This is a genomic window from Streptomyces sp. NBC_00576 (genome assembly GCF_036345175.1).
In the GTDB taxonomy this organism is placed as follows: domain Bacteria; phylum Actinomycetota; class Actinomycetes; order Streptomycetales; family Streptomycetaceae; genus Streptomyces.
In genome coordinates this window covers 7,584,440-7,641,683 of record NZ_CP107780.1, presented here as the reverse complement: position 1 = coordinate 7,641,683, position 57,244 = coordinate 7,584,440, and the positions used below count along the sequence as shown (strand labels likewise).

Annotated in this window: 50 protein-coding genes and 3 pseudogenes (2 of these 53 cut by a window edge); 28 read left to right on the top strand and 25 right to left on the bottom strand. The window is 70.1% G+C overall.

Going from position 1 to position 57,244, the window contains the following annotated elements:
- Positions 1–764, top strand: partial view of an amylo-alpha-1,6-glucosidase gene (locus tag OG734_RS33290; protein ID WP_330291129.1) — the 3' portion only. Its footprint begins 1,174 nt before the window's first position; the window shows 764 of its 1,938 coding nt (coding positions 1,175–1,938); its start codon lies off the left edge, out of view; it ends in the stop codon at positions 762–764.
- A gap of 180 nt (positions 765–944) precedes the next feature.
- The gene (locus OG734_RS33285) at positions 945–2,978 is read left to right on the top strand and encodes a CDP-alcohol phosphatidyltransferase (RefSeq protein WP_330291128.1); all 2,034 of its coding nucleotides are present in this window, start codon (positions 945–947) and stop codon (positions 2,976–2,978) included.
- A gap of 120 nt (positions 2,979–3,098) precedes the next feature.
- Here OG734_RS33285 and dusB read toward each other — a convergent pair whose 3' ends face one another.
- Positions 3,099–4,253 (bottom strand): tRNA dihydrouridine synthase DusB, encoded by a 1,155-nt coding sequence (gene dusB / locus OG734_RS33280; RefSeq protein WP_330291127.1) that lies wholly within the window; start codon positions 4,251–4,253, stop codon positions 3,099–3,101.
- 65 nt (positions 4,254–4,318) lie between these two features.
- Between dusB and OG734_RS33275 the strand changes: the two genes are divergently transcribed.
- Complete coding sequence (locus tag OG734_RS33275; RefSeq protein WP_330291126.1) at positions 4,319–5,809, top strand: MFS transporter; 1,491 nt, start codon at positions 4,319–4,321, stop codon at positions 5,807–5,809.
- Between the two features lie 115 nt (positions 5,810–5,924).
- Positions 5,925–8,495: an ATP-binding protein gene (locus OG734_RS33270; protein ID WP_330291125.1), complete on the top strand. Its 2,571-nt coding sequence runs from the start codon at positions 5,925–5,927 to the stop codon at positions 8,493–8,495.
- Here the strand turns inward: OG734_RS33270 and OG734_RS33265 are convergent.
- On the bottom strand, positions 8,476–9,339 hold the full coding sequence (locus OG734_RS33265; protein WP_330291124.1) for an MEDS domain-containing protein: 864 nt from the start codon (positions 9,337–9,339) through the stop codon (positions 8,476–8,478). The two genes, OG734_RS33270 and OG734_RS33265, sit on opposite strands and share 20 nt — an antisense overlap.
- Before the next feature lie 228 nt (positions 9,340–9,567).
- On the bottom strand, positions 9,568–10,482 hold the full coding sequence (locus OG734_RS33260; RefSeq protein ID WP_443065117.1) for a helix-turn-helix transcriptional regulator: 915 nt from the start codon (positions 10,480–10,482) through the stop codon (positions 9,568–9,570).
- Between the two features lie 116 nt (positions 10,483–10,598).
- On the opposite strand from OG734_RS33260, the gene OG734_RS33255 reads away from it, so the two are divergent.
- Positions 10,599–12,032 carry an MFS transporter gene (locus OG734_RS33255; RefSeq protein WP_330291123.1) on the top strand — a complete coding sequence of 478 codons (1,434 nt, stop codon included), beginning with the start codon at positions 10,599–10,601 and terminating at the stop codon, positions 12,030–12,032.
- A gap of 171 nt (positions 12,033–12,203) precedes the next feature.
- Here the strand turns inward: OG734_RS33255 and OG734_RS33250 are convergent, their stop codons facing one another.
- On the bottom strand, positions 12,204–14,495 hold the full coding sequence (locus tag OG734_RS33250) for an FtsX-like permease family protein (RefSeq protein ID WP_330293883.1): 2,292 nt from the start codon (positions 14,493–14,495) through the stop codon (positions 12,204–12,206).
- 116 nt (positions 14,496–14,611) lie between these two features.
- Positions 14,612–15,304, bottom strand: a complete 693-nt coding sequence (locus tag OG734_RS33245) for an ABC transporter ATP-binding protein (RefSeq protein ID WP_330291122.1) — start codon at positions 15,302–15,304, stop codon at positions 14,612–14,614.
- Positions 15,305–15,529: 225 nt separating this feature from the next.
- Between OG734_RS33245 and OG734_RS33240 the strand changes: the two genes are divergently transcribed.
- The 4 genes from OG734_RS33240 to OG734_RS33225 all read left to right on the top strand — a co-directional run bounded on the left by OG734_RS33240 (position 15,530) and on the right by OG734_RS33225 (position 18,222).
- Positions 15,530–16,924: a sensor histidine kinase gene (locus OG734_RS33240; protein WP_330291121.1), complete on the top strand. Its 1,395-nt coding sequence runs from the start codon at positions 15,530–15,532 to the stop codon at positions 16,922–16,924.
- Entirely contained in the window at positions 16,921–17,634 is a 714-nt protein-coding gene (locus OG734_RS33235; RefSeq protein ID WP_330291120.1) for a response regulator transcription factor, read from the top strand. Before OG734_RS33240 ends, OG734_RS33235 begins: the two co-directional genes overlap by 4 nt.
- A 102-nt stretch (positions 17,635–17,736) precedes the next feature.
- Positions 17,737–17,943, top strand: a complete 207-nt coding sequence (locus OG734_RS33230; RefSeq protein WP_330291119.1) for a hypothetical protein — start codon at positions 17,737–17,739, stop codon at positions 17,941–17,943.
- A 108-nt stretch (positions 17,944–18,051) separates the two neighbouring features.
- Complete coding sequence (locus tag OG734_RS33225) at positions 18,052–18,222, top strand: hypothetical protein (RefSeq protein ID WP_330291118.1); 171 nt, start codon at positions 18,052–18,054, stop codon at positions 18,220–18,222.
- Between the two features lie 23 nt (positions 18,223–18,245).
- On the opposite strand, the pseudogene OG734_RS33220 reads toward OG734_RS33225, so the two are convergent.
- Positions 18,246–18,431: pseudogene (locus OG734_RS33220) on the bottom strand (LysE family translocator); the annotation flags it as partial.
- 290 nt (positions 18,432–18,721) lie between these two features.
- On the bottom strand, positions 18,722–20,104 hold the full coding sequence (locus tag OG734_RS33215; RefSeq protein ID WP_330291117.1) for a glycine--tRNA ligase: 1,383 nt from the start codon (positions 20,102–20,104) through the stop codon (positions 18,722–18,724).
- 230 nt (positions 20,105–20,334) lie between these two features.
- On the opposite strand from OG734_RS33215, the gene OG734_RS33210 reads away from it, so the two are divergent.
- The 5 genes from OG734_RS33210 to OG734_RS33190 all read left to right on the top strand — a co-directional run bounded on the left by OG734_RS33210 (position 20,335) and on the right by OG734_RS33190 (position 26,287).
- The gene (locus tag OG734_RS33210; protein ID WP_330291116.1) at positions 20,335–21,309 is read left to right on the top strand and encodes a metal ABC transporter solute-binding protein, Zn/Mn family; all 975 of its coding nucleotides are present in this window, start codon (positions 20,335–20,337) and stop codon (positions 21,307–21,309) included.
- Positions 21,310–21,352: 43 nt separating this feature from the next.
- Positions 21,353–22,120 (top strand): metal ABC transporter ATP-binding protein, encoded by a 768-nt coding sequence (locus OG734_RS33205; protein WP_330291115.1) that lies wholly within the window; start codon positions 21,353–21,355, stop codon positions 22,118–22,120.
- Positions 22,121–22,136: 16 nt separating this feature from the next.
- A complete protein-coding gene (locus OG734_RS33200) occupies positions 22,137–23,039 on the top strand; it encodes a metal ABC transporter permease (protein ID WP_330291114.1) in 903 nt (300 codons plus the stop codon).
- Between the two features lie 59 nt (positions 23,040–23,098).
- On the top strand, positions 23,099–23,518 hold the full coding sequence (locus OG734_RS33195) for a Fur family transcriptional regulator (protein ID WP_330291113.1): 420 nt from the start codon (positions 23,099–23,101) through the stop codon (positions 23,516–23,518).
- Between the two features lie 342 nt (positions 23,519–23,860).
- Positions 23,861–26,287 carry a M4 family metallopeptidase gene (locus OG734_RS33190; RefSeq protein WP_330291112.1) on the top strand — a complete coding sequence of 809 codons (2,427 nt, stop codon included), beginning with the start codon at positions 23,861–23,863 and terminating at the stop codon, positions 26,285–26,287.
- A 104-nt stretch (positions 26,288–26,391) separates the two neighbouring features.
- On the opposite strand, the gene OG734_RS33185 is transcribed toward OG734_RS33190, so the two are convergent.
- Both OG734_RS33185 and recO read right to left on the bottom strand, forming a co-directional pair.
- Positions 26,392–27,240: an isoprenyl transferase gene (locus OG734_RS33185; protein ID WP_330291111.1), complete on the bottom strand. Its 849-nt coding sequence runs from the start codon at positions 27,238–27,240 to the stop codon at positions 26,392–26,394.
- A 34-nt stretch (positions 27,241–27,274) separates the two neighbouring features.
- Positions 27,275–28,024 carry a DNA repair protein RecO gene (gene recO / locus OG734_RS33180; protein WP_330291110.1) on the bottom strand — a complete coding sequence of 250 codons (750 nt, stop codon included), beginning with the start codon at positions 28,022–28,024 and terminating at the stop codon, positions 27,275–27,277.
- Positions 28,025–28,133: 109 nt separating this feature from the next.
- Here recO and OG734_RS33175 point away from each other — a divergent pair, with 109 nt between their 5' ends.
- Positions 28,134–28,553, top strand: a complete 420-nt coding sequence (locus OG734_RS33175; RefSeq protein WP_330291109.1) for an XRE family transcriptional regulator — start codon at positions 28,134–28,136, stop codon at positions 28,551–28,553.
- Here the strand turns inward: OG734_RS33175 and OG734_RS33170 are convergent.
- Positions 28,550–28,738, bottom strand: coding sequence for a hypothetical protein (locus OG734_RS33170; protein ID WP_443065116.1), 189 nt, complete (start codon positions 28,736–28,738; stop codon positions 28,550–28,552). The two genes, OG734_RS33175 and OG734_RS33170, sit on opposite strands and share 4 nt — an antisense overlap.
- 59 nt (positions 28,739–28,797) lie before the next feature.
- Positions 28,798–29,013: a hypothetical protein gene (locus tag OG734_RS33165; RefSeq protein WP_330291107.1), complete on the bottom strand. Its 216-nt coding sequence runs from the start codon at positions 29,011–29,013 to the stop codon at positions 28,798–28,800.
- Positions 29,014–29,133: 120 nt separating this feature from the next.
- On the opposite strand from OG734_RS33165, the pseudogene OG734_RS33160 reads away from it, so the two are divergent.
- Positions 29,134–29,969, top strand: a pseudogene (locus OG734_RS33160) (helix-turn-helix domain-containing protein).
- Complete coding sequence (locus OG734_RS33155) at positions 29,951–30,220, top strand: DUF397 domain-containing protein (RefSeq protein WP_330291106.1); 270 nt, start codon at positions 29,951–29,953, stop codon at positions 30,218–30,220. Before OG734_RS33160 ends, OG734_RS33155 begins: the two are co-directional and overlap by 19 nt.
- 31 nt (positions 30,221–30,251) lie before the next feature.
- Here the strand turns inward: OG734_RS33155 and OG734_RS33150 are convergent, their stop codons facing one another.
- Positions 30,252–32,522, bottom strand: a complete 2,271-nt coding sequence (locus OG734_RS33150; RefSeq protein WP_330291105.1) for a M4 family metallopeptidase — start codon at positions 32,520–32,522, stop codon at positions 30,252–30,254.
- A gap of 373 nt (positions 32,523–32,895) precedes the next feature.
- Between OG734_RS33150 and OG734_RS33145 the strand changes: the two genes are divergently transcribed.
- The gene (locus OG734_RS33145) at positions 32,896–33,636 is read left to right on the top strand and encodes a DUF6215 domain-containing protein (RefSeq protein WP_330291104.1); all 741 of its coding nucleotides are present in this window, start codon (positions 32,896–32,898) and stop codon (positions 33,634–33,636) included.
- Positions 33,637–33,638: 2 nt separating this feature from the next.
- Here OG734_RS33145 and OG734_RS33140 read toward each other — a convergent pair whose 3' ends face one another.
- Complete coding sequence (locus OG734_RS33140) at positions 33,639–34,559, bottom strand: LysR family transcriptional regulator (protein WP_330291103.1); 921 nt, start codon at positions 34,557–34,559, stop codon at positions 33,639–33,641.
- A gap of 178 nt (positions 34,560–34,737) precedes the next feature.
- Between OG734_RS33140 and OG734_RS33135 the strand changes: the two genes are divergently transcribed.
- Positions 34,738–35,655: an SDR family oxidoreductase gene (locus tag OG734_RS33135; protein ID WP_330291102.1), complete on the top strand. Its 918-nt coding sequence runs from the start codon at positions 34,738–34,740 to the stop codon at positions 35,653–35,655.
- A 163-nt stretch (positions 35,656–35,818) separates the two neighbouring features.
- Here OG734_RS33135 and OG734_RS33130 read toward each other — a convergent pair whose 3' ends face one another.
- Positions 35,819–37,921 (bottom strand): acyltransferase family protein, encoded by a 2,103-nt coding sequence (locus OG734_RS33130; protein ID WP_330291101.1) that lies wholly within the window; start codon positions 37,919–37,921, stop codon positions 35,819–35,821.
- 297 nt (positions 37,922–38,218) lie between these two features.
- On the opposite strand from OG734_RS33130, the gene OG734_RS33125 reads away from it, so the two are divergent.
- From OG734_RS33125 to OG734_RS33115, 3 genes are read left to right on the top strand one after another with little or no spacing between them, the layout of a single operon-like run.
- On the top strand, positions 38,219–39,259 hold the full coding sequence (locus OG734_RS33125; RefSeq protein WP_330291100.1) for a FecCD family ABC transporter permease: 1,041 nt from the start codon (positions 38,219–38,221) through the stop codon (positions 39,257–39,259).
- Between the two features lie 5 nt (positions 39,260–39,264).
- Positions 39,265–40,035 carry an ABC transporter ATP-binding protein gene (locus OG734_RS33120; RefSeq protein ID WP_330291099.1) on the top strand — a complete coding sequence of 257 codons (771 nt, stop codon included), beginning with the start codon at positions 39,265–39,267 and terminating at the stop codon, positions 40,033–40,035.
- Between the two features lie 12 nt (positions 40,036–40,047).
- Positions 40,048–41,064 carry an ABC transporter substrate-binding protein gene (locus OG734_RS33115; protein ID WP_330291098.1) on the top strand — a complete coding sequence of 339 codons (1,017 nt, stop codon included), beginning with the start codon at positions 40,048–40,050 and terminating at the stop codon, positions 41,062–41,064.
- On the opposite strand, the gene OG734_RS33110 is transcribed toward OG734_RS33115, so the two are convergent.
- Both OG734_RS33110 and OG734_RS33105 read right to left on the bottom strand, forming a co-directional pair.
- The gene (locus OG734_RS33110) at positions 41,025–41,699 is read right to left on the bottom strand and encodes a response regulator transcription factor (protein WP_330291097.1); all 675 of its coding nucleotides are present in this window, start codon (positions 41,697–41,699) and stop codon (positions 41,025–41,027) included. The two genes, OG734_RS33115 and OG734_RS33110, sit on opposite strands and share 40 nt — an antisense overlap.
- Entirely contained in the window at positions 41,696–42,913 is a 1,218-nt protein-coding gene (locus OG734_RS33105) for a sensor histidine kinase (protein ID WP_330291096.1), read from the bottom strand. The genes OG734_RS33110 and OG734_RS33105 overlap by 4 nt, the downstream gene beginning before the upstream one ends.
- A gap of 132 nt (positions 42,914–43,045) precedes the next feature.
- Between OG734_RS33105 and OG734_RS33100 the strand changes: the two genes are divergently transcribed.
- Together OG734_RS33100 and OG734_RS33095 are read left to right on the top strand one after the other, a co-directional pair.
- Positions 43,046–43,996 (top strand): ABC transporter ATP-binding protein, encoded by a 951-nt coding sequence (locus OG734_RS33100; RefSeq protein WP_330291095.1) that lies wholly within the window; start codon positions 43,046–43,048, stop codon positions 43,994–43,996.
- 50 nt (positions 43,997–44,046) lie between these two features.
- A complete protein-coding gene (locus tag OG734_RS33095) occupies positions 44,047–44,874 on the top strand; it encodes an ABC transporter permease subunit (RefSeq protein ID WP_330291094.1) in 828 nt (275 codons plus the stop codon).
- A gap of 189 nt (positions 44,875–45,063) precedes the next feature.
- On the opposite strand, the gene OG734_RS33090 is transcribed toward OG734_RS33095, so the two are convergent.
- A complete protein-coding gene (locus OG734_RS33090; protein ID WP_330291093.1) occupies positions 45,064–46,185 on the bottom strand; it encodes an abortive phage infection protein in 1,122 nt (373 codons plus the stop codon).
- Positions 46,186–46,273: 88 nt separating this feature from the next.
- Between OG734_RS33090 and bla the strand changes: the two genes are divergently transcribed.
- Positions 46,274–47,233 carry a class A beta-lactamase gene (bla, locus tag OG734_RS33085; protein ID WP_443064964.1) on the top strand — a complete coding sequence of 320 codons (960 nt, stop codon included), beginning with the start codon at positions 46,274–46,276 and terminating at the stop codon, positions 47,231–47,233.
- Positions 47,234–47,276: 43 nt separating this feature from the next.
- On the opposite strand, the gene OG734_RS33080 is transcribed toward bla, so the two are convergent.
- The 6 genes from OG734_RS33080 to OG734_RS33055 all read right to left on the bottom strand — a co-directional run bounded on the left by OG734_RS33080 (position 47,277) and on the right by OG734_RS33055 (position 53,970).
- Entirely contained in the window at positions 47,277–48,335 is a 1,059-nt protein-coding gene (locus OG734_RS33080; RefSeq protein WP_330291091.1) for a DUF6879 family protein, read from the bottom strand.
- A 37-nt stretch (positions 48,336–48,372) separates the two neighbouring features.
- Positions 48,373–49,341 carry an SCO2521 family protein gene (locus OG734_RS33075; RefSeq protein WP_330291090.1) on the bottom strand — a complete coding sequence of 323 codons (969 nt, stop codon included), beginning with the start codon at positions 49,339–49,341 and terminating at the stop codon, positions 48,373–48,375.
- 1 nt (position 49,342) lies between these two features.
- Entirely contained in the window at positions 49,343–50,299 is a 957-nt protein-coding gene (locus OG734_RS33070) for an SCO2522 family protein (protein ID WP_330291089.1), read from the bottom strand.
- Complete coding sequence (locus tag OG734_RS33065; protein ID WP_330291088.1) at positions 50,296–51,213, bottom strand: SCO2523 family variant P-loop protein; 918 nt, start codon at positions 51,211–51,213, stop codon at positions 50,296–50,298. Before OG734_RS33065 ends, OG734_RS33070 begins: the two co-directional genes overlap by 4 nt.
- Positions 51,214–51,216: 3 nt before the next feature.
- The gene (locus OG734_RS33060; protein WP_330291087.1) at positions 51,217–53,058 is read right to left on the bottom strand and encodes an SCO2524 family protein; all 1,842 of its coding nucleotides are present in this window, start codon (positions 53,056–53,058) and stop codon (positions 51,217–51,219) included.
- Between the two features lie 81 nt (positions 53,059–53,139).
- Complete coding sequence (locus OG734_RS33055; RefSeq protein WP_330291086.1) at positions 53,140–53,970, bottom strand: SCO2525 family SAM-dependent methyltransferase; 831 nt, start codon at positions 53,968–53,970, stop codon at positions 53,140–53,142.
- Between the two features lie 246 nt (positions 53,971–54,216).
- Between OG734_RS33055 and OG734_RS33050 the strand changes: the two genes are divergently transcribed.
- Complete coding sequence (locus OG734_RS33050; RefSeq protein WP_330291085.1) at positions 54,217–54,714, top strand: GNAT family N-acetyltransferase; 498 nt, start codon at positions 54,217–54,219, stop codon at positions 54,712–54,714.
- Positions 54,715–54,727: 13 nt separating this feature from the next.
- On the opposite strand, the pseudogene OG734_RS33045 reads toward OG734_RS33050, so the two are convergent.
- Positions 54,728–55,140: pseudogene (locus OG734_RS33045) on the bottom strand (protein phosphatase).
- 200 nt (positions 55,141–55,340) lie between these two features.
- Between OG734_RS33045 and OG734_RS33040 the strand changes: the two are divergent.
- Together OG734_RS33040 and OG734_RS33035 are read left to right on the top strand one after the other, a co-directional pair.
- The gene (locus tag OG734_RS33040; protein WP_330291084.1) at positions 55,341–55,889 is read left to right on the top strand and encodes a SigE family RNA polymerase sigma factor; all 549 of its coding nucleotides are present in this window, start codon (positions 55,341–55,343) and stop codon (positions 55,887–55,889) included.
- Positions 55,890–55,966: 77 nt separating this feature from the next.
- Positions 55,967–56,905, top strand: a complete 939-nt coding sequence (locus OG734_RS33035; RefSeq protein ID WP_330291083.1) for a hypothetical protein — start codon at positions 55,967–55,969, stop codon at positions 56,903–56,905.
- Between the two features lie 82 nt (positions 56,906–56,987).
- Here OG734_RS33035 and OG734_RS33030 read toward each other — a convergent pair whose 3' ends face one another.
- A protein-coding gene (locus OG734_RS33030; RefSeq protein ID WP_330293882.1) for a FadR/GntR family transcriptional regulator crosses the window boundary here: on the bottom strand, positions 56,988–57,244 show its final stretch. The gene runs 484 nt beyond the window's last position; the window shows 257 of its 741 coding nt (coding positions 485–741); its start codon lies beyond the right edge, outside the window — the gene reads right to left on this strand; the stop codon is at positions 56,988–56,990.

Here is a 57,244-nt window from a genome sequence, read left to right as displayed (position 1 = left end):
GGATGCTCGACCACGGGGGCCTCACCTCCCGCGGCTATCTGGTCTACCGGGCCGACCAGGGCGGCCTCGCCAACCAGAACTGGAAGGACTCCCCCGGCGCCATCTGCTCGGCCGACGGCACCCGCGCAAGCGGCCCGGTGATGGCGGCGGGGGCCCAGGGCTACGCGTACGACGCCCTGCGCCGTACCGCCCAACTCGCCCGCACCGTATGGGACGACGAGACGTACGCCGCCCTCCTCGAACAGGCGGCCGACGACCTCCGCAACCGTTTCCAGCGGGACTTCTGGATGCCGGAGCACTCCTTCCCGGCCCTCGCGCTCGACGGCGAGGGCAACCAGGTCGACGCGCTCGCCTCCGACGCGGGCCATCTGCTCTGGTCGGGGCTGCTCGACAAGGAGTACGGGGAGAAGGTCGGCCGACGCCTGGTCGAGCCGGACTTCTTCTCCGGCTGGGGTGTACGGACGCTGGCGTCGGGCCAGTCCGCCTACCATCCCCTCTCCTACCACCGGGGCTCGGTCTGGCCGCACGACAACGCCCTGATCACCCTGGGCCTCTCCCGGTACGGCCTGCACGACGAGGCCCGTACGGTCGCCCACGCCCTCGTCGACGCGGCGACCGCCACCGGCCACCGCCTCCCCGAGGTCCTCGCCGGCTACGGCCGCGACACCCACGGCGAACCGGTGCCCTACCCGCACGCGTGTGTACGGGAGTCCCGGTCGGCGGCGGCCCCGTTGGCACTGCTCACAGCGGTCGGGGGCGCCTGACCGGACGTACGACGACGCGTGTGGCCGGACGCTTGGTGAGGCGTTTGCCCGGTGTTTGCCGGGTGCTTGGGCGCGGAGGCTGAACGCAGGCCGAGGGCCCGCCGTACGGGATGGTGACGGACCTCGGCTCCCACGCCGGGTCCGCCGCTCCTGCACGGGCTACACGGAAGGACCTTCGGGGTGCCTCTGTTCACGCGCATCATCCCATCGACGGACGCCACCACGGACGCCACCACCGAGGCACCTTCGACGGAGACGCCATCCCCGGACACCGACGACAGCGCCACGGAGACCCCGGCGGTTTCTGAAGCAACCGATGCCGCCGATACGGCGGCTGAGGCCGGCGCAGCCACGGAGGTCGCCAAGGCCGGCGCAGCCACCGAGCCCAGCGCCGCCACCGAGGTCACCGAGCCCAGCGCAGCCACCAAGGCCACCGAGCCCACCGAGGCCGGCGCAGCCACCGAGCCCAGCGCCGCCACCGAGGTCACCGAGCCCGGCGCAGCCACCGAGGTCACCGCAGCCGCCGAGGCCAGCGCAGCCGCCGAAACGGAGAAGTCCCCCAAGCCCGGCTGGCGCACCCGTCGTCCCACCGTCGCCCGCAACCTCAGCTGGGCGGTCACCGGCCTCTCCGCGCTTCTCGTTCTCGTCGCCCTGCAACTGCCGGCCACCGCCGACCAGATCCGGCTCTCCGAGTTCTTCCGGATCCCGGCGGAGGCGATCGTCGCGGCCGTCGTGCTGCTCGCGATGCCGCGCCGGCCGCGAGTGATCACGGCGGCGTGCATCGGTGTCTTCCTCGGTGCGCTGACCGTGGTGAACCTGCTGGACATGGGATACGTCGAGTATCTGGGCCGGCACTTCAACGTGATGGTCGACTGGGAGCTGCTGAGCGACGCGCAGTCGTACCTCACCGACTCCATAGGCGCGGTGGGTTCGATCGCCACGACCCTCGGTGTGATCGTGCTCGTGCTGCTCCTGCTCGTCGGGACAGGCCTCGCGACCGTGCGGCTCAGCAACCTGCTCGCCCGCCACAACGCCGGCGCCACCAAGGCCTCGCTCATCGCCGGCACCGTGTGGATCACCTGCATGTCCCTCGGACTCACGAACTTCGGCGGGGCGCCGTTGGCCTCGAACCACGCCACCGCGATCGTCGAGGCGCACGTGCAACGGGTGCACAACAGCATTCGCGACGAGGCGGTGTTCGAGAAGCTGGCGAAGAAGGACCCGTTCGCGAAGACGCCCCCCGACCAGCTGGTGCCGGACCTGCGCGGCAAGGACGTCATCTTCACGTTCATCGAGAGCTACGGCCGCAGCGCGATCGAGGACCCGGTCATGTCGCCCGGCGTCGACCGGACGCTCGCCGACCAGACCCAGGCCCTGACCGACGCCGGATTCGCCGCGAAGAGCGGCTGGCTGACCTCGGCGACGTACGGCGGCAGCAGTTGGCTCGGCCACTCCACGTTCCTGTCGGGCCTGTGGATCAGCACCCAACAGCGTTACCGCACCCTCGTCAACAGCGACCGCCTCACCCTCCCCGAGGTGTTCCGGCGCACCGACGACTTCCGGGTCGTCGGGGTGATGCCGGGCGTGCAGAAGAGCTGGCCGGAGGCGAAGTTCTACGGCCTGGAGAAGAACTACGCGGCGAAGGATCTCGGCTACAAGGGACCGAAGTTCAGCTGGTCGACCATGCCGGACCAGTACACGCTGGAGGCCTACCAGCGCCTGGAGCACGGCAGGAAGCAGGCCAAGCCGCTGATGTCGGAGATCATCCTGACGTCGAGTCACCAGCCCTGGGCGCCCCTTCCGAAGACGGTCCCGCAGGACCAGCTCGGCGACGGCTCGGTGTTCAACGCGATCCAGAAGGCGGGCAAGGACCCGAAGGACGTCCTCTACGACGGCACCAAGGCCAAGGAGGAGTACGGCAAGTCGATCCAGTACTCGGTCACCAGCCTCATCGACTGGCTCACGCGGTACGGCACCGACAACACCGTCCTCGTCTTCCTCGGCGACCACCAGCCGATGGCCCGGGTCAGCGGCAACGACGCCAGCCGCGATGTGCCGGTGTCGGTCGTGGCCAAGGACCCGAAGATCCTGGACAAGATCTCCGACTGGAACTGGACGGACGGCCTGCGCCCCGCCGACGACGCACCGGTCTGGAAGATGGACGCGTTCCGCGACAAGTTCCTTACGGCGTACGGCTCGACGCCTCACCCGTAACCGACCTTGGATGCCCCTGGGGGGTGCAGGGGGGCAGCGCCCCCCTGCACCCCCCAGGGGCGCGGGGAACTGCGCGACCAGCCACAACGAACCCGCAGACGACGGACGGCCAAGAGGGCCTCACCCTCCGGAGGTATCCAGCTCCGCGTCCTCACTCACGCCCGCGCAGTCGTACGGGTCCTTCAGCCAGCCCTCCGGCAGCACCACCCGGTTGTTGCCGGAGGTACGGCCGCGAGGTCCGTCCGCGCCGAGGGGCCAGGGCTGGTCGAGCTCCAACTCGTCGAGGCCGGACCGGAGTTCGGCCAGGGACGACGTGATCGCGAGTCGCTTGCGCATCTCGGAGCCGACCGCGAAGCCCTTCAGGTACCAGGCGACATGCTTGCGGAAGTCGATGACCCCGCGCGCCTCGTCCCCGATCCACTCACCGAGCAGCGTGGCGTGCCGGACCATGATGTCGGCGACCTCGCGGAGGGACGGGCGCGCGATGGCCTCCGTACGTCCTTCGAAGGCCGCCACCAGGTCCGCGAACAGCCACGGCCGGCCGAGGCAGCCGCGTCCGACCACCACCCCGTCGCAGCCGGTCTCCCGGACCATCCGCAGCGCGTCCTCGGCCGACCAGATGTCGCCGTTGCCGAGTACGGGGATCTCCGGCACATGCTCCTTGAGGCGGGCGATCGCGTCCCAGTCCGCGGTGCCGCCGTAGTGCTGGGCGGCGGTGCGGCCGTGCAGCGCGATGGCCGTCACGCCCTCCTCCACGGCGATCCGGCCGGCGTCGAGGTAGGTGATGTGGTCGTCGTCGATGCCCTTGCGCATCTTCATCGTGACGGGGAGGTCCCCGGCGCCGGACACCGCCTCGCGCAGGATCGCGCGCAGCAGGTGCCGCTTGTACGGGAGGGCCGAGCCGCCGCCCTTCCTCGTCACCTTCGGGACGGGGCACCCGAAGTTGAGGTCGATGTGGTCGGCGAGGCCCTCTTCCGCGATCATGCGGACGGCCTTTCCGACGGTCGCCGGGTCGACGCCGTACAGCTGGATCGAGCGCGGCTTCTCGGTCGCGTCGAAGCGGATCAGCTGCATGGTCTTCTCGTTGCGCTCGACCAGCGCCCGGGTCGTGATCATCTCGCTGACGAACAGCCCCTTGCCACCGCTGAACTCCCTGCACAGGGTGCGAAAGGGCGCGTTCGTGATCCCGGCCATGGGGGCGAGGACGACGGGCGGCTGCACGGTGTGCGGGCCGATCCGGAGGAGGTTTGCGGGGGCGGTCACGGGCGTGGACATTGGGCCATTCTCGCGCACCGAACGGAGTACAGCCAAAGTCGTTAGTTAGTCGTACTATGGACCGCATGTCCGAGCTGAGTCCCCGCCGCCGCATGCTCGTGCTGGCGATCTGCTGTATGAGCCTGCTGATCGTGAGCCTCGATGTCACCGTGCTCAACGTCGCGCTGCCCTCCATGGAGAAGGATCTCGGCGCGAGTGTGGCCGGTATGCAGTGGGCGCTCGACGCGTACACGCTGGTGCTGGCCTCGCTGCTGATGCTCGCGGGCTCGACCGCCGACCGGATCGGCCGCCGCCGGGTCTTCAAGACCGGGCTGGTGCTGTTCACGCTCGGCTCGGTGCTCTGCTCGCTCGCCCCGAGCCTCGACTGGCTCATCGTGTTCCGCATGATCCAGGCGGTCGGCGGCTCGATGCTCAACCCGGTCGCCATGTCGATCATCACCAACACGTTCACCGACCCGCGCGAGCGGGCCCGGGCCATCGGGGTGTGGGGCGGGGTGGTCGGCATTTCCATGGCCGCCGGCCCGATCGTCGGCGGTCTGCTCGTGGACTCCGTCGGCTGGCGCTCGATCTTCTGGATCAACCTGCCGGTGGGCCTCGCCGCGCTGCTGCTGACCCTGCGGTACGTCCCCGAGTCCCGGGCGCCGAAGGCCCGCCGCCCGGACCCGGTCGGCCAGGTGCTGGTCATCGCGCTGCTCGGCTCGCTGACGTACGCGATCATCGAGGCGCCCAGCTCACCGGTCTCGCACACGGTCGCCTTCGGGACGGTCACCCTGGCCGCGCTGCTCGGGCTGCTCTACTACGAGCCCCGGCGCACCGAACCCCTCATCGACCTGCGGTTCTTCCGGTCGGTGCCGTTCAGCGGGGCGACCGTGGTCGCGGTCAGCGCGTTCGCGGCGCTGAGCGGGTTCCTGTTCCTGTCGACGCTGTACCTGCAGAACGTGCGGGGGCTGTCCGCGCTGCACGCGGGTCTGTGGATGCTGCCGATGGCGGTGATGTGCTTTGTGTGCGCCCCGATCTCGGGGCGGCTGGTCGGCAGCCGGGGGCCGCGGTTCTCGCTGCTCATGGCAGGGGTCGCGATGACCGCGAGCGGGGTCCTGTTCGCCGGGTTCGACGCGGAGTCGTCGAACGTGACGCTGGTGATCGGGTACTTCCTGTTCGGCCTCGGCTTCGGCTTCGTCAACGCGCCCATCACCAACACGGCCGTCTCGGGCATGCCCCGCTCCCAGGCCGGGGTGGCCGCCGCGGTCGCCTCCACCAGCCGCCAGACCGGCGGCACGCTGGGGGTCGCGGTGATCGGCGCGGTGCTGGCGTCGGGTATCGGGGCGGGCCCGTACAAGGAGGTGTTCGCCTCCGCGGCGCGGCCCGGGTGGTGGATCATCGCGGGCTGCGGCCTGGCCGTACTGGTCCTGGGTGCCGTCACCACCGGCGGCTGGGCCCGGCGGACGGCGGAGCGGGCGGCCGGACGCATGGAGGACGAGGGTGTCGGGGGCGATGGCAGGGGCGGGGGCGGGGAGAAGGGCTTGCGGGGTACGGCGGGGGCGCGCAGCTCTATGTGAGCCGTTGCTGTAACCCATTGCCGACGATCACCGTTGAAGATCACGTAAGGGCACCAGCAACTCGTCGAACTCGAAGAGGGCGTGGCCGAACGTGGGGGCAGCCGGGTCGCGGCGGATGGTCGGATTTCCCGTGCCGGGAACGAGTTTCGTGGGCCGGCAGCATGAACTCGCGCAGGCCAGGCGGCTGTTGGCCGCCACCAGGCTGCTGACGCTCACCGGTCCCGGCGGGGTCGGCAAGACCCGGCTCGCGGGACGGGTGGCCGAGGGGGCGGTACGGGGCTTCCCGGACGGGGCCTGGCTGGTGCCGCTGGCCGCCGTGCGGGACGGCACGCTGGTGCCGCACGCGGTCGCGGACGCGCTCGGCATCCGGGACGAGACGGGCCGGGCGCCGCTGGACACGGTCGTCGAGCATCTGCGCAGCAGACGGCTGCTGCTGGTCCTGGACAACTGCGAGCACGTGACGGGCGCCTGTGCCTCGCTGGTGGCCGCCGTGCTCGGGGCGACCGAGGGTGTCCGCGTACTGGCCACCAGCCGCCACCGGCTCAGCCTCACCGAGGAGCAGCTGCTCCTCGTGACCCCGCTGGCCACCCCGGCCCCCGAGCACGCCCTCCCCGGAACGGAGTTCCCGGCGCTGCGCCTGTTCGCCGACCGGGCGGCGGCCGTGGCACCCGGCTTCGAGATCACCGACCGCAACCGGGCGGCCGTGGCCCGCCTCTGCCATCGCCTGGACGGCCTCCCGCTGGCCATCGAACTGGCGGCCGTGCGGATGCACGCCCTGGGCGTGGAGCAACTGGACGAACGCCTCGGCGAACACCTGGGCGCCCATTACCGCCTCCTCGCCTGCGGCAGCCCGGCCGCCCCACCCCGCCACCGGACTCTCCGCTCGGCCGTGGACTGGAGCCACGACCTGTGCACCCCGGCGGAACAGCTCGCCTGGGCCCACCTGTCGGTCTTCACCGGCAGCTTCGACCTGGCGGGCGCGGAGGCGGTGTGCGGCGGTGAGGTGGTCGCTGGGCGGCCGGGCAGGGCGGAGGGCGCACGCGCCGGAGACAAGCCCGCCCCGGCGGGAACAACTCGCGTCACCGCCGACCCCAACCCGTCGGGAGGGACCCGCGCCGCCGAGGGGACGATGACGGCCCGGCCGGACACGACCGACTCATACGGCGGCCCCAACCCGCCAGAAGCCACCCCCACCGACGACGCGACGACGACCGCCCAGCCGGACACGGCCAGCGGCCGGCACGACGACCCCGCCCCGGCGGCGACAGCCCGCGCGAGCGGGGCGTCGGCCCGGGTCGGAGGCGCCGCCGAGCCCGGAGTTTCGGTCGGCGCGGTCGGTGCCGGTGCTGCCAGGGGCGCCGTGCTGGAGGCCGTGATCGGGCTCGTGGAGAAATCCGTGCTGGTCAGGGAGGGGGGAAGGGCCGGAGGCGGAAGCGGTACCCGGTATCGGATGCTCGCTCTTCTGCGTGAGTACGGGCTGGAGAAGCTGGAGGCGCTCGGTGCGGCCGGGGACAGTCGGCGGCGGTTGTGCGCGCACTTCGTGCGGATCGCGGAGGAGCATGAGCGGAGTTGGTTCGGGCCGGATCAGCCGGGCACGCTGGCCGGGCTGCGCGCCGAGCACGACAATCTGCGCGCGGCGCTCGACTTCTGCCTCACCACCCCCGGCGAGTCCCCGCGCGGGCTGCGCCTGGTCGGCAGCCTGTGGTTCTACTGGATCGCGCGCGGCGCCTGGGCGGAACTGCGGCACTGGTGGCAGCGGCTGGTCATGTGCGAGGGCCGACGCCCGTCACCCGAGCTGACCCGGGCCCACTGGGCCGCCGCCCTGATCCCGCTCGTCCGCACCCGTACTAACGCCGTTCTCCTGACCGGCGCCCCGCACCCCCCGACCCTGGCCCCGCACGAGACACCCGACGTCAGACCACTGGCCGAGGTCCTGGACCGACACCCAGGGCTCGTCGGCGGCGACGAAAGGCCGCTGCTCGCCTTCCACATCCTCAGCCGCGTCGAACTGGCGACCACGCTCACCTTCCACGGCCGCCCCGAGCGCGCCGTGCCGCTGTGCGTGGACGCCCTCGCCGTGTGCGAGGCGCACGGCGAGCAGTGGGTCCGCTCGTACGTCCTGGGCGCCCTCGCCACCGCCCGCTGGGCCCTGGGCGAGCACGAGGCCGCCGCCGAGAGTGCCCGGCGCTGTCTGCGGCTGCCGTATGTCACCGGCGAGCCGCATGCCGTCGGCGGCACCCTGGAGGTACTTGCCGTCGTCACCGCCGCCCGGGGCGACGCCGAGCGGGCGGCCGTGCTGCGGGGCGCGGCGCACCGCATCTGGTACGACCTCGGCCACGACCCCCTGGCCGGGCAACGGCGGGCCTGCGGGACGCCCGACGACAGCCCGTACGGCGACGCCCACCGGCGGGGTTACGAACTGTCGGTACGGGAAGCCCTCGCCTACGCACTGGGCGAGCCTCTCCGGCCCGCCCGCCCCGCACCGCCGGTGCCCGACACCGGGCTCACCCGCCGCGAGTTGGAGGTGGCCGCGCTGATCGCGTCGGGCATGACGAACCGGCAGATCGCGGAGCGGCTGGTGATCTCCCGGCGTACGGCCGAGGGGCATGCCGAGCGCATCCTCGCCAAGCTGGGTTTCGCGGCCCGCAGCCAGGTGGCGTCCTGGTTCAGCGGCCTGTCCCGCTGACCGTTCCCGTTCCCGTTCCTGCTCCCGTTCCTGCTCCCGTTCCCGATTCCGCTTCCGCCTCTCCCCCTGTCTCTGCCCCTGTCCCTTCTTCCGTGCGGAGCCTCAACTGCCGTACGTCGTCAGATCCGAGGCCTCGGAGGACCGCTTCGAGGATCGGTCCGCAGCGGATGTCGAGGGTGTCGCCGTCGGGCAGGTCCCGGGCGAAGCCGACGAGTTGCCAGGCGGCGTGTGCCTCCATGTAGCACAGGTCGGTCAGGTCGAGTGAGTACCGGAGCGGGGAGGAGTCGTCGGTACGGATCACTTCGAGGGCGTCGAGGTGGGTCATCACCTGGAGCGGGTGGACCGTCCGCATCGCGGCCACCAGGTGGTCGGTGTACTGGTGACGGCTGTACCAGCACATCGCGGTGAGGCGGGGATCCACGAAGAGCGGTTCCATGAAGGCCTCGTAGTCGAGGAGTTGGTCGTCGCTGACGCCGGCCCGTTGCCCCCAGGCCATGTCGGCCCCGACCCGCAGCCCGCTCCGCCCCTCGGCCCGTGACCGCTCCAACTCCTGGGAGTAGAGCCGGAATTGCCGGTCCCTGGAGAAGCTGCCGTCCGGGATGTACACGGAGGTGTTGCGCACGATCTCCAACTGGCCGCTCTGCCGGGCAGATTCGGCCTGTCCGGTACCGGCGTCGAGGCGGGCGAGAGCGTCGTCGTCGCCCACGTCGGCCGGGTCGAGGACGACCATCACCTTCTCGCCACGGGTCAGTCCGGTGCGGGTGTAGGCGGTCAGTACCTGCCAGTGAGCCTGGGCGTCGGCCACGTCCAGGCAGGCGTGGTCGCCGGGGCGCAGCGCTCCCACGGGGACGCTTCGGGCGGTCGGGTGCGCGGGTTCATATGGGTGCCCGTGTGGATGCCCGTGTGGATGCCCGTGTGCGTGTTCCGCCATCGAGGGCGCCTCCCCAGGTGCTGATGATCAACTCAGGACGACGGTAGGGAAACACCTGCGCCCAGGCACTGCCGCCACCCCCAACGCCCCTCACACGGACCGGGATTGACCACTCACGATCAGCCGTCCGACCGAACTCGATCAGCCGCTGCCGCTTCCCGACTGCTCCCCGCCCACGACCATCGCGTACAGCTTCTCCAGACGCGCACGCGTCTCCTCGTCCGACGGAACCATCGTCACCAGGCGGGTACCCAGCTCCGGGGCGAGCCAGAGGTCGGTGTGGTCGACGGTGAGCAGGCCGACGTACGGGTTGCGGAACTGCTTGGTCTTGCCGCGGGCGCTGACCACCTCGTACCGCTCCCAGATCTCGCAGAACTCCGGGGACTCCGTGCGCAGCCGCTTCAGCATCAACTTCCAGGCGGGGTCGCCGAGATGGGCGGCCTGCTGGACCCGGAGCTTGGCCGCCATCATGCGCATCGACTCTTCGAGCAGGACGACCGACGACCGCCACTCCTCGTTCGTGTAGACGAGCAGCATGAGGTTGCGGTCCTCGGGCGGTACGGCGTCCAGGTCGCCCATGAGACGGCTGTACGTGCGGTTGTACGCCTGGATGTCGTACCGGCTGTTCTGGATACAGGCCGGGATGGGGTCGAGGGCCCACAGGAGTTCACGCAGCGCGGGCGTGATCGTCGGGCAGCTCGCGGCGGGGGTCGGGTCGACGGCTCCGGCGAGCTGGAAGAGGTGGGCGCGCTCGCTCGGGTCGAGGAGGAGGGTGCGGGCGAGGGCGTCGAGCACCTGCTCGGAGACCTGGATCGCGCGCGCCTGTTCGAGCCAGGTGTACCAGGTGACGCCCACTGCGGAGAGCTGGGCGACCTCCTCACGGCGCAGGCCCGGCGTACGGCGGCGCCGGCCGCGCGGCAGCCCCACCTGCTCGGGGGAGATGCGTTCGCGGCGGCTGCGCAGGAAGACGGCGAGTTCGTGGCGCCGGATCTCCGAGCCGGGCCCGCCGGGCCGCTGCTGCTTCCGCTGAGCCGTGGTCTCCTGGGCGGTGGCGATGGTCGTCGTGGTCACCGTCCCACTCTCCCTCCACCTGGACCCTGTTTCCAGGTACTCCTACTACCAGGATAAAGACACTCTGGTACCACCCTCAGGGGAGGCGGATGCTGATCGACGTGACTGAAACCAGCACCTCACCCACTGCCGCCATCCGCTCCCCCGCCGGGTCACCCGTACTCGGCGGGCTCGGCCTGTTCACCGTGCTGCTCGGCGCGGCGCTCCCCCTCATCGACTTCTTCATCGTGAATGTCGCCCTGCCCACCATCGGCCGGGATCTGGCGGCGAGCGAGGCCGTCCTCGAACTGGTGGTCGCCGGGTACGGGGTCTCGTACGCCGTTCTGCTCGTCCTGGGCGGGCGGCTCGGCGACCTCTTCGGCCGGCGCCGGCTCTTCCTCGGCGGCATGGCGGCCTTCGGCGTCACCTCGCTGGCCTGCGGTCTCGCGCCGACCGCCTGGACGCTGGTGGCGGCCCGGATCGCGCAGGGCGCGGCCTCGGCGGCGATGCTGCCGCAGGTGCTGGCGACGATCCAGTCGGCGACGGCCGGCCCGCGCCGCGCGAAAGCGATGAGCCTGTACGGCGCGACGGCGGGTCTGTCGATGGTGGCGGGCCAGATCCTCGGCGGCGTACTGGTGGCCGCCGACATAGCGGGCACCGGCTGGCGCTCGGTGTTCCTGGTGAACGTGCCGGTGGTGCTCCTCGGTCTGGTCCTGGCCGCCCGGTCGGTCCCGGAGACCCGCTCGCAGCACCCGGAACCGGTGGATGTCCCCGGCACGCTTCTCCTGGGGGTCTCGCTGATCACGCTCCTGGCCCCGCTCACCGAGGGCCGGGCGGCGGGCTGGCCGCTGTGGACCTGGCTGTCGCTGGCCGCGTTCCCGTTCGCGGCGGCGGCTTTCTACGCGGTCGAACGCGGCGCGGACCGCAAGGGCCGCACTCCACTCGTACCGCCGACCCTCTTCGCACTGCCGTCGCTGCGCCGGGGCCTGGTGATGATCGTGCCGTTCTCGATCGGCTTCAGCGGGTTCATGTTCGTGATCGCGGTGGCCCTGCAGCGGGGCGCGGACCTGGGGCCGGTACAGGCGGGGCTGGCGCTGGCCCCCATGGCCGTGACGTTCCTCGCCGTCTCCCTCTCCGGGCCGCGCCTGGTGGCTCGGTACGGCACCCGGATCGTCACGGTCGGCGGCCTGGTCCAGGGGGTGGGCGTGGCTCTCATCGCCCTCGCGGTGTGGCGTTCGTGGCCCGACCTGGGTGTGGTGGAGCTGCTGCCGGGAGCGGCGGTCGCGGGCGCGGGCCAGGCGCTGCAGCTCCCGGTCCTCTTCCGCATCATCCTCTCGGAGATCGAGCCGGCCCGGGCGGGCGTGGGCAGCGGTGTCATGATCACCACCCAGCAGTCCGCCCTGGCCCTGGGCGTGGCGACGCTGGGCACCCTGTTCCTCTCCCTGGCGCCGGGCGTGGGCATGCGGGATGCGTTGGTGACGACGTTGGTCGTGCAGTTGGGGGGCATCGTGGTGACGACGTTGCTCAGCCTGCGGCTGCCGCGGACGATCGGGTAAGTGCTCGGCCTCCGGCCGGGTGTACTACGAGCTCGGGTCAGACGGTCTGCTGTTGGGTGCAGGTGCGCTGTGGCTTGTCGCGCAGTTCCCCGCGCCCCTGCCGGGAGCGCCCCTGCGGGGCTGCTCCCGGATCTCCGGGCCTGTTCCCGGACCCCGTGTCACCAGCCTCCCTCACTCCGTGCGTAGTGCCGTTGCCGTGTGGGTTCTGGCTGCCCAGCCTGCCGGGAGCAGGGCGCCCAGTAGGGCGATCGTGAGGCCGGCCAGGCCGAGCAGCGCCAACTGCCAGGGTGTGTACACGTCCAGGACGGACGGCGGTAGTTCGGTGCCCGCGGCGTGGCCCATCACCGGCAGTACGAAGCCGTGCAGCGCGAAGCCGGCGGGTACGCCGACCAGGCCGCCGAGTACGCCGATGCCGGCCACCGAGGCGAGTACGAGGCTCACGGTCTGGCGTGGCGACATGCCGAGCGCCTTGCAGACGCCGAGGTCGTGGACGCGCTCCCGGGTGTCGAGGACGACGGAGTTGAGGACGCCCAGACCGGCCACGGAGACCAGCATGAGGGTGAGCAGTGCCGCCATCGATTCCAGGATGATGATGAAGTTGTTGTCCCCCGACGGGGCGTTGGCCATGGCGTCGCCGCCCAGCGGCTGGACCACGGCGGCGAGCTTCGCGGCGTACTCGGCCGCGGAGACACCCGGCTTCACCTCGACGAGGAACATCCGGGGCTGGGCCGCGGGGAAGTCGGCGATGTTCGCGTGGAGTTGCCGGCCGCCGTCCGAGGTGTCGAAGGCCTCTCCGACGATCCGCAGGGTCCGGGCGTCTCCCTCGTAGGTCACCCGAACCGTGTCACCGATCTCGGTGCCGGTCCGTTCCAGATAGCCCGAGCCCACCACGATCTGGCCCGCTCCGTCGAGCCAGTGCCCGGAGATCATCTCGTAGCTGCCGGAACGGGTGTCGCCCTGGTAGAGGCTGATCGGTACCGAGCCGGCGATTCCGGCCACGGAGGCGTCGTTCCGGGTCATGCCGTAGTACGAAGCGGTGCCTTCCTGCGCCTCGACGGCGGCGCGGATGCGTGCCGGGTCGGCGGGCGGGGCCTCGGACTTGCCCTCGGCGGGCGGGGGCCCGCCGGGGCCGGCCCCCGGTCCGCCGCCGCCGCCGCCGAACACGGTGACTGCGGCACGCTCCTCGGGATCGGCCGCCGCACCGACCGCCGTCAGGGACGCGGTCAGCCCCACCGCGAAGGTCGCCGCGATCGTGCCGAAGGCCACCGCGAGCAGCATCGCGACCGTGCGGACGGGGTGCGCGAAGGGGCTCGCGAGGCCGTAGGTCACCGCTCTGGGCAGCGGCAGCCGTCCCGCCGCCCGGTGTGCCCACTGGCCGCGTCCCGGGCGCGGGGCCCGGCCCACGGCGATGGCCTCGACCGTACTCAGCCGCCCGGCCCGCAGGGCGGGCACCAGTGCGGCGATCCCGACGACGAGCAGTGCAGCGGCCGGCACCACGACGTCCACCCACCACGTCACGCCCAGCGTGGCGGTGCCGTACGCCTGCTCGGTGTCGTCGAGGAGGGGTACGGCCAGCAGGTTGCCGAGGACGACGCCCAGCCCGATGCCGACGGCGGCCGGAATCAACGCCTGGGCCACATAGGCGCGTACGACCTCACGCGGGGTGAAGCCGATGGCCTTGAGGATGCCGATCCTGCGCAGGCTCGATCCGACCGCGCCGCTGGTCACACTGCCGACGATGATCACCGACATCACGATGCCGAGGACACCGAAGGCGATCAGGAAGGGGATGGTCGGCGCCGCGCCCTGGTCGGCGTCGCGCTTGGTCTCCAGATAGGACTGGCTGCCCAGCAGCGCGCCGGACGGCACGGCCGAGGCGAGCCGCTTGCGGTCGGCGGTGAGCTGTTTGTCCGTCGCCGCCGAGTCGAAGCGGTACAGCATCTGGCTGGTGAGCGGGGTGTGGGTTGACCCCGCCAGCGCCCTGGCCTGGGCGGGGGTCGCCCAGACGTCGGCGGTTCTGCTGACCGACAGGGCGAAGCCGACGATCGTCAGGGTGGGGCTGTCCGCGTCGTCCGAGGCATTGAGCGTGGAGCCGAGCTTCAGGTCGGGGCCGGAGAACGACGCGCTGAGCACGATCTCGCCCGGTTTCGCCGCCCACCGGCCGGACTTGAGGTCCAGATCGTCCACGTCGGTCTGCGGAGCGGACCGCCCGACGAGCGTCAGCGTCGGCAGGTGTCCGCCCACCGAGTCCACCGGCTTGATCGTCGTGACGGGGTACGGTCCCGCGCTCGCGCTGACGCCTTCCTGTTCTCCGGTGGCCTTGAGCTGCGTCGTACTCGCTCTGCCCGGATCGAACTGGACGGTCAGATGCGCGCCGTGCTGCTGCGTGAACGCGTGGTCGAAGGGCGCGCTCGCGGCGACGATCAGCGACCCGGCGACCACCGACGAGGCCACGGCCATCATCGTGGCCACGGCGATCACCACGGTCTGCACCCGGCGCCGCCCCACACCGGACCGTACGACCCGGCCGAGCGCACCGCCGGTTCCGAAGCCGAAGCCGAAGCCGAAGCCGAAGCCGTTCAACGGGCCGCCCCCGCCCGCGTGTCGAGGGCGAGGTGACCGTCGACCAGGTGGATCGTGCGGCTCGCACACGCCTCGGCGAGCGCCAGGTCGTGGGTGACCAGCACGATGGTCTGGCCGCCACGGTGCAGCTCCACCAGCAGTTCCCGTACGTCCTGTCCGGAGGCGGAGTCGAGGGCGCCGGTCGGCTCGTCGGCGAGCAGCAGGGCAGGGCGGTTGACCAGCGCGCGGGCGACCGCGACCCGCTGGCGTTCGCCGCCGGAGAGCCGGCCCGGATAGGCGCGGGCGTGCTTCTGGATGCCGAGCACCTCCATGAGCTCCCCGGCGCGGGCCGCCGTCTCGCGCCGTGCGGTGCCGGTCAGTTGGGCGGGGAGCTGGATGTTGTCGGTGACGGTGAGATCGTCGAGCAGGTTGAAGAACTGGAAGACCATGCCGATCTGTTCGCGGCGGAACCGGGCCAGCGCGTGCTCGTTGAGATCGCCGAGCCGTCGGCCGGCCACGGACACGCTGCCCTCGCTCGCCCGGTCCAGGCCCGCGACGAGGTTCAGCAGGGTGGACTTGCCGCTGCCGGAGGGGCCGGTCACCGCGAGTGCCTCGCCCTGTTCGACGGAGAGCGTGAGCGGCCCGAGCGCGGGCCTGCCGGCGCTGTCGTAGCGCTTGGCCACGTCCTCGAGTTGGATCACCTGGGTCATGAACTCGCCTGTCTCTACGGTCGGTTCGAGCGGAGAAGTTGCCGGACTCGGTGAACGTAGGGCCGGGCGTCGTCGCGGCGCGTCGGCCGCGGCACCGACGTCCGGCCCTCCCCGCGGAGGACCCGGCCGAGGGGTCATCCCTGCGAAGTAGGCCTGAGGGACGGCTTGTTGGGCAGTTCGTTCGGAGGGGACGCCGGCCGGCTCACCCGCCCCCACAATGAGCCGATGGAGACGGAGTACCGGCGCGCAGGGCACTGGCGTCAGCAACTGTGGGACGCGCTGCGGCCGGAGCCGAAACCCGCTCCGCTGTCGCGGCGGGCGGTGCGCGTCGACCTCGTGCTGGCGGTCGTACTGACCGTCGTCGCACTGATCGTCGCGGCGCACTATCCCGGTGACGGTCCGGTGCGCTTCGTCCCGAAGACCGAGTACGGGGACGGCAGCGGGGGTCTGTACGGGCCCCTGCCGCCGCCACCGCCCCCCATGCCCCGTCCACCGGTCGTGGGGGAGGACGGGGCCCCCGTCGCGCCCTGGCCGCTGGTCTTCCTGTCGGCGCTGCCGCTGCTGGCCAGGCGCCGGTATCCGCTGGTGGTGTTCGGGGTGGTGCTGGGCGCGGCTGCGGCCATGGGCGACAACGCCTCCTGGGTCACCGTGCTGACCTGCGTCATCGGCGCCTACAGCGCCGTCAAGCACAGCCGTTACCGGGTGGGGGCCATGGCCTCGCTGGTCGTCGGCGCGGTCCTGGCCGGCATCGCGTTCCAGCAGGCGGCGCCCGCGCTCCCCGGCTGGTCGAGTCCCGGGGTCGTGCTGCTGGTCGCGGGGGTGCTGGCCGGCCTCGTCGGTTTCTGGCAGCGGCGGCTGGCGGCCGGCCGGGACCGGTTTGCGCGGTTGCAGCGGACCCAGGAGGAGGCGATGCGGCGGGCTGTGGCGGAGGAGCGGGCGCGGATCGCCGCCGAGCTGCACGACGTGGTGACCCACAACGTGAGCGTGATGGTGATCCAGGCCGGCGCGGCACGCAAGGTGATGGACACGGCGCCCGACCGGTCCAAGGAGGCGTTGCTCGCGGTCGAGGCCGGGGGCCGGGCCGCGATGGCCGAACTCCGGCATGTGATGGGCCTGTTGGCCGCCCCCGACACCGGCCCCCAGGAGACCCCCGCCGACGGCCTGGAACCGCAGCCCGGCCTGGACCGGCTCGACGCCCTGACGGAGCGGGTGCGGGGCGCCGGGACACCGGTCGTCGTGGCCGTGTCACTGCCGCCCGACCCGTTGCCGCCCGGGGTGGACCTGACGGCGTACCGCGTGGTGCAGGAGGCGCTGACCAACACGATCAAGCACGCGCCCGGTGCCGAGGCCTCCGTCCTGATCGGCTGGGCCGACGACTGCCTCCAGATCGAGGTCGGCAACACGAGCGCCGCGCGGTACACCCCCAACTCCCCACCCCCGGAAGGCGACAGCAACGGGAAGGGCAGGACGGACAAGGCAACGGACAAGGGGACGGGCAACGGTCGCGGTCTGATCGGGCTGCGTGAACGGCTGGCGGTCTACGGCGGCGAGCTCACCGCCGGTCCGACGCTCGCCGGTGGCTACCGCGTCACGGCCAGAGTCCCGTGGCGGACGCCGTGAACGAGAACCGTCCGCATCCCCCACACCAACCGCCCCTGCGCGCGGTCATCGCCGACGACCAGGCGTTGGTCCGTACGGGCTTCGGGATGATCCTGGCCGCCGACGGCATCGAGGTGACGGCCGAGGCGGCCGACGGGGCCGAGGCGGTGGCCGCCGTGCGTCGCACCCGGCCCGATGTCGTCCTCATGGACATCCGGATGCCGGGCATGGACGGCATCGAGGCCACCCGGCGGATCCTCGCCGACGACGCCCCGGAGGCCAGGAGAACCCGCGTCGTCATCCTCACCACCTACGACCTCGACCACTACGTGTACGCCGCCCTCACCGCCGGGGCCTGCGGCTTCCTCCTCAAGGACGTCACCCCCGAGCACCTGGTGGCCGCCCTGCGCCTGGTCCAGTCCGGCGACGCCCTGCTCGCCCCCACGATCACCCGCCGCCTGATCGAACGCTTCGCCCACCGCGAGGAACCCTCGCGAACCACCACCCGCCACACCGACCTGTCAGGCCTGACACCCCGTGAACTGGAGGTCCTGCGCCTGCTGGCGACAGGCCTGAGCAACGCCGAACTGGCGGAACGTCTGTTCCTGAGCCCCACCACGGTCAAGACGCACGTCGGCCGCATCCTGTCGAAACTGGAGCTGCGCGACCGGGTCCAGGCGGTCGTACTGGCCTACGAGACGGGCCTGATCGCCCCCGGAACGGACCCCTGAGCGCCCGGGGCCTGTCTCAACTCTTCACACAGCGGCCCCCTGTTGATGTTGCTCTTGCTGCACACTCCTAGCTGCACGCATCCCCTGGACGGCGGAGAGGTCATGTTGCAGATCAACACGAGCAAGGTGAGCCGCTGGGACCAGCACGGACGGGAGCACGTCGTCCATGTCCAGCGCACCGGGGCGCACCGCGTCATGAGCTGTGACACCTGCGGCTGGCGGAAGAAGGTGCAGTTCCTGCCCTGGCTGAAGGCGGAGGAACACCTGGCAGAGGAGCACCAGGCGACGGTGGATCCGACGGCGGACTGACCGGCCGGGAGCGCGGGAGGGAGTGCGGGGGCTTCTCCGCGGAGATCCACTGTCCTACAATCACGCCCTTGGGTCACGGGGGTGATCCGCGGCCAGGGGGCGGGGACAGTGGATCATCTCATCGGCATCCTTCTGATCATTTTCGTGGCGCCACTCGTCGGGATCACCGGCAGCTGGATCGAGGGCGCGGGCCACAAGGGGCTGGGCAAGGGGCTGTCCATCGGCGGATACCTGCTGGTGTTCGGCATCGCGGGCTGGTTGATCGTCCGCAGCTTCTGAGCACCCGGCGGCCGTGTCCCGTCTCACCCGTGGGTCGCCGCCAGCTTCGCGCCCAGCGCCAGGAACGACCCCGCGAAGGTCCGCCGCAGCCAGGTCAGGACGCGTGGCCGTGACGTGACATGGCTGCGGACGGAGGCGGCGAGGATGCCGTACGCGGCGAAGACCACGAACGTGGCCAGTATGAAGACCCCGCCCAGGACGAGCATCCGGACGACCGAGTGGTATACGACCCCGGTACCTGGTGTGGCGACCACGACAAGGGTGGTCAGCAGAAAAGCGATGCTCATGCGCATCAGCCTGGGGCGACGGCGATCGCGCGAACAGGTCCAATCCGGGGGCGCGTTGGAGGACCACCCGGTGGACCCCGGAGTTCTGGACTCCGGGGTCCGCTTCAGCCCGTCTGGGGTCCCCCCTCTGGGGGAGTTTGAGGACGAGACCGTTCAGGCCGAAGCGGGGGCCTGGGGGCAGAGCCCCCAGACCGACGGCGAGTCCGAGCGACCTAGCAGCCGACGAGACGCTGCGCCAGGTACCCCTCGATCTGGTCCAGCGACACGCGCTCCTGCTTCATCGTGTCCCGCTCGCGGACCGTGACCGCGTTGTCGTCCAGCGTGTCGAAGTCGACCGTCACGCAGAACGGCGTACCGATCTCGTCCTGGCGCCGGTAGCGGCGGCCGATCGCGCCCGCGTCGTCGAACTCGATGTTCCAGTTCTGGCGCAGGGCCGTGGCCAGCCCCTTGGCCTTCGGGGACAGCTCGGGGTTGCGGGACAGCGGCAGGACCGCGACCTTGACCGGCGCCAGGCGCGGGTCGAGACGCAGCACCGTGCGCTTCTCCATCTTGCCCTTGGCGTTGGGCGCCTCGTCCTCGATGTACGCGTCGAGGAGGAACGCCAGCATCGCGCGGCCGACACCGGCGGCGGGCTCGATGACGTACGGCGTCCAGCGCTCGCCGGCCTCCTGGTCGAAGAAGGAGAGGTCCTGGCCGGAGGCCTTGGAGTGGGCCGTGAGGTCGTAGTCCGTGCGGTTGGCGACGCCCTCCAGCTCACCCCACTCGTTGCCGCCGAACTGGAAGCGGTACTCGATGTCGGCGGTGCGCTTGGAGTAGTGCGAGAGCTTCTCGGCCGGGTGGTCGTACCAGCGCATGTTCTCCTCGCGGAGACCGAGGCCGGTGTACCAGTTCCAGCGCTCCGCCATCCAGTACTCCTGCCACTTCTCGTCCTCGCCCGGCTTGACGAAGAACTCCATCTCCATCTGCTCGAACTCGCGGGTGCGGAAGATGAAGTTGCCGGGCGTGATCTCGTTGCGGAACGACTTGCCCATCTGGGCGATGCCGAACGGCGGCTTGCGGCGCGAAGTGGTCTGCACCTGGGAGAAGTTGGTGAAAATGCCCTGGGCGGTCTCGGGGCGCAGGTAGGCGACCGAGCCGGAGTCCTGGGTCGGGCCGAGGTGCGTCGACAGCAGACCGGAGAACTGCTTGGGCTCGGTGAACTGGCCCTTGTTGCCGCAGTTGGGGCAGTTGATGTCGGCGAGGCCGTTGGCGGGCGTACGGCCGTGCTTGGCCTCGTACGCCTCCTCCAGGTGGTCGGCGCGGTAGCGCTTGTGACAGGAGGTGCACTCGGTGAGCGGGTCGGAGAAGGTCGCGACGTGGCCGGAGGCCACCCAGACCTCGGACGCCAGGATCACCGACGAGTCGATGCCGACGACGTCCTCGCGCGACGTCACCATGTAGCGCCACCACTGGCGCTTGAGGTTCTCCTTGAGCTCGACACCCAGCGGCCCGTAGTCCCAGGCGGCGCGCTGGCCGCCGTAGATCTCACTGCACGGAAATACGAAGCCACGGCGCTTGCTCAGGCTGACGATGGTGTCGATCTTGTCGGCGGCCACGGTGCTCTCTTCATTACGACGATTACGACGACGGGCGATGAAGCGGACGCGTTCCGGACGGGCGGAAGCGGGCGCGCTTCAGAGCGAATGACTCAGGTTACCGGCGGGGCCCGCCCCCCAATCAAATCGGTTCCGGTAGCGAGCCTCGCGAGGGCCTCCCCCGTGCCCCGGTCCGTGCCCAAAAGCCCGCTTGTTGACAATCGTTTCCAGAATCATTGAAAATGACTGTCATGAACGTACGACGACTCATATCGGGCACCGCGATCGCGGCGGCCACCGCGCTCGGCCTCGGCGCCCTGTCCGCCTGTTCCTCGGATTCGAACGCCTCCGACCGGAACATCACCGGGCAGCTCGACGTCGTGGCGTCGTTCTATCCGATGCAGTACCTCGCCGAGCAGATAGGCGGCAGGCATGTCTCCATCAGCACGCTGACCGAGCCCGGCCAGGAGCCGCACGACCTGGAGATCAGCGCCAAGCAGACCGTGGACCTGCAGAAGGCCGACGCGGTCCTGTATCTCAAGGGCCTCCAGCCCGCCGTCGACGAGGCGGTTTCGCAGTCCGAGGCGAAGTCGAAGATCGACGCGGCGACCCTCACGACCCTGGAGAAGCACGGCAGCACCGCGCACAGCCACGAGGGCGAAGAGGAGCCCTCCGGCGAAGCGCACTCCGACGAGGACGCCTCCGCCCTCGACCCGCACGTCTGGCTCGACCCGGTGAAGTACGCCGAGATGGCCAACGGTGTGAGCGCCGCCTTCCAGAAGGCCGATCCGGCCAACGCGGCGGAATACAAGAAGAACACCGAGACGTTGACCGCGAAGCTGGCCTCGCTCAACACCTCGTTCGAGGACGGCCTGAAGAACACGGCGACGAAGGTGTTCTTCACCAACCACGCGGCCTTCGGTTACCTCGCCGAGCGCTACGGCCTGACCCAGGAGGCCATCGCCGGTGTGGACCCGGAGAGCGAGCCCAGTGCCGCGCGGATGAAGGAGCTCCAGCAGGAGGCGAAGGCCGACGGAGTGACCACCGTCTTCTACGAGACACTGGTCTCCGACAAGACCGCGAAGACCCTCGCCGACGACGCGAGCCTCAGGACGGACGTCCTCGATCCGCTTGAGGGCATCACCGAGAAGTCCCGGGGCACCGACTACATCGCGGTCATGGAAGCCAACCTCAAGGCGCTGCAGACGGCCCTGGGAGCCAAATGACCCGCACGACCTGCCCGACCTGCCCGACCGTTACGGAGGAACCGTGAGCGAGCCCGTCATCTCCCTGCGCGGCGTACGCGCCGAGCTGGGCTCGCGCCCGGTCCTGCGGGGCATCGACCTCACCGTGGGCCGCGGTGAGGTCGTCGCGCTGCTCGGCGCCAACGGCTCGGGCAAGTCGACCGCGATCCGCACGGTCATCGGCCAAGTCCCGGTCAGCGCGGGCGAGATCGAGCTGTTCGGAGTCCCCCGCCGCCGCTTCACGGACTGGCGGTGCGTGGGCTACGTACCGCAGCGCACGACCGCGGCCGGTGGCGTGCCGGCGACGATCACGGAGATCGTCGCGTCGGGCCGGCTCTCCCGCGCCCGCTTCGGCATGCTGCGCAAGGCCGACCACGAGGCCGTACGGCGGGCCATCGGCCTGGTGGGCCTGGCGGACCGCGCGAAGGACTCGGTGAACGCGCTGTCGGGCGGCCAGCATCAGCGCGTGCTGATCGCCCGTGCCCTCGCCGCCGAACCCGAGCTGCTGATCATGGACGAGCCGATGGCGGGCGTCGACCTGGCGAGCCAGGAGGTGCTGGCGCGGACGCTCAGGGAGCAGGTCGCGGCCGGTGCGACGGTGCTGCTCGTGCTGCACGAACTGGGGCCGCTGGAGCCGCTGATCGACCGGGCCGTCGTCCTGCGCGACGGGTGCGTGATGCATGACGGGCCGCCCCCGCGGGCGCTCGGACAGCACGCCCTGCCCGGCCACGACCACGTACACCCGCACGCGGCTCACGACGCCGAACCGATCCGGACGGGACTGCTGAGCTGATGGGACTGCTGAGCTGATGGACTTCCTCGACTACGCCTTCATGCAGCGGGCCCTGCTGGCCGCGGTGCTCGTCGGCATCACGGCCCCCGCGATCGGCATCTACCTGGTCCAGCGGCGCCAGGCGCTGATGGGCGACGGTATCGGCCATGTCGCGATGACCGGTGTCGGCCTCGGCTTCCTGCTGAACACCTCACCGGTGTGGATGGCGACAGGCGTCGCCGTCGTCGGCGCGGTGATGATGGAACTCATCCGCTGGTACGGAAAGACGCGCGGCGACATCGCCCTCGCGATGCTCTTCTACGGCGGTATGGCCGGCGGCGTGATGTTCATCAACCTCGCGCCGACGGGCTCGAACGCCAACCTGACCTCGTATCTGTTCGGGTCGCTGTCGACGGTCAGCGAATCCGACGTGACGGCGATCTGCCTGCTCGCGGCCTTCGTGGTGTTGGTCACCATCGGTCTGCGCCGGCAGCTCTTCGCGGTCAGCCAGGACGAGGAGTTCGCCCGGGTGACGGGCCTGCCGGTCAGGGCCCTCAACCTCCTCACCGCGATCACGGCGGCGATCACGGTGACGGTCGCGATGCGGGTGGTGGGGTTGCTGCTGGTCAGCGCCCTGATGGTGGTGCCCGTCGCCGCCGCCCAGCAGCTGAGCCGGAGCTTCGCGGCGACGTTCGCCATCGCGGTGGCGATCGGGGTGTCCGTGACGATCGGCGGCACGGTGACGTCGTACTACCAGGATGTTCCGCCCGGTGCGACGATCGTGCTGCTGACGATCGGCGCGTTCATCGCGCTGACCGCGCTGGCGACGCCACTGGCCCGCCGCCGGGCCCGTGCCGCGGCCGCCGCGCAGACGGCCGGGGACCCGGCGGAGTGTGTGATTCCAGCCAGCAGGGAGGCCTCCGACAAGGCAGGCGTCTGACCGCGCACAGTCCGGGCTGGCACAATGGCCCGGCAAGCGCAGACGTGAGGAGAACAACGGTGACGACGGCCGGCCCGCCCGTTAAGGGACGATCCACCCGCCAGCGTGCCGCTGTGGCGGCGGCGCTGGACGAGGTCGACGAGTTCCGCAGTGCCCAGGAACTCCACGACATGCTCAAACACAAGGGCGATTCGGTGGGGCTGACGACCGTCTACCGCACGCTGCAGAACCTGGCGGACGCCGGTGAGGTGGATGTCCTGCGGACGTCCGACGGGGAGTCGGTCTACCGGCGCTGCTCGACCGGCGACCATCACCATCACCTTGTCTGCCGCGTGTGCGGCAAGGCGGTGGAGGTCGAGGGGCCTGCCGTGGAGAAGTGGGCGGAGGCGATCGCCGCGGAGCACGGGTTTGTGAACGTGGCTCATACGGTGGAGATCTTCGGCACCTGTGCGGAGTGCTCTGCGGTTGGCCAGAAGTAGGTTCGGTACGTCGTTCTCCGCGGTTCGTCGTGGCCTGTCGCGCCCACGCCGCGGAGCCGCAAATTGATACGGCCCCGCACCCCTGACCGAGGGTTCCCTCAGTGCGCAGAGGGATAACCCTCGACCTCTTATTTTTTGCTGACATGCACTGCTCAAAGCTGCCACTCTTCCCGCAGCCACCCCCCACGTCTCAGGCACATCGCCTGCCCCTCATCACGTCATCACCACATCACGTGCTCAGGGGCGCGCCCGCACCGCTCAGCTCATCCCGGGCAGCACACCCCCGTCCGCCCGGTCTGTTTCCGGCCGCAGAAGGCGCGGCCGTCGCAGGAGGAGTCACGAGTGAGACGACAGTCCAGCAGTACCCCCCACAGATCCGGCCGCTCCCGCAAGGCCACCGCCGCCGGTGCCCTGCTCGCCAGCGCGACCCTCCTGGCCGTCGGCGTGCAGACGGTCCCGGCCGCCGCCAAGCCCGCGTCCCCGGCCCCCAGCCCGCTGCGCGCCGGCGCCGTCCAGACGAAGCTCACTCCGGCCCAGCGCACGGCGCTGATCAGGAGCGCGACACAGCGGACCACGCAGACCGCCGGCACCCTGGGTCTCGGCGCCAAGGAGAAGCTGGTCGTCAAGGACGTCAGCAAGGACGCCGACGGCACCCTCCACACCCGCTACGAGCGTACGTACGCCGGTCTGCCGGTCCTCGGCGGCGACCTCGTCGTGCACACCCCTCCCGCCTCCGAGGCGTCGGGCACGGTGAGCAGCACGTTCAACACCCGGCGGGCCATCTCGGTCGCGTCCACCACGCCCACGTTCGCCAAGTCGGCCGCCGAGACGAAGGCGCTCGGTGCGGCCAAGGCGCTGGACGCGGAGAAGGCCGCCACCGACAGCGCCCGCAAGGTGATCTGGGCCGGCAACGGTACGCCGAAGCTGGCCTGGGAGACGGTGATCGGCGGTCTCCAGGACGACGGCACGCCGAGCCAGCTGCACGTCATCACGGACGCCCTGACCGGCGCGGAGCTGTACCAGTTCCAGGCCATCAAGACCGGTACCGGCAACAGCCAGTACAGCGGCACGGTCACCATCGGGACCACGCTGTCCGGTTCGACGTACCAGCTGAACGACACGACACGCGGCACCCACAAGACGTACAGCCTCAACAACGGCACGTCGGGCACCGGCACCCTGATGACGGACGCCGACGACACGTGGGGCACCGGCGCCGGGTCCAACACGCAGACCGCCGGCGTCGACGCGCACTACGGCGCCCAGGTGACGTGGGACTTCTACAAGAACACGTTCGGGCGCAGCGGCATCAAGAACGACGGGGTGGCCGCCTACTCGCGCGTGCACTACAGCTCGGCGTACGTGAACGCGTTCTGGGACGACGACTGCTTCTGCATGACGTACGGCGACGGTACGAGCAGCACGCACGCGCTCACCTCGCTGGACGTGGCCGGGCACGAGATGACGCACGGCGTCACGTCCAACACCGCGGGCCTCAACTACTCCGGCGAATCAGGCGGGTTGAACGAGGCGACCTCCGACATCTTCGGCACCGGTGTGGAGTTCTACGCGAACAACTCCACCGACGTCGGCGACTATCTCATCGGCGAGAAGATCAACATCAACGGCGACGGTACGCCGTTGCGTTACATGGACGAGCCCGACAAGGACGGTGGCTCGGCGGACAGTTGGTACTCGGGCGTCGGCAACCTGGACGTGCACTACTCCTCGGGTCCGGCGAACCACATGTTCTACATGCTGTCGGAAGGCAGCGGCAGCAAGACCATCAACGGCGTCTCCTACAACAGCCCGACCTCCGACGGTGTCGCCGTCACGGGCATAGGCCGGGCCGCCGCGCTCCAGATCTGGTACCGGGCACTGACGACGTACATGACGTCCAGCACGACGTACGCCCAGGCGCGCACCGCCGCGCTGAACGCCGCCGCCGACCTCTACGGCAGCAGCTCCAGCCAGTACGCGGGCGTGGGCAACGCCTTCGCGGGCATCAACGTCGGTTCCCACATCAGCGTTCCGTCAACGGGCGTGACGGTCACGAACCCGGGCAGCCAGTCGTCGACGGTCGGTACGGCGGTGAGCCTGGCGATCACGGCCAGCAGCACCAACACCGGCTCGCTGACCTACGCGGCGACCGGTCTGCCGACCGGCCTGTCGATCAGCAGCTCCACGGGCGCCATCTCCGGCACCCCGACGACAGCGGGCACCTACAGCAGCACCGTCACGGTGACCGACAGCACGGGCGCCACCGGTACGGCGTCCTTCACCTGGACAGTCAGCGCGACCGGCGGCGGCTCCTGCACCTCGGCGCAACTGCTGGGCAACCAGGGCTTCGAGTCCGGCAACACCACCTGGACCGCGTCCAGCGGCGTCATCACCACCTCCAGCAGCCAGGCGGCCCGAACCGGCTCCTACAAGGCCTGGCTGGACGGCTACGGCTCCACCCACACCGACACGCTGTCCCAGTCGGTGACGATCCCGAGCGGCTGCACGGGCACGAAGCTCACGTTCTACGTCCACATCGACACGGCTGAGACCACCACCAGCTCGCAGTACGACAAGCTGACGGTCACCGCCGGTTCGACCACCCTGGCCACCTACTCCAACCTGAACGCGGCCAGCGGCTACGTCCTGAAGACGATCAGCCTGTCTGCCTACGCGGGCACGACGGTCGCGCTGAAGTTCACGGGCGTCGAGGACTCGTCCCTCCAGACGAGCTTCGTGATCGACGACACGGCGGTCACGACCAGCTGACCCCTTGTTGCCTCCCCCCACGGGCACGACAGCGGCACCCGGCGCCTTGCGTGGCGCCGGGTGCCGCCGTCTTGCGCTCAGAGTCCTCGGATCCCTCGGAGCCCTCAGACTTCCACGTTGCCCTTCATGTCCCTCTGCATTTCCAGCAGTTGCTCATTCGGGACCGCGCCGCCGAACCGCCGGTCGCGGGAGGCGAATTCGACGCAGGCGCGCCACAGGTCACGCCGGTCGAAGTCGGGCCAGAGGACATCCTGGAACACCATTTCGGCGTAACTCGACTGCCAGATCAGGTAGTTGGAGGTGCGCTGTTCGCCACTGGGGCGGAGGAAAAGGTCGACGTCCGGCATGTCCGGGTAGTAGAGGTACTTCTGAATGGTCTTCTCGGAGACCTTGTCGGGGTCGAGCTTTCCGGCGGCGACATCACGCGCTATCGCCTTCGCGGCGTCGGCGAGCTCGGCCCGACCGCCGTAATTGACGCAGAAGTAGAGCGTCATGGCGTCGTTGTTCTTGGTCTGCTCCTGGGCGACCTGGAGTTCCTGTACGACGGACTTCCACATCCTGGGCATACGCCCGACCCACCGAATCCGGATACCGAGTTCGTCCATCTCGTCGCGCCGGCGCCGGATGACGTCCCGGTTGAAGTTCATGAGGAAGCGGACCTCTTCCGGGGACCGCTTCCAGTTCTCGGTGGAGAAGGCGTAGAGGGACAGATTCTTGACGCCGAGTTCCAGGCATCCCTTGAGCACATCGAGGACGACGCCCTCGCCGACCTTGTGCCCTTCCGTACGCGGCAGCCCGCGCTCCTTGGCCCACCGGCCGTTGCCGTCCATGACGCACGCCACATGGTTCGGTACGAGCTCGCCGGGGAGCTTCGGCGCGGTGGCGCCGGAGGGGTGCGGTTCCGGCGTCTTGTACTCGCGGCGCTGGCGCCCCAGGATTCCGCGTACGGCCATGTGCGTCTCGTCTCCTTGTTCCGTGCTTGTGCTTCTAGGTCTTCTCTACGTAGCGCAGGGAACGCAGCCCGCGCTCCAGGTGCCAGTGCAGGTAGGCGGACACCAGTCCGCTCCCCTCTCTGACGTGACGCGGCTCACACGCGTCGGCGGTCGCCCAGTCGCCCGTCAGCAGCGCGCTGAGCAGTTCGAGGGCCTGGGGAGAGGGTACGACGCTGCCGGCCACCCGGCAGTCGACGCAGACGGAGCCCCCGGCGGCCACCGAGAAGAACCGGTTGGGTCCGGCCATGCCGCACCGCGCGCAGTCGCTGAAGGTGGGCGCGTACCCGTTGACGGCGAGGGAGCGCAGGAGGAAGGCGTCGAGGATGAGGTGGGGCTCGTGCTCGGCGCGGGCGAGGGTGCGCAGGGCGCCGACCAGCAGCAGGTACTGCTGGACAGCGGGCTCGCCCTCGTGGTCGGTGAACCGTTCCGCCGTCTCCAGCATGGCCGTCCCGGCGGTGTACCGGGCGTAGTCGGCGACGATCCCCCCACCGTACGGAGCGATGGTCTCGGTCTGCGTGCACAGCGGCAGCCCGCGCCCGACCAGATCACTCCCCCGCGAGAAGAACTGCACGTCGACGTGGGAGAACGGTTCGAGCCGGGCTCCGAACTTGGACTTGGTCCGCCGCACCCCCCGGGCCACGGCCCGTACGCGCCCGTGACCGCGCGTGAGCAGCGTGATGATCCGGTCGGCCTCACCCAGCTTCTGGGTACGCAGCACGACACCGTCATCACGGAACAGGCTCATGGGGTCATTGTCGCGTACGGAACGGCAGCCTCGGACGGGGCCGTACTTCTTACTGGTGAACGGGGCGGATTCGCCTGGCGGCGGCCGGTCTGGCCACGAGGCTCGGCATATGAGCCCTGAACGTACGACTCCTCAAAGCGCCGCGAAGATCAAGACCGGCCTGGCCGCAGCAGAGGAAGCGCTGGCCCGCCTGCCTCCGCCGACACCGGAAGAGCAGGCGTGGGTGGACGGCTTGATGGAGCGCGTCACCCTGCCCGCGCCCGCAGCCGCCGAGTCACTCGGCGAAGCCGCCGCTCTCGCCGCCGTACGCATGCGCCGCCTTGCCGAACTGCGTGAGCGGCTGGACCTGACGCAGGCGGACGTCGCCCGGGCCATGGGCGTCGCCCAAGCCCGCGTCTCCAAGATCGAGCGCGGCGAGCTGGAGCGCACCGAGGTGGACACGCTCGCCGCCTACGTACGGGCCCTCGACGGGCGACTGAAGATCGTCGCCGAGTTCGGGGACGAGCAGTACGTCCTGGGGGACCTCTAGGGAACCTCACCGCGGCTGCGTGCGTTCGCGTACGCCGTGGCCGCGCTGAGGCGTTCCGCCGGGGTGGCGGGCCGGAGGGCGTCCGGGGCCGCGTCCCATTCCCTGCCGCCGCCGTACGATCTGAGCTGGACGTAGGGCCCCTCGTGCCCCATGACGATGCCGACCTTTCCGGTGCGGGCGTCCATGACGTACGCCCCGACATCCGGCCGCCCCGACCTTCCCGACTTCGCCGGCCTCACGTCGTTCATCGCAGCGCCGCCACGATCCGGGCCGCCGTCTCGACGTTGCAGCGCCCCAATTCGATGAGCGGACAGGGCGCTTCCCGGGCGACACTCGCCGCATCCAATCGGAGCGTCGGCAAGGTAATCCCGGCGTTTTTCAACGCCGTCCGCAATTCCTTCACAATTTCCTCCGCCTCTTCGACGCAGCCCGCCGAGTGTGCCGTCTGTCGTGCCGTCACCGTGCTCCCCTGACTAATCGAGTTTCACTCTTCGCACTTCTACGATGACGCGGTGTGCCTACACTCGGAAGGCTCTGGGCGCAGCAACGGCGGTGCAGTCGACGGAGGTTCGGTTCGGTTATGGCCAATGGTTCACAGCGGCAGGCGGCTTGGGAGTTCTTCGGGGCGGAGTTGAAGCGGCGGCGGGAGGAGGCCGGGTTAACCCAAGTGGAGTTGGGGGCGCTTGTCTTCGTCTCCGGGGGCTACATCGGGCAGTTCGAACAGGCCATTCGGAAGCCGCAGTTGGATGTGGCGGTACGGATTGACGACGTCCTACAAACCGCCGGTTTTTTCGAGCGAACCTGGCGCAAGCTCATCGACGACAAGCGCTACGCGGATTACTTCGCGGAGGTCGTGGAGCTTGAGCGGACGGCGACGAAGATCTGCGAGTTCGCACCGACGGTGATCCCGGGCCTGCTCCAGACGGCCGCCTACGCTCGGGCGGTCACACTCGCGGCCAACCCGTTCGTCACGGACGACTACGTGAACGAAAAGGTGGGCGCCCGGCTGGAGCGGTCGCGCATCCTCAAGGACGCTACAAGGCCCGAGTATTGGGCGATCCTGCACGAGAACACCCTGCGTACACCGGTCGGCGGGTCGGCGGCCATGGCCGAGCAACTGGAGCACTCGCGGCGCTCGCCCGGGAGCGGAAAGCCTGGGTGACCGTGGTCCCGTACTCGGCGGGAGCCTTCGCCTCCATGGGTGGGATGGTGCAGCTCATGGAGTTCGATGACGCACCGCCGACCCTCTATACAGAGACCTCGTTTTCGGGTCATCTGCTTGACGATCCGGCAGTGGTGAAGCGGGCACAGCGCGCATACGATCTGCTAAGGGGCGCCGCACTCTCGCCCGAGGCGTCCCTCACCCTGATCGAATCGGCCGCTGAGGACTACAGACGATGCGCGAGTACGACCTGACCAACGCCCGCTGGCGCAAAAGCAGTTACAGCAACGGCGAGGGCGGCGACTGTGTAGAGGTCGCGCACGACTTCATCGGCGCCGCCCGCTGGCGTAAGAGCACCTACAGCAACGGCGAAGGCGGGAGCTGCGTCGAAGTAGCCGACGGAGTCCCCGGCATCGTGCCCGTCCGGGACAGCAAAGTCTCGGACGGGCCCGTGCTGCTCGTTGGTGCGCCTGCCTGGGCGGAGTTCGTCGGCGCCGTCGCCTAAAGCGAACGGCGCCGACCACTCTGCTGTCAGGTCACGGAGTGAGCTGCCAGCGCTGGACGTACCCGACGTCGATCGACGCACGGTCCTGCACGCGGAGCGTCCACGTGCCGGTGATGGGCTGGGCCGAGGCGTCGATCGTGAAGGTCTGGTCGACGTTGTCGGCGGAGCCGCCGGTCCGGTTGAGGAGCGAGTAGACGGTGCCGTTGGGGCCGACCAGGTCGACGGTCAGGTCACCGCGGTAGGTGTGGACGATGTTGACGTAGACCGAGGTCGTGGCGGAGGCGTTGCCGTCACGGCCCTCGATGGTGATCGGGGACTCCACAGCGGCACCGTTGTCGGGGATGTCGACGCGGGTTGTGGTGGCGTAGATGTACGCGATCCGCCAGGTGAAGGTGTCCGTGACGGACGCGCCCGTGTCGTCGGTGACCTTGATGGCGACGTCGCCGGCGCCGACGGTGGTCGGCGTCCCGGAGATCAGGCCGCTCGCGCTGAGGGTCAGGCCGTCGGGCAGGCCGGTGGCCTCGTAGGTCAGGCCCGAACCGGAGTTGGTGGTGTAGGCGTCCACCTGGAGGCTGACCGCCTGGCCGACGCCGCTGGTCTGGTCGGCGATCGGGGCGACGTTGACGCCGAGGGCTATCCGGCCGCCGACGTTGATGGCGGCCCAGGCGTCGGCGACGGCGAGGTAGGTGGGGCTGTAGGCGCCGAACAGGTCGGCCGCGGCCGACAGGGTGGCGGTGCGGGCGCCCGCGTAGTTGGTCGACGAGGTCATGTACGTCGTCAGTGCCCGGTACCAGACGGCGGCGGCGTTATCGATGCCGATGCCGGTGACGGCCTGACCGTCGAAGGTCGGGCTGTCGTAGACGACGCCGTTGACGGTCTTGGCGCCGCTGCCCTCGGAGAGCAGGTAGAAGAAGTGGTTCGCGGGGCCCGAGGAGTAGTGGACGTCGACGCTGCCCAGGGTGGAGCTCCAGCTGTCGCGGGAGGAGCCGTCCTTGGAGGGCTTGTCCATGTAACGCAGCGGGGTGCCGTTGCCGTTGATGTCGATCTTCTCGCCGACGAGGTAGTCGCCGGGGTCGGCGGCGAGGTTCGAGTGGAACTCGACGGCCGCGGCGAAGATGTCGGAGGTCGCCTCGTTGAGGCCGCCGGACTCGCCCGAGTAGGTCAGGTTGGCGGTGGCGGCGGTGACGCCGTGGCTCATCTCGTGGGCGGCCACGTCGAGGGAGGTCAGCGGGTGCGTGTTGCCCGAGCCGTCGCCGTAGGTCATGCAGAAGCAGCTGTCCTGCCAGAAGGCGTTGACGTAGCTGCTGCCGTAGTGGGCCCGGCTGTAGGCGGCGACACCGTCGTTGCGGATGCCGTTGCGGCCGTACACGTCCTTGTAGTAGTCCCAGGTTGCTGCTGCACCGAAGGCCACGTCGACACCGGCGGTCTGGCGGTTGGACGGCAGACCGGTGCCCCAGACATCGTTGTCGTCCGTGAAGAGGGTGCCGGTGCCGGAGGTGCCCTGGTTCAGGTCGTACGTCTTGTGCCCGGCGCGGTCGCCGTCGGTGAGCTGGTACGTCGAGCCCGAGAGGGTGCTGCCGAGGGGAACCGTGCCGACGTACTGGCCGGTGCCTTCGCCGGTGTGCACCTTCTCGGCGGCAAGGATCTGCTTGCCCGTGCTCGCGTCGGTGACGACCTGCAGTTCGCTGGGCGTGCCGTCGGGCTGGACGCCCTCGACCAGCGTCTCCCAGGCCAGGACCGGCTTGGTGGCGCCGGCCCAGACGACGAGGCGGGGGGCGCGCTCGGTCTCGGTGCCGGTGACGTCGGCACCCTTCGCAGCCGCGAGGGCCTTGCCGGTGGCGTTGGTCGCGGAGAGCTTCGGGGTGAGGGACGGCAGCGTGAGGGTCGCCCCGCTCGCCTTGGAAACGGTGGTGCGGTTGCTCTTGAGGTGGACGACCAGGTCACCACCGAGGACGGGCAGTCCCGCGTAGGTGCGTTCGTAGCGGGTGTGGGTGGTGCCGTCGGCGTCCTGGACGACGTCCTTGACGACGAGCTTCTCCCGCGCGCCGAGGGCGAGTTGACGGGCCGTGGCGCCGGACGCGGTCTGCGCGCTCTTGATCAGTGAGGCGCGGCGGGCCGCCGACAGGGGCGCCGCGGCGGCTCCTGCGCGAGGCACGGCGGTGATCCTGGCCGGGCCGGGGTCGGCCGGGGCCGCGGTCGCGGTACCGGCGGGAGCTCCCAGGGCGAGCAGGGTCCCGATGGTCGTCAGCGCGAGGGTGGTGGCGCCTCTGCGCCGGAGGGTGGGGCGGTGTCGCCGGGGCAACGGGTTCTCCTTCTGTGCGACGGTCGGCCCGTGGTGGGGACCGACGTGGGGGCGGACCGACGGGATGGGGCCGGTCCGAAGCGCTGCACGGCAGGCGGGTGGGGAGTGAGTGGGGGATGCCTCGCGTGATGCGGGCGTGAAGGAATGGTGAACTTCGGCAGAAGCGTGGCACTGCGTGCCACGCTTTGTCATGAGAATGCCAAGACAACGGCTTGAAATGACCATGCCCAGCTGGGAGTCCGTCCTGCCGGCGCACGTTTTCAGCCGCAGGAACGGCTCCGGAGCTTCCAAAAGCAGAGATCGCGCGGCTAGGCTCCCCCGGCGCGCGCATCGAGCGCGACGCGTGAGGTGGGGGACATCCGGGGTGGGGGACATGACCAACGACATCGACGTACCCAGATCCGCCGAGTTGGCTGAATCGACCAGTTCAGCTGGACCGGCCAGATCCGAGAAGGGCATGAGTGAGGGCGCGCAGGTCGTAGCGGCACTGACAGTGGTCGCCTGCCTCGCGGTGGGCTTCTGGGTGATGGCGAAGTACCAGCCCGACCCCAAGGACAGCCCACCCGCCTCGTGTTCCCGCTCGGACGACGACGTGCCGCTGTCGAAGCCCGCCTCCGGTGTGCAACTGTGCGAGGCGCTGAACCGCCCGAACCTGCCGACGCTTCTCGGCACGCCCGACGACCGCGCGTGGAGCGCCTCCAGCAACGAAGCCACGTCCAGCGACAAGCGGGACGTCATGTCGACCGACCCCGAGGCCACCGTCCAGCTGGAGGGCTACTCCGTGAAGCTCTCGGCAGCCGCCGACATCTCGGTCGCCGACCTAACCGACTCCGAATACCTGACGTTCACGTCAGGAGAGCGGAAAACGGTCCTGGGCCACCCGGCGTTTCTCTACTCGGGCCGGACCATCGGCATCGTCTTCAAGGACGGAAAGGGCTCCAGCGGCCCCGGCGGTATCTCCCGCAACCTCCTCGTCGCCAAGAACCCCAAGGACGGCGGCGGTTTGTACGAGATCTCCATCTGGCGCCAGGACGACCTGCCCCCCGACGAGACGGCACTGCTCCGCGTCGCCGAGCAGGTACTGCCGACGGTCCCGGGGTGGACGACGGGCTGAACTCAGGCCGTGCCGCCCGTCAGCAGGGCCCGCGCCGCCTTGCGGAACGCGGCGAGCAGACGGCTGCGGTCGTCCGCCCGGGTGGCGAGGACGACGTGGCTCGGGTCGACGCCGTGCAGCGGGATCGTGGTGAGGTCGGGTCGGAGCCGGTCCAGGCCCAGACCACCCGGGACGATGGCCACCGCCTGTCCGGCGGCGATGAGTTCGAACTTGTCCTCCAGCGCCCGGACGAGCGGACCGTCCGGTGCCCGGCTGCCGTCCGGGCGCGGGTCGATACGCCAGAAGGCGTTCCAAGCCGCGTCCTCCCGCACCCGGGGCAACGGCTCGTCGGCGATGTCGTCGAGGGTGACGGACTCCTTGCCGACGAGACGGTGATCGAGGGGGACGACCAGGACCCTGGGTTCCTCGTAGAGGACGGTCACCTCCAACTCGGCGGCGGAGAGCGGGAGTCGGGCGATCACGGCGTCGACCCGGTGGTCCAGCAGCGCGGTGCGGGGCTCGTCCCAGTCCAGGTGCAGGGCTCGTACGTCGGCGTCCGGATACCGGCGCCGCAACTCCCGTACGGCCGGGGTGACGATCAGGTTCGAGGTGTAGCCGACGAGGAGACGGCTGGGCTCCGCGGCGGCGCGCGTCTGGGAGGCGGCCCGGGCGGCCGTACGGAGCAGCGCCCTGGCGTGCGGCAGGAAGACCTCGCCGGCCTCGGTGAGACGGCTGCCCTGCGGGGTGCGGTCCAGGAGCCGGGCGCCCAACTCCTTTTCCAGGCGCCGGATCTGGCGGCTCAGGGACGGCTGGGCGATGCGAAGCGTCTCGGCGGCACGGCCGAAGTGCAGTTGCTCGGCGACCACCGTGAAGTACCGCACGAGCCGCAGATCGAGATCGGCGCCTTGGCCTCCCGGCGGCGGTGCGGACGGCAAGTCGGTCATGTGGCCAGCGTAACCGGGTGGTTGGGGTCGTGGTCCTCGTACAGACACTCTGAGCTGTAGTGATGCCTGTTCCGCATTGCCCGTTCCGAAACAGGTCTTGGACGCGGAACGCACCCCGCACGCACGCTGAAAGCACACCGGCCGACGCCAACAGGCCGATACCCAAGGGGATTTCACTATGCGTGTGTTCGTCACCGGGGCGAGTGGGTTCGTCGGATCCGCCGTCGTACGGGAGTTGCTCGGCGCAGGCCACGAGGTGGTCGGGATGGTCCGCTCGGACGAGGCCGCCGCGTTACTGAAGGAGGCCGGGGCCGAGGTCCACCGGGGTGACCTGGACGACCTCGACAGTCTGCGCGCGGGGGCGGCGGCCTCGGAGGGCGTGATCCACACCGCGTACGTCCATGACTTCCGCGACTTCGCGGAGGCCGCGCGGACCGACCTACGGGCCGTGGAGACGCTGGGCGAGGCGCTGGTGGACTCCGGCCGCCCCCTTCTCATCTGCTCCGGGACCGCCTTCTCGCCGGGCGTGGTGGCGACGGAGGACAACCCGGGCGACCCGGAAGGGTCCCATATGTACCGGCTCGCCTCCGAGGCGGCGGTGATGCGGCTCGCGGAGCGCGGGGTGCGGGCGTCGGTCGTACGGCTGCCGCCGTCCGTGCACGGTGAGGGGGACCACGGCTTCGTACCGCGCCTCGTCGACATCGCCCGCGCCAAGGGCGTCGCGGCCTACCCGGGCGACGGCGCCAACCGCTGGGCCGCCGCCCACCGTCACGACGTCGCCCGGCTGTTCCGGCTGGCGCTGGAGTCGGCGCCGGCGGGCACCCGGCTGCACGCGGTCGCCGAGGAGGGCATCCCGGCGCGTGAGATCGCCGAGGTGATCGGGCGGGGGCTGGGGGTGCCCGTGGCGTCGGTATCGGACGCGGAGACGAACGACCACTTCGGGTGGCTGGGCAGGTTCTTCTCCCTCGACCTTCCGGCGTCGAGTGCCGTGACCCGGGAGCGGTTGGGGTGGCAGCCCGTAGGGGTCGGGCTGCTGTCGGATCTGGGGGCGGGACACTACTTCGGCTCCGCCGAGGGGGGTACGGGCGTTTCGTGAGCGCCCGGTTTCTTCGCCCCCGCCGCGCCTTTTCAGCCCGTCTGGGGGTCCCCCCTCTGGGGGAGTTTGAGGACGAGCGCGTTCAGCGCGAAGGGGTGTCTGGGGGCACAGCCCCCAGGTTCAGGATGGGACGGGTAGGGGCGGCGGGGGCGAGAATCCCTGCCTAGCTCAGCCGCGCGCCCAGTACAGGCGCGACCGCCTCCGCATACGCGTCGGAGACATGGCTGTCGTCGCGGTAGGCGACCGTGTTGCCCACCAGGACAGGACAGTCGCCCCCGCCCGTGCACAGCCACGGCATGGGGTCGATCACCGTCGCGCCGGACAGCCTCGCCGCGTCCCTCGTCGCCGTTCGGCGGGACCGGTCCCGGATCGCCTCGGGCAGACGCGTCGCGCACCGGTCCAGCCGAAGCGAGTACATCGCGGCGCAGTCGACCGCGTCCGACCGAGGCCAGGGCGTGTCGAGCAGCGCGACGACCTTCGCGCCCGAGGCACCGAGCGCGTCGTATGTCGCGCGGAAACCGTCCGTCCACTGCCGGACGGGGTCGGGCTCCGGGTACAGGGGGTCGCCCGCGTCCGAGGACGAGACGATCACCAGGGCCGGGCGCAGCGCCGCGATCCTCGTGATCGCATTGGCCCGCCAGGTGTCGCAGGCCTCGTACGGTCCGTCGAACCGGCGCAGGGTGACCTTCGCCGCCTTGCACGACGCCTTCGTCAGCGACACCAGCTTCCAACCACGCTCCTTGGCAAGGCGGTTGAGCGCCGGGAACCACTGGGCCGCGTGGGAGTCGCCGAAGAGGACAACGACCTTGCGCGAGGCCGGGTCCCCGTACTCGCACGGCGGGACACTCGTGCTGCCGTACGCCACATGGCAGCCGTCCCGGTAGACCGCCGACCGCGCCGACTTGATCTCGGGGAGGGGCGGGGCGAGGTTGCTGGGCAGACGGGTCGACGATGTCTCCAGGAGCTGGCGCAGCCGTAGTTGCGGGTCCGGTGCGGCGGCCATCTCCTGCCTCAGCGAAGGTGCGGGTCTGCCCGAGTCGATCGGCGGCGGGAACTCGTACGCCGTTACGGCGATCAGTGCCGCGCCCGCCGACAGGCCCGCCCCGAGCCGCAGCGCGCGTCCCGGGCGGCCACGGAATGCCGAGTGGAACCGTACGGGGTTCTCCACCAGCCGCAGGGTCACCCAGGCCAGGGGCAGGGCGAGCGCGCAGAGCAGCAGCGCAAGCCGGACACTGGGCGTTCCGGGGAGTCTGCCCAGCGCCGCCGGGCCTATGAGGAGCAGCGGCCAGTGCCACAGGTACCAGCCGTACGACAGGCCGCCCAACCAGACCAACGGCCGCCTGGCGAGGACCAGTTGGGCGTCGCGGCGGGAAGGTGCGCAACCGCCGGCCAGGACGAGGACCGACCCGAGCACCGGCAGGAGCGCGTGATACCCGGGGAACGGGGTGTCGTTGTCGTAGATGGCGGCAGACACGACTATGCAGGCCAGGCCCGTCCAGGTCATCGGCGCCGCCAGCCTGCCGGGCAGGCCGTGAAGCCGCCCGGCGGACAGGGCCAGCAGTGCGCCGGCGCCCAGTTCCCAGAACCGGGTGTGCGAACCGAAGTACGCCCAGGACGGTGCGTGCTCCGTGACGGCGACACTCAGCCCGAACGACAGCACACAGAGCACGGCGAGCGGCACCGCAAGAAGTTCCCGCCGCCGGCGCGCCAGCCGCCAGCTCAGCAGGAGGAGCAGTGGCCAGAGCAGATAGAACTGCTCCTCCACGGCCAGCGACCAGAAGTGCTGGAACGGCGACGGCGGGCTCCCCTCGGCCAGATAGTCGGTGCCGCTCGCGGCAAGCCGGAGGTTCACCGCGTAGAGCGCGCTGCTCAGCGCGTCCCCGGCGTACTCCTCGAAGCGGACCCTCGACAGGAACAGCCAGGAACCGGCGAGGGTGGCCACGACCACGAGCGTCGACGCGGGGAGGAGACGGAGTGCGCGGCGGGCGTAGAACCTGCGGATCGACAGTCCATCGCTCGTGGCCAACTCGCGTACCAGCAAGGAGGTGATCAGAAAGCCGGAGATGACGAAGAAGACGTCCACACCGACATAGCCGCCGCCGAACCCGCGCACGCGCGCGTGCCCGAGGACCACGAGCGTCACGGCCACGGCACGCAGCCCCTGGATGTCGAGCCGCGGCCCGGCGACGCTTTCGGTCGGTCTCGTCTTCCCATCCGCATCCGCAGTCACATTCATATTCACGCTCGCGCCCATGCTCACGCTCATCAGAGACGGTCACCTGACTCGAACGGTTGTGTCCCTCACCGTCCGGTCACCCAAAATTCCCCGGCCGTCCGCAACCGGCAGCCCCGAAATGACCGGTCCGACGCGTTTGCTACGCTCGCGACGCGTCCCGTGGGGGAAGTCCGGTGAGACTCCGGCGCTGGCCCGCAACGGTATGCACGCCCTCTTTCCGGCCCCTGTCCGGCCAGGACTTCGGCGTGCGAGCCCGATTACCCAAGGTGCGCGTGCCCATGTGACCGCTCGCCGCGGACTGCGAGCCGAGGCGAAGGACCGCCGATCGTGCGCCGAATACCCGTCGTGCCGCTGGCCGTTGGGCTGCTTCTGCTTCTGTTCCTCTCGCTGCTGTGCGGGGTCGGGCTGGGGGCGTCCGGGATCGGCTGGGGCCAGGTGTTCCGGTTCCTGTGGGACGGGGTCACCGGGGGCACCATCCGCGCCGACGACCTTGCCTCCTACACCATCGTCTGGGAGTTGCGGCTGCCCCGGGTGGTGCTCGCCGCCGTGGTCGGGGCCGGGCTCGCGGCTGTCGGGGTGGCCGTGCAGGCCATGGTGCGCAACGCGCTCGCCGATCCGTTCGTGCTGGGGATCTCGTCCGGTGCGGCCGTGGGGGCCAACGCCGTGATTCTGCTGGGGGCCTTCGCCGGGCTCGGGGTGTGGGCGCTGTCCGTGTCCGCCTTCGCCTCCGCGCTGGCCGCCATGGTGCTCGTGTACGCCGTCGCCCGGTCCGCCGCCCATGGGCTGACTCCGCTGCGGCTGATCCTCACCGGGACCGCGCTGGCGTACGGCTTCGAGGCCATCACCACCGTGATGGTGTTCGGGGCAGCCCGGGGTGAGGCGGCCAGGTCGGCGATGATGTGGCTGCTGGGGAGTCTGGGCGGAGCCACCTGGGCGCAGGTGCCCATCGCCGCAGTGACCGTCCTCGCCGGATGGGCGTGGCTCGCCCGGCGCGCCGAGTCGCTCAACGCGCTCGCCATGGGCGACGAGACCGCCGCCGCCCTCGGGGTCCAACCCGCCAGGCTGCGGCGGGAGTTGTTCCTCGTGACCGCCGCCGTGACCGGCACCGTCGTCGCCGTCAGCGGGGCCATCGGCTTCGTCGGACTCATGGTCCCGCATGTCGTACGGATGCTCGTGGGCGCCGATCACCGGCGGGTGCTGGCGGTCGCGCCGCTCGTCGGGGCCGTGCTGCTGGTGTGGGCCGACGTACTGTCCCGGCTGCTGCTCGCGCCGGCCGAGCTGCCCGTCGGGGTGATCACCGCCGTGGTCGGCGTACCGGCGTTCCTGCTGCTGATGCGGCGCGGCGGCTATGCGTTCGGGGGGCGGTGAAGGGGATGCGGCTCGATGTGGAGGGTGTGTCGGTCGACGCGGGGGCCGTACGGCTCGTCGAGGACATCACGCTGCGCGTGGACAGTGGGGCCTTCGTGGGGCTCGTCGGGCCCAACGGCAGCGGGAAGTCCACGCTGTTGCGGTGCGTGTACCGGGCGCTGCGGCCGGCGGGGGGTGCGGTGCTGCTGGACGGGGCGGAGGTGCACGGTATGGAACCTCGGGCCGCCGCCCGGGTGCTCGCCGCGCTGCCCCAGGAGTCGTCCGCCGAGTTCGACTTCACCGTCGCCGAGGTGGTCGCGATGGGGCGGCTGCCTCACCTGGGACGTACGGCCGCCGAGGACCGGGACATCTGCGCCGCCGCCATGGAACGCACCGGCGTCACGCACCTCGCCGACCGCGGGTTCCTCGCCCTCTCCGGCGGCGAGAAGCAACGCGTCCTCATCGCACGGGCGTTGGCCCAGCAGCCGCGTGTCCTCGTCCTCGACGAACCCACCAACCACCTGGACATCGCCCACCAGTTGGACGTTCTGTCCCTGGTCCGGGCCAGCGGCCTGACCGCACTGGCGGCCTTGCACGACCTCAACCTCGCCGCCGCCCACTGCGATCTGCTGTACGTCATCGCCGGGGGCCGGGTCGTCGCGTCGGGCCCGCCGCACGATGTGCTCCAACCGGCCCTGCTGGCCGAGGTGTTCGGGGTGCGCGCCCATCCCGTACGGCACCCGGAGACGGGTGCTGTGCAGCTGCTCTTCGATCTGCTTCCGACGTCGCCCGTTTAAGGAACTACCGGTATGCGCAAGCCAGTTGTCACCGCCCTCCTTCTCTCCGTCCTCGCCGCCGGGTGCGGCGCCCAGGTCGAGAAGCCGTCGGCGAAGGCGTCATCGTCCTCGCCGGCCGTCACCCTCACCAACTGCGGTCAGCGGGTGACGTACGACAGGGTTCCCGAGCGGGTCGTCACGAACGACGTCGGGATCACCGAGCTGATGTTCGCGCTCGGTCTGGAGGACCGGATGGCCGGGTTCGCCATGCCCGACGACAAGGGCGATCTGACCGGCGTGCCGTGGAAGGACGGCTACGACAAGGTGAAATGGCTGTCCAAGCAGCAGCTGACCAAGGAGAACGTCCTCGATGCCCGGGGCGACTGGGTCTTCGCCGGCTGGAACTACGGTTTCCGCGACGACAACGGCTTCACCCCGGACGCGTTGAAGAAGCTCGGCATCCCCTCGTACATCCTCACCGAGTCCTGCCGCAACGGCCGTACGAAGACCTCGCGCGGCATCATGCCGCCGCTGGACGCCCTCTACACCGACCTCACCAACCTCGGAAAGCTCTTCGGCGTCGAGCAGCGCGCGGCCACCCTGATCGCGGACTTCAAGAAGCAGGTCGCGGCGGTGGCGGCGAAGGCCCCGACCGGGAGCGCGCGTCCGAAGGTGTTCCTGTACGACAGCGGCCAGGACGCGCCCTTCACTTCCGGGCGGTACGCCGCTCCCGAGGAGGTCATCAGCAAGGCCGGCGGCGTCAACGTCATGCACGACCTCGACGACTCCTGGACGACGGTGGGCTGGGAGACGGTGGTCGAGCGCGACCCCGACGTCATCGTCATCTGCAACTACGGGGACGTCAGCGCGGAACAGAAGCGCAGGTTCCTGCTGTCGTACGGCCCCCTGAAGAACGTCTCCGCCGTCAAGCACAAGCGGGTCTTCGTCCTCGACTACGTCGACCTCGTCGAGAGCCCGCGCAATCCGTCGGCGATCGCGCGGCTGGGGGCCTATCTGCGGTCGGTGGTGGAGACCAGCCCCACCTCGTAGGCGGTGATCACCAGCTGGACGCGGTCGCGAGCGTCCAGCTTGGCGAGGAGGCGGGTGATGTACGTCTTCGCCGTCGCCATGCTGATGCACAGTTCGGCGGCGATCTCCGTGTTCGACAGGCCCCGGCCGACGAGCGTGAGCACCTCGCGTTCGCGGTCGGTGATGGCCTTCAACTCCCGCTGTTGGACGTGTTGTTGTGGACCGGCGGCGAAGTCCCGGATGAGCCGGCGGGTCACGCTGGGCGCGATCAGGGCGTCCCCGGCGGCCACGATCCGGATCGCCGCGAGGATGTCGTCCAGGGCCATGTCCTTGACCAGGAACCCGGACGCGCCCGCGCGCAGCGCCCCGTACACGTGATCGTCGTCGTCGAAGGTGGTGAGGACGATGATCCGGGTGCCTTCCGTCCCTGCCCCCCGGGTGATGCGACGGGTCGCCTCGATGCCGTCCATACCCGGCATGCGCAGGTCCATCATCACGACATCCGGGGCCAGTTGGTCCACAAGGGCGACCGCCTCCTCGCCGTCGGCGGCCTCGCCCACCACCTCGATGTCCGGCAGGTCGGCGATGACCATGCTCAGGGCCGTACGGATCAGCTGCTGGTCGTCGACGAGGAGAACCCGGATCGTCGTCGTCATCGGACCACCGCCGTGACCGGAATCGGCAGGCTCGCGGCCACCCGGAAGCCGCCCTCGGGGCGCGGTCCGGCCGCGAACTCCCCGTCCAGCAGAGCGACCCGCTCACGCATCCCGGCAAGCCCGAACCCGGTGTCGGTGGCACTCCCCCGGCCCCGTCCGTCGTCGGTGACCTCGATGGCGAGGGCGTCGGCGGACCGGTAGTCGAGGGTGACCCGGCAGGACCGGGCACCGGCATGACGTACGACGTTGGTCACCGACTCCTGCACGATGCGGAACGCCGACAGGTCGACGTCCGGGGGCAGTTCGCGCCGTTCCCCCGCCCACCGCAGGTCTACGCGCACACCGGCGGCGCTCGTCACGGCGGCGAGCCGCTCGATGTCCGCCAACCCGGCCGGTACGCACGCCTGTTGACCGCCACCGGCACCGGATCCCTGGTCCGCGTGCCGCAGTGCGACCAGCATGCGGCGCAGGCCCGCCAGGGTCTCCCGGCCCTCGTGCTCGACCGCCGACATCGCCTCCCGCGCGGCCTCGGGGCGGGTCGCGGCCACCCGGGCAGCCGCGCCCGCCTGGAGGGCGATGATGCCGATGCTGTGGGCGACCGTGTCGTGCATCTCCCTTGCGATGCGCAGGCGTTCGGTGGTGACGGCCTGCTCGGCGGTGCGCGCGGCGAGCTGTTCGGCGTGGGCACGGCCGCGGTTGGCCGCGTCGCCGAGCAGCCAGGCGATCAACGTCACGAGGGCGACGGCGAGTTCGGCCGAGATGCCGACGTGCCAGCCCGCTCCGATCCGTACGGCCAGATAGGCGACGAGCAGCGCGATCGAGAGGGTGACGGCGACGGCTCCGGTACGGCGGGGACGGCCGGCGGCGATGAAGTACACGGCGGTCTGGACCGCCAGGAACTGGGCCATCGGGATCTCCGCCGCGGCCAGGTTGCTCGTCTCGAAGACAGCGGCGGTCAACAGCAGGCACACAGCCGTCAGCGGGCGGCGGGACAGGAGGACGGCGGCGCCGAGCGCGAGGGCGGTGGCCAGGAGCAGCAGCACCAGACCGTCCCAGCGGTAGAGCTGGACGGCCGGCCAGTGATCGGGCTCCAGCTCGCCGGGCAGCCGGACGCGTGTGAGGTACGTGAACAGCGTGCCCCCACACCAGGCGATCGCCGTCCAGGCGCCCGGCGGGACGCGTTTGAGCGGGGGCGGAGGCGGGGTGGCGGGCATGTGCCGATCGTAGGCGGGCCGTTGGGGACGGACATCGGCCCATGGGCGTACAACCTGGGTCGACAGCGGGCGGGTTGGAGTGTCGGCTACGGGGCGATGCCCGGACACCGTCTGCGGCGGGACGGTGTTGTCGTGATCGAAGTCGAAGAACTGACGAAGCGTTACGGGTCGACGACCGCCGTCGACCATCTCTCCTTCACCGTCCGTCCGGGGCACGTCACGGGCTTTCTCGGCCCGAACGGCGCCGGCAAGACCACGACCCTGCGCATGCTGCTGGGCCTCATAGAACCGAGCGGCGGCACCGCCACCGTGGGCGGGCAGCCCTTCCGCCGGCATCCGCGCGGGCTGCGTCACGTCGGCGCGCTCCTCGACGCGGGCGATGTGCACGGCGGACGCACCGCGCGGGCCCATCTGGCGGCCCTCGCGCGCAGCAACCGCATCCCTGGCGGGCGGGTCGACGAGGTCCTGGAGGAGGTGGGGCTGGCGGGGACGGCGGCCCGGCGCCGGATCGGCGGCTACTCGCTGGGCATGCGACAGCGCCTCGGCATCGCCACCGCTCTGCTCGGCGACCCGCCGGTGCTGCTGTTCGACGAACCCCTCAACGGCCTCGACCCGGAAGGTGTGCTGTGGGTACGCCGACTGTTCAGGCGGCTCGCCGCCGAAGGGCGGACCGTCTTCGTCTCCAGCCATCTCATGTCCGAAATGGAGCACACCGCCGACGAGTTGGTGGTGATCGGCCGGGGCGAGCTGATCGCCGCCGAGTCCCTGAAGGCGTTCGCGGCACGCGGCACCCGTATGTCCGTACGCGTACGGACACCGGACCCCGGGGCGCTGGAGACCGTGCTCGTCGCGGAGGGCGCCGAAGTGACGCCGTACGGCGGCCTGGGCGACCCCGGCGGGCAGGGCCTCACCGTGACGGGGGTCAGCCCGGAGCGCATCGGCGACCTCGCCCTGCACCACCGGCTGCCGATCCACGAACTCACCCCGCACAACGCCTCATTGGAGGCCGCCTTCATGGAACTGACCGCCGACAGCGCCGAGTTCCTGGCCGGGGACGACCACCGACGAACCGGAGCACGTTGATGACGACCGCGACAACAGGCCCGAAGACACCCGCCGTTCAGGCACCGCCGATGACAAGGCCGACCACGGCCCGCTTCACCGACCTGCTGGCCGCCGAGTGGATCAAGCTCCGGTCGCTGCGCTCGACCTACTGGGCGCTCGGCGCCAGCTCCCTCGCCATCATCGCCTTCAACGCCAACTCCGCCCGCACCCACTTCGCCAACTATCGCCATATGACGCCCATGATGCGGGACGCCAACGCCGAGTTGGCCCTGCGGGACGCCTTCACCTCCGGCGCCGCGATGATCCTGATCCTCGCGGCGGCGAGCATCGGCGCGATCACGATCGTCGGCGAGTACGGGACGGGGCTGATCCGTACGACGTTCGCGGCCGTGCCGGCCCGCCGTGCGCTGATGGCGGCGAAGGTGACGGTCGTGACGGCGGTCATGACGGTGTACGGAGCGTTCACCGCCGGGGTCTCCTTCGCGGCGACGCAGGCCGTCCTGTCCGGCCGGAACGCCGACGTGGCACTCTCCTACCCGGGCGCCTGGCGGGTGGTCGTCGCGTCGGCCCTGCTGGCGCCGGTCTGTGCGCTGGCCGGCATGGGCCTGGGCGCGGTGATCCGGCACAGTGCTACGACGATGGTGGCCATCACCGGGGTACTGCTCCTCCTGCCCGCCTTCATCACCGACCGCTACCGCTGGACGGCCGCCGTCCGGGACGCGCTGCCCTACAACGCCTGGACCCGGCTGGTGGACGCGTCGTACGGGCACAATCAGCACATCATCTACCCGCGCTTCTATCCCGAGACGGTGACGGGAAGCTGGGTGGCGTTCGGGGCGTGGGCGGTACTTGCGGGGATCGTGGCGGTGGTGGTCGTGGACCGGCGAGACGTCTGAGGAGCAGTGTCTTCGGCCCCGCCGCCCCTACCCGTCCCATCCCGTACCTGGGGGCTGCGCCCCCAGACCGCCGGCCTGCGCTGGTATTTCAGCCTCTCCGGCGTTTGAGGAGCGGGGGTTCGGGGGCGGAGCCCCCGAGGAAGGGACGGGTAGGGGCGGCGGGGGCGAAGGAATTCTCGGTACCCACACCTACCTACAGGCGTACCGTCGGGCAACCGCGTGGAACGCCTCCTTCGGCTCCCAGTGCCAGGGTGAACTCAGGTCGCCTGGACGGTTTTTGACTGCCTTGGCGATGCCGTAGCTCGCCATGTCGAGGTCGTAGCGGGGGCTGTCGGGGCGGTGTTCGGCGTCGGCGGTCCCGAACTCGAAGGCCATTGCCGCGTACAGGCCCATGGACTCGAAGACGTCCAGCAGATCGGTGAGATAGGCGGCCTGGGTGTGTTCGCTGCGCACGAGGTCGCCCTTGATCTCCGGCGGAACCTTGTCGTAGTCGACGACGTACCAGCCCATGCCGCCCGCCTGTGGTGCCCCCTCGTACGTACAGGTACCGAACTCGGTGATGGCCAGCGGCTTGCCCCAGCGCAGGTGGCGACTCAACTCCTTTACGTAGTCCGCCCTGTTGGGGAAGTACGAGTAGTAGTCGATGCCGATGACGTCGAAGAGGTTCCAGTCGACCTTGTCGTCCTGGGCGGCGGCGTAGCTCAGCCGTCCGTGGAAGACGGAACGTCCGACGGCCGCCGCCTTCGCCGTGAAACGGTCCAGGCGGCGCTGCATCCTCTCCCAGTCCACCGTGCCGGCGAGGAGGTTCTCGATCCGCTCCAGGACGGTGTCCCCGGGGACGATGCCCGGTACGAACAGCCAGAACTCGCAGCCCACGCTGAACTCGACACTTGCCCCCTGCCGCCGCAGCCGCTCCGCGTGCCGCCCGGTCTCCGCGAGGTGTTCGAGGATGTCCCGTTCCGGGACGTCTCCGAGGGTCGGTTGCAGCCAGACGTGCATCCCGCGTTCGGCGACCTCGGAGGCGGTGGCGTTCAGCCGCTCGACCCCGTCGCCCGTGACCTCGACGGTGTCGGCGTGCAGGTCGTCGCGGATCGCGCGGATGTCGGCGCGCATACGGGCGCGGTTGAAGCCGGTCGCCGGGGTCTCGCCGTCAACGAGGGTGTAGACGACTCCCCGGCGGGTCAGGCCGCCACCGTGCCGCTCCGCCGCCCGCGCCCCGGCCGCCGGCAGTAACGCCCCCGCGAGCCCGACAGCTGCGGTGCCTGCCAGGAACTGCGCCCGGCTGATCCCTGTCTTCCTGGTCTTCTCCATGTCTTCACTGTTCCGGGGCAGGGCACACCCCGCCGTCCCCCGAAGGTCTACGGCAGCGCAACCAAGGTATGGGGAGCGGGCGTCGATCATGGTAGATCGTCAAAGGACCCCGACAGAGGAGAGCAAGATCTTAGGCACCACGAAGGCCCCCGTGAAGTTCCGGCCGACCCGACGCACCCTGCTCACCGCCGGCGCGGCAACGGCGGCGAGCCTTCTGGCGGGCACGCCCGCGCAGGCGGCGGAAGCAACCACCACCGACCCCGACGTCACCGCCCGCCTGCGCGCCCTGGAGGCCGAACACGGCGCCCGCGTAGGTGTGTTCGCGCACAACCTCGGTACGAAGCAGACGGTCCGGCACCGCGCCGACGAACGTTTCCCGGTCTGCTCGCTCTTCAAGACCCTCGCGGCGGCGGCCGTACTGCGCGACCTGGACCGCGCCGGCGAAGTCCTGTCCAAGCGCGTCCACTACACGGCCGACGACCTGGTCGACGGCTCGACGCAGACCGAGGAGCACCTCGCCGAGGGCATGACGGTCGCCGAACTCGCCGATGTGGCCATCCGGTTCAGCGACAACACGGCCGGCAACCTGCTCCTGCGCGAACTGCGCGGCCCCACCGCGATCACCCGCTTCGCCCGCTCGGTCGGCGACCCGGTGACGCGCCTCGACCGGTGGGAGACCGAGCTCAACTCGGCCGAGCCGTGGCGGATCACGGACACGACGACGCCGTACGCGATCGGCCGTACGTACGCCCGTCTCGTCCTCGGTGACGCGCTGAACCGTCCGGACCGCGCACTCCTCACCCACTGGCTGCTGAACAACACGACCAGCGGCAACCGTTTCCGCCTCGCCCTGCCCCCGACCTGGACGATCGCCGACAAGACGGGCGCGGGTTCCTACGGCACGAACAACAACGTGGGCATCGCCTGGACGCAGGACGGCACGCCGATCGTCCTGGCCGTCCAGACGGCCAAGCCCGACCAGGACGCCGCCGCCGACCACCCTCTGGTGGCCAAGACGGCGGGCGTGCTGGCGGAGGCGCTGAGCTGACGGCCGTACAGCCGTCAGCCGGTAGCCGGTAGCCGGGTAGCCGTTACGCGGAACCCGAACCCGCGCCGGAGGCACCAGGGGCCGTGCTGGGCGGGCTGGCAGGCTCCGTGGCGTCCCAGATGACGTTGAACCGGTTGACCCGCTCCTCGATGTGCTCCCTTTCCGTCTTGAGGGTGGTCTCGGCCGGCTTCTGGTCCACGTCCGGCGCCGTTTCGTAGCAGAGTTCACCGTCGAAGACGATGAAGTCGTTCGTCATGCGGAGCCGGGCGCTGGGCGGCAGCAGCTCCCGGACCGCGATCCGCGTCTCGATGCCCAGGTCCCGGTGGCTCTGGCAGATCCGCTCCAGTTCCTCGTTGGCCTCCGTCCGGGTCCTGACCAGGAACAGCCGCCGGACCTTCACTCCCCGGTGCAGGATCGCGTCCTCCTGCGCCTTCAGATAGCGGGTCGCGGCCTCGCTGTACCAGAACTGCCGGTCCAGGTCGGTGCTGGTGGCGTCGATCGACGTCTCGACACAGGAGGTGAGATCGATCAGCCAGTCGTTGTTCTCGCCCATGCAGGTCACGCTGCCGGAGCTGAGGTTCTCCATCTGGGTGGCGAGACGGCCGATCTCCTCCTGCGAGAAGGTCTTCACCAGTTCGGACTCCTGGTGCCCCAACTGCGTGTAGGCGCGGGCCAGTCGGGTCACGCCGTCGGAGCGGAGCACCGAACGGTCCACCTGGCTGAAGAGTTCGGTCGCCTCGTTGATCCCCGCGAAGCTCTTCTCGACCGCGGCCCGCAGTTCCCCGTGGTGGGTGGAGAGGCTCTGTTCCATCGAGTTGAGTCGTTCCTCGAAGTCCACCAGATACTGGACGATCAGGGCCGCGCCGCCGATGACGATGGTGACCGTCAGTTTCCAGACTTCGTCCGCGTGCCGGTTGAGCACGTTGGTGAGTACGTAGGTGCTCGCGGACACCAGGGCCGTGATCAGCGTCTTGCGCAGCAGCTTGGAGTTGCGCTCCTGTCGCCCGGCCGCGGCCTGCAGCTGTGCCTGTGCTTGTGCCTGTTGCGCCAGCTGTGCCTGCTGGGCCTGTTGTGCTCGTCGTGCCTGTATTGCTCCGTTCACCTCAACCTCCCCCGTCGGGTGTTGCGAAGTTTCGGCGTCAGCTCATGGCCAGCGCCTTGTGCAGTAACGGAATGGCCTGGACGGCCAGTTGATCGCGGATGCGCTGGACCAGGGTCTGCCACTGGCGGGTGAAACCCGGTTCCTGTTCGAGTACGTCCCACAGTCGGCCGAGATCCCGGTCCACTCGGGCGCGTGGCATCCACACGTGCAGCAGGTGGTCGACGGCGGGGCGGAGCGCGAGGATCGCCTCCGGCCCGTCCACCGGCCCGGTCCGGCTGCGGTCGAGCATGCGGACCACGGTCGTGAGCAGCCAGTCGTGCAGCGCGAAGTCCTCGCAGAGTCCTGCCACCGCGGCCGCCTGCGTACCGTCCGGCACCCGCAACCGCACGGTCCGCAGGCCCTCTTCGGCCACTATGAAGCTCTCGATCGACGCCCCCGCGCCGTCCGGAGCCCGCAGTGCAGCCCAACGCAGGTGTGTGCGCCGGGACTTGAAGGGAACCTTCTGGTCGAGCAGCGGATGCCTCAGCAGTTGGGCGAGCAGGCTCTCGGCGATCATCCCGAGGTCCAGCGCTCCTCGCTGGCTGTCTTTCAGAACTCCTTCCACGACGGCCTGTTCGGGCAGTTTCCCGAAGGGTTCGAGAACTCCGGGCTGTACGAGATAGTGCCCCCACGGCCGGCGTACGTCGGGTCCCGTGGCCGGGATCCGGAAGTAGGCCGTGGTCTGCAGCACGCGCCCCTCGGTGAGCGCGGCGCGGGCGGCCACCGTGCCGACGGCCCGGACCCTGGCGCCGTTGGCGGTGGGCAGCGGACAGTCGACGCCCGTGAGCACGTCCGGTGAGAGCGCGTACAGGTTGGGGCGCTCGGAGACCCGGACGCGTTCGTCGGCGCGCAGCCTGAGCAGTTGGGCGGCGGTGCGGCTGTCCAGTGCCTGGAAGGCGGGCAGCAGACAGGTGCGCACCTCGCCGCAGGCGAGGACGGGGGCCGCGGTCTCCGCACGGGGCCTCATGTCAGGGCTCCTCGTAGAAGACGTACGTGACACGCTGGGCGACCGCCTCGGGCACCGGCGCGCCCTCGCGGACGGAGCGCTCGTCGACCTGGGCCAGCGCCCCGTCGTCCACATCGACCTGGTCGAGGATGAGCCGGACGGCGTCCTCGACGGCCAGGAAGCGGTTCGGCACCAGGGTGCAGGTGCGGTAGGCGCTGAACGGCGCTGCGGAGTCGGTGAGTTGGAGAAGCGGCGGCAGTTCGTCCCAGTCGTGGGGGAAGCCCCCGGTGGGCCGGGCGCGCGGAACCAGCACGGGTTCCCCGCCGTGGCGCAGCAGTCCGAGCCGGGCCAGCTGCCAGACGGCGGCGAGGAACGGGCAGGACCACAGGCGTCCGCCGTCCCGCTGCGACCACAGTTCGACGTCCATGAAGACGGAGTGGACCCGGGCCGCGGTCTCGTGCGGTGGCTGCCACTCGGTGACCTCGGCCATGGCGGTGCGTGCGCCGGGGGTGCGCTGCCCGTTGGCGAGCCAGCCGGTGTCGCCGACCGGCGGGCGGGAGCCGTAGGTGCCCGGCGGCGGGGACTCGACGAGGCGGTGCATCACGGATTCGGCCAGCTCGACCTTGTCGGCGACGGCGCAGCCCGACTCGCGGGCCAGGTAGTCGATGGTGAGTCCGGCCCGGTCTGCCTCTTCGAGGACCAGCGGGATCAGTTCGGCGGGGGTGGAGAAGCGGGTGAAGTAGTCGTCGATGAGGAAACAGGTGCTGATCCGGGGCCGTTTGCCGCCCAGTCGCCGGGCGGCGGAAGCCTTGGCGGCGTCCACCCAGATCCGTACCTCCGCGAAGTGCTCGCGCAGCCGCTCGGGGCCGACCGCGAAGTCCTCCATGTACAAGTGGCCCAGTTCCAGGGACAGATGGGACAGCGGTACGGACTGGGTACGGGGTTCGGCCGCGGTCTCGCGGAACACGGGGCCGGTCACGGCTGCCCCCAGTACTTGTCGTCGGTGAGCCGGCCGGCGAGGTCGCTCATCGCCTGCCAGGTCTCCATGTTGGCGATCTGGCTGTCGAGGACGTCCTCGTCGGTGATGAGCTGCTCGCGCCACTGCAGAACGGGCTCCAGCGGTACGGAGCCCAGCACTTGCGTATATCCGATACCGCGGTTGGAGGCGAGCGACTGGAGGTCGGCGTCGCATTCGCGCATCCACGCCGACTGGGTGGGCGCCACCTGCGACCACAGTGACGACTCGGGATCGGGTACGGCGGCCCGTACGAAGCGGATGGCGCCGCGCAGCGCCTCCTCCGTGTGGCCCCGGGCGATACCGCCGGCCATGATGCCGCGCGGGCCGAAGACCAACCCGGCGGCGGCCATCACATGCTGGCGGGTCCAGCGGTGGAAGACCAGCCAGCGGGCCTCGATGCCGCGCAACTGCGGTTCCGCGGTGGCTTTGAGGGCCATTTCGACGGCGTAGCTGCGGCCGGCGCTCAGGTCGACGATGATCAGGTCGAACTCGCTGTTGAGCCGCAGCAGCAGGTCGACGCAGCGGCGCAGGTTCTCGCCGGTGGTGGAGAACTCGCCGCCGCCGAGGTCACCGGGCATGAGGACGAGGCGGCCGGAGCCGGGCGGCCGGTTGGTCAGCACCCGGTGTTCGGTCTGGGCCCAGACATCGACGCGGGCCGGTTCGCCGACGTCGCCCTCCAGATAGGAGTGCAGGCCGCGGTCGCCGACCTCACGCTGCGCTATGTCGACGTCGAAGACGGCGGCGGCCGTGGGTGAGCCGAAGTCGAAGTCCAGGTAGCAGACGTCGTCACCGGCGAGCGCCCGGTGGTAGGCGAGGTTGGCACTGGTGACCGAGCGGCCCGTGCCTCCCTTGTCGGAGGCGGCGAAGATGAGCACGGTTCACGCCCCCTGGGTCGCCGCGTCGCGGGCCCGGGCGAGGGCGTCGAGCTGTCCGAGCACATCGAGGGTCAACGCGCAGGAGGTGCCGGGCTGTTCGTCGATGAGCTGCCTGGCCCGGCGCAGTTTTACCTCGATGCCCTTGAGGTCCATACCGCGCCTGCCGTCGGAGGCGGGCGCCGGCTCCATCTGTTCGTTGCCCAGCAGATGGGTCGACTCGCTGAGCAACGCCCTTGCCAGTACGCCGAGTTCGGCGCTCCGGATCGGTGGCTGCCGGTACAGCTGGTGGGCGCTGACCAGGCATTCGGTGACGCGCTCGGTGACGCTCCAGGACACGGGGCGGTCGGTGGCGGGCGACTCGGGATAGACGGCGTGCACGTTGTCCCACAGGTCGACGCCGTCGCCGTCGCCGATCCGGCGCCTCCACATGTGCCCGAAGATGTCCTCGGCCAGCCGCAGCAGCCGGTCGTGCGAGACGAGGTTGCGCGAGAGGGTGCACAACTGGATGGTCCGCTTGAGGAGTTGCGCGGAGAAGTCGTTCATCCGCCACTGCATGGGCGGCCCTATGCGTTCACTGCCCTGGAGCGGCAGGATGATCCCCGGATTGTGCAGCTCAACGGCCTTGTCCCGGCCGGTCATCCGGCTGGTGATGCGCCCGCGTTCGGCGAGCCGCTCCATGATGCCGACCGTGCGGGTGAGGTCGTCGTCGGTGGCCCGGCGGCGGACCAGGTCGTGTACGAGGATGGCGGCGACGGAGAGGGAGAAGTACTCGGACTCCAGCTTCTGTCCTGTCGTACGCCAGGGAATGTCCTCCAGGGGCCAGCGGTCGGCGTCGAAGCGGGCGATGGCCGACCAGTACTGCTGGGTGATCTCCCAGCGCAGTCGTAACGCCTCGGCGAGCTTCTGCTGTTCGGTGTTGAGCAGGCCCAGGGTCAGGGTGCGGTCGGAGAACAGGTCCTGGATGCCGTCGAGGGCGACGACGGTGAAGTAGAGGTAGGGCACAGCATTGGCGACGCCGGGCGGCTGGGGGCCGATCGCTTCCTCGGTCTCCACCTCGGGCGCGTCCTTGACGAGGCTCCAGGCCCAGCCGCACTCGAAGAGCTGGTTCTGGTCCGCGAGGCCTTCCTCGACGTCGACACCGAGGACGAGGCTCTCGCTGACGATGGCGCGCAGGGCCTCGAAGCGGCGCTGGAACTTCTGCAGGACCATCCGCTGGGACAGCCGCCCCTGGCCGAGGAGTTCGGCGAGTGTTCTGCCCTGCGAGGAGTCCATGTCGAAGACGTTGACGGTGAACGAACGCAGCAGACTCACCATGGCCGCCGTCAGCCTGACGCTGGTGGCCGCCCGAAGCTCCTGGATGAGTTCCAGCACCTCGGTGCGGCGCGTCTTCGTCTCGTAGATCTTGAGGAAGCCAAGTGTGGCGAGGCAGAGAGTGACCGACATCGAATAGCTGTCCACTACCCCGAGTTCACGCTGTTCAGGGGTGAGATCCTGGGCGCTGTCCCGGGAGTGGAAGTAGTAACCGCCCGCGAAGGTCGGTCTCTTGTCGTCCCCGGTGTGGTTGCGCATGAACTCGGCCGTGGCCGTCAGCACGTTCACCGGGATCTCCAGCCGGCCACCGGCCCTCCGGAGCGCCTTCTGGACGTCGTCCTGTGTCGTGTCCGGGTCGTCGATCCGGAACGCCGGAATCTCGGTGGCCGGGTAGAGCAGACAGAGCAGCCGTTCGGCATCGGCCACGCTGCTCTGCCCACCCCACTTGCCCCAGGCCCAGCCGCCACTGTCGAACGAGTGACGACCAACCGCCTGCCAGACGTCCAGCAGATGCTGGCGTGGCTTGATCTGCATGCCATGCCCCTCACAAGGCCGCGCTGCCATGTTTTGTTGGGAGTTACTACAGGTTGTTCGCAGGCACTGCTGGCCAGCTGCCTAGCATTCCGGAATATCGTCATCCGAATTTCGGCGGCCATAGGCGACGATCATGCCCGAATAGCCCGCCCGTAGATTTACCGGAGTCCTGAGCCGCTCAACCCGAAGCGGGCCGATCTTTCCGGCGAAGGGCTCCAGGCTTTTCTGCACCTCGGACTCGCTCACGTCACACGCGGGGAAGAACGCGTCGCCCACGCGATACCCCTCCGAATGCTCCATGAACGCCGCGAAGAAAGGCGCTCCGGGCGCCAGCGCACGCATGAAGCTCGCCACACCCCGGCCGAACTCCTCGTGCGAGGTGGTCATCGACTCCGCGACGAAGAACATGGTCCCCATCGACCACAGACCCTGTCGTTCGCCGACCTGTTCCCCCAGGTCGGAGTCGAGGATGTTGCCGGACTCGACGCGCACGACCTCGCGGAACCGCTCCCTCGGATCGCCCTCGAACCCGGCGTATTCAGGGCTCTCGCACAGGACGTCCCAGAACTGGTCCCAGTTCGTGTCGTACGCCTCGGCCGTCAACTGGCCCTTCAGATAGGCCAGGTTCCGGGGTGAGCGCTCGAAGAGCGTGATCTCCTTGCACCACGGCAGCATGGCGAGCGCGGGGTAAAGGTTGGCACCCGCGCCTACGTCGATGCCGACCACCGGACCGGGATGTTCACGGAAGTACTTACCGAAGTGATCACGCATGATCGAGATGATCTCGGCGTCCTCGTCCTGCAACTTGTGATAGTTGTCAGCGACATACGCGAGCGAGTCAAATTCCGGCCAAGGCGCCTGCGCATTGAGCACGGCTGGCCTGCGTTTTTCCCCCGGCGTTCCCAAGTCCATGGTTCACGATATCAACATCACGGGCACTACGGAGCCCCCCTGACAGAACGTGAACGACCCTGCGAAATAACTGTGACCTCACGTTGGACCTGAATGCGCCTTGAGTGACCGGATCAGATCGCGTAATGCTGGTCGGAATCCGTCGATCACCTGCCGAACGCAGGCGAAACACAGAGAACGCACCGTCCCGCCCGTACCACCCGTACGGGTGTCAACGTGTCTTTACTTCGCGCCGCAGGGGGACGCATGAGCACTCTTCCAGCAGATGGTTTTCGGACACCTGCCGCGAGCCGACCGCCGCGCATCCGCCAGGTCGAGGAGACAGATCTGCCCGAGCTGGTCCGGCTGGACGAGGAGGCGTTCCCCGAAGGCCCGTACCCCTTCTTCACGCTTCGCCAGCTCTTCGACCTGTACCCCGATCACCTGCTCGTCCTCGACGGCGGCGAGAACGGCCTGCACGGATACGTCCTGGTCGGCATGCCCCGGAACCCCGACCGCGGCTGGATACTGAGCCTCGGAGTCACCCGCGACCAGCGCGGGCGCGGACACGGCCGGCAACTGATGGAGGAGGTGCTGCGCCGACTGCGCGACGATGCCGTGCGCGAGGTGCTGTTGACGGTCGAGCCGACCAACACCGCCGCAATAGAGCTCTACCGGTCACTCGGCTTCACGGCTGAATCCGCCCCGCGCAAGGACTACTTCGGGCCGAATGCCGACCGAGTGGTCATGACGCTGCACCTGTGAGACGCCCACCGCCTCACCCGCCCCGACGGACGTACCGCCGCCGCCGGGGCGTCTCCACGGCATACCGGTCGTACTCCGCCCGCACATAGGCCCACCGCCAGACACGCCGGCGCAGTCCCCGAACGCCCCCGCCCACCCTCGCACGCGACCTCCCCCGCTCACCCGCCCGCCCGCTCCCACACCTCGACCAGGGCCGCGCGGGCGTCCACGCGATCCTTCGGAGCCGGAAGTCGGGCCCACGCGGCCAGCGGAACTCCCAGGGAGACTCCGGGAGTCGGCTGCCGAGGAGATGGACGGCGTACGAGGGGGCCTGTGCCGTCGCGTCGAGGGGCCGGCACAGGCCACGCCCCCGGGCCAGGCGCCCGGAGGGCAGCGCAGTACGCCCGGAGCCCGCTCGTCCCATGGCCCGGCAGCCGGCTCATCCACTCTCTGGTCCACTGGCTCAGCCACCCCTCTGGTTCACTGGCTCAGCCACCTGCTGGTTCGCTGGCTCAGCCACCCTCTGGTCCACTGGCTCAGCCACCTGCCGGCCCAGTGGCTCACCCACCGACCCATTCGAACTCGTTCCCGAACCCCGGGCAACCGATTCCGGGGAAACGGTGGTCTGGTGGGCGAGGGGGTACTTGATGCAGGCCGAACAAGAGGCCCAGTTCCATGAATTCGTCAGAGCGCGGTGGTCCCATCTGGTGCGGACCGCGTATCTGCTGACCGGCGACGCCCATCACGCCGAGGACCTGACGCAGACGGCGCTGGCGAAGGCGTACCGCTCCTGGCGGCGGGTCTCCCGCACCGACAATCCGGAGGCGTACGTCCGCCGGATGCTGGTCAGTTGCAACAGCGACCGGTTCCGCAAGAGGCGGGTGCGGGAGGCGCTGACCGACGCACCGCCCGACGTGGTGGGCCGGGACGAGGCCGTCTCATGGGCCGACGAGCGCAGCGCGCTGCTCGGTGCCCTCGCCCAACTGCCGCCCAAGCAACGGGCGGTGGTCGTTCTGCGCTACTGGGAGGACCTGTCCGAGGGAGAGGTCGCCGACACGCTCGGCTGCTCCCAGGGCACGGTCAAGAGCCAGGCGTCCAAGGGGCTGGCGAAGTTGCGTTCGTATCCGGGGCTCGCACAGGTCGTGGGCCGGCCCGAGCCCAGTCAGACGTCACACGTTCGGGAAGGCGTCCGGTGAACGGGGAACAGCAGCCGGAACGACAGCCGGACCAGCAGCCGGACCAGCCAGGACAGTCACAAGAAGCAGGCCAGCACGTGGGAAACGAACACGGGAAGGACTTCGAGGCACAGGTGCGCGAAATGATGGCGGAGGACGCCTACACCATCCGGCCCTCAGCGGCGCCGTATCCGGCGATCCGCCGCAAGGGCGCGACCGAGCGGCGACGGCGAGTGGCAGCGGCCGGCGCGGTCCTGGTCGCGCTGGCGGCGGCGCCCGTGGGGGCGTACGCGCTGAGCGGGAACGGCGGCGACGGGAGCGTGAACACGGCGGCGCCACTGCCGTCGGCCGACGTCTCGCAGGGGACGAAGCCGACTCCCGTACAGTCGGCGCCCGTTGGACCGGCCGGACCGGCGACGCCGGGGCAGCTGCTCGACGGGATCACGCTGGCGCAGGCCTCGGACGGCCTGGAAAAGTGCATCGCCCGGCAACTTGAGGGCCAGAAGGGCATGTCGTCCAAGATGCCGCGGCCCGATCTGGGCGACGCCGCCGACTACCGGATCATCCTGGCCATGAACAGCACCGGCGACTCCAACGCACCCGGCGACGGCATCTACGTCGTCGCCGTCAAGGAGCAGACGAAGCAGCCGCAGCTGACCCGACTGATCTGCAACATCAAGGACGGCAAGGCCGAGGGCGCCAACATCAGTGCCGGCGGCCTGGAGTTCGACAACGGCGGCCCGGTCATGCCCGACGACAACGGCAAGCTCGACCGGCAGTCGTTCATCGACAAGGGCAACTGGAAGCTGCCCTTCCGCTGGGGCGCCATCGGCCGGGTCGAGTCCTCCGTGACCAAGGTGACCGTCTCCTACGGCGGCAGCACCAGCGAAGCCGCCCTGGACCACGGCTGGTTCGTGGCCTCCGGCACCCTGAACCAGCAGGTCACCCTGGCTCCGCACATCAAGGGCTACGACAACACGGGCAAGGTCGTCTACGACTCGGACAACGACGCGGGGTACGAGAAGACGCTGCCGTAGACCAGGGCCGCGACGGGAAGTGACGGGGGCGCCGTACAGGGGTCGGCGCCCCCTTTCACGTGCCGGCGCGCCCGCACGCCGCTCAGCCCACGCCCCGTGACTCCTGAGCCGCCCGCGCCTCGATCCCCCGGAAGTGCACCGCCAGCGCACGTTGCGCGCCCTCCACGTCATGCGCGCGCAACGCCGTCACGATGTCCCGGTGTCGGCGGGCCGTCAGTTCCGGTGCCGGGTCGTCGTGCCAGCCCCGGGCGCCGGAGACGCGGCGGAACACCGTCCAGAAGGCGGCGAGCAGCTGCGGCACGAGGGCGTTGCCGAGAGGGCCGTACAGCGCCTCGTGGA

Excerpts from the sequence above, each read along its gene's own strand:
- dusB (WP_330291127.1), bottom strand. The coding sequence starts at position 4,253 with ATGTCCACGCCCGTGACCGCCCCCGCAAACCTCCTCCGGATCGGCCCG.
- OG734_RS33275 (WP_330291126.1), top strand. The coding sequence starts at position 4,319 with ATGTCCGAGCTGAGTCCCCGCCGCCGCATGCTCGTGCTGGCGATCTGC.
- OG734_RS33270 (WP_330291125.1), top strand. The coding sequence starts at position 5,925 with ATGGTCGGATTTCCCGTGCCGGGAACGAGTTTCGTGGGCCGGCAGCAT.
- OG734_RS33250 (WP_330293883.1), bottom strand. The coding sequence starts at position 14,495 with ATGATGGCCGTGGCCTCGTCGGTGGTCGCCGGGTCGCTGATCGTCGCC.
- OG734_RS33245 (WP_330291122.1), bottom strand. The coding sequence starts at position 15,304 with ATGACCCAGGTGATCCAACTCGAGGACGTGGCCAAGCGCTACGACAGC.
- OG734_RS33240 (WP_330291121.1), top strand. The coding sequence starts at position 15,530 with ATGGAGACGGAGTACCGGCGCGCAGGGCACTGGCGTCAGCAACTGTGG.
- OG734_RS33230 (WP_330291119.1), top strand. The coding sequence starts at position 17,737 with ATGTTGCAGATCAACACGAGCAAGGTGAGCCGCTGGGACCAGCACGGA.
- OG734_RS33210 (WP_330291116.1), top strand. The coding sequence starts at position 20,335 with ATGAACGTACGACGACTCATATCGGGCACCGCGATCGCGGCGGCCACC.
- OG734_RS33200 (WP_330291114.1), top strand. The coding sequence starts at position 22,137 with ATGGACTTCCTCGACTACGCCTTCATGCAGCGGGCCCTGCTGGCCGCG.
- OG734_RS33185 (WP_330291111.1), bottom strand. The coding sequence starts at position 27,240 with ATGGCCGTACGCGGAATCCTGGGGCGCCAGCGCCGCGAGTACAAGACG.
- recO (WP_330291110.1), bottom strand. The coding sequence starts at position 28,024 with ATGAGCCTGTTCCGTGATGACGGTGTCGTGCTGCGTACCCAGAAGCTG.
- OG734_RS33175 (WP_330291109.1), top strand. The coding sequence starts at position 28,134 with ATGAGCCCTGAACGTACGACTCCTCAAAGCGCCGCGAAGATCAAGACC.
- OG734_RS33170 (WP_443065116.1), bottom strand. The coding sequence starts at position 28,738 with ATGGACGCCCGCACCGGAAAGGTCGGCATCGTCATGGGGCACGAGGGG.
- OG734_RS33155 (WP_330291106.1), top strand. The coding sequence starts at position 29,951 with ATGCGCGAGTACGACCTGACCAACGCCCGCTGGCGCAAAAGCAGTTAC.
- OG734_RS33145 (WP_330291104.1), top strand. The coding sequence starts at position 32,896 with ATGACCAACGACATCGACGTACCCAGATCCGCCGAGTTGGCTGAATCG.
- OG734_RS33140 (WP_330291103.1), bottom strand. The coding sequence starts at position 34,559 with ATGACCGACTTGCCGTCCGCACCGCCGCCGGGAGGCCAAGGCGCCGAT.
- OG734_RS33135 (WP_330291102.1), top strand. The coding sequence starts at position 34,738 with ATGCGTGTGTTCGTCACCGGGGCGAGTGGGTTCGTCGGATCCGCCGTC.
- OG734_RS33130 (WP_330291101.1), bottom strand. The coding sequence starts at position 37,921 with ATGAGCGTGAGCATGGGCGCGAGCGTGAATATGAATGTGACTGCGGAT.
- OG734_RS33120 (WP_330291099.1), top strand. The coding sequence starts at position 39,265 with ATGCGGCTCGATGTGGAGGGTGTGTCGGTCGACGCGGGGGCCGTACGG.
- OG734_RS33115 (WP_330291098.1), top strand. The coding sequence starts at position 40,048 with ATGCGCAAGCCAGTTGTCACCGCCCTCCTTCTCTCCGTCCTCGCCGCC.
- OG734_RS33110 (WP_330291097.1), bottom strand. The coding sequence starts at position 41,699 with ATGACGACGACGATCCGGGTTCTCCTCGTCGACGACCAGCAGCTGATC.
- OG734_RS33105 (WP_330291096.1), bottom strand. The coding sequence starts at position 42,913 with ATGCCCGCCACCCCGCCTCCGCCCCCGCTCAAACGCGTCCCGCCGGGC.
- OG734_RS33095 (WP_330291094.1), top strand. The coding sequence starts at position 44,047 with ATGACAAGGCCGACCACGGCCCGCTTCACCGACCTGCTGGCCGCCGAG.
- OG734_RS33090 (WP_330291093.1), bottom strand. The coding sequence starts at position 46,185 with ATGGAGAAGACCAGGAAGACAGGGATCAGCCGGGCGCAGTTCCTGGCA.
- bla (WP_443064964.1), top strand. The coding sequence starts at position 46,274 with ATGGTAGATCGTCAAAGGACCCCGACAGAGGAGAGCAAGATCTTAGGC.
- OG734_RS33075 (WP_330291090.1), bottom strand. The coding sequence starts at position 49,341 with ATGAGGCCCCGTGCGGAGACCGCGGCCCCCGTCCTCGCCTGCGGCGAG.
- OG734_RS33060 (WP_330291087.1), bottom strand. The coding sequence starts at position 53,058 with ATGCAGATCAAGCCACGCCAGCATCTGCTGGACGTCTGGCAGGCGGTT.
- OG734_RS33055 (WP_330291086.1), bottom strand. The coding sequence starts at position 53,970 with ATGGACTTGGGAACGCCGGGGGAAAAACGCAGGCCAGCCGTGCTCAAT.
- OG734_RS33050 (WP_330291085.1), top strand. The coding sequence starts at position 54,217 with ATGAGCACTCTTCCAGCAGATGGTTTTCGGACACCTGCCGCGAGCCGA.
- OG734_RS33040 (WP_330291084.1), top strand. The coding sequence starts at position 55,341 with ATGCAGGCCGAACAAGAGGCCCAGTTCCATGAATTCGTCAGAGCGCGG.